We start from the raw sequence: 40,705 nt of genomic DNA on the forward strand, positions 1-40,705 counted from the left end.
GCTGGCGCGCGAAAATGTCCCAGCCACCGAACCTAAAGCGCCCGTAACGCCTGCGGGCACGCCGGAACCTGAGATTATGGAAGTGCCGCGCGAGGGGCCGAAGTACACCTCTCTGACCCAGCGCGGCGCGGATAACTTGTTGCTCAGCAATGAAGAGGGCGATCAGGCTACCTTGCACGAAGGCGAATGGAAAAAGGGGCTGGTGGACTTAGACGAGCGCCCTGAAAAACGCGTGGCGGAAGAGGTCTTCCAGCGCCTCGAAGTAGCAACCAAAGACACCCATCTGCCGGGCACCCACATCACGGTGAAGCGCGAGGTCAACATTGCCGGTTCCACTGGGCAAGACGGCCTGCGGGTGCAAACGCCGTTTAAATCGCGGGTGCGCGCCTTCTTGTTCAAACCGACGATGGAAACGCCGCGCCCGGTGAAAAACGCCGGATATTTTCTCCAGCACGGCTATGCCGGTCGCGAAGGGCTGCGCCCGGTCTATCAGGAGCAGGGTGAGTTGCTCAATCGCCTGCGCGCCGCCGATCCCGCCACTTCAAAAGAGGGGATTAAAGCACCACGCCCGCCAATCAGTTCGCGCATCGACAGCATGGACTGGACCGGCAACGAAGATTTGAAACGCGCTTTGATTCGCTTCAACCAAGATTTGACCGACGTCTCCAGCCACCACGCCAATCTGCTGGGCCAGCACTATGGCGTGGTGGACAGCAACAACCAGTTAGTTCTCGGCGAAGGTAAAACCAAGAACAGCGGCAGCGGGCGCTTCAACCCGGCCAGTACCCGCGACGGTGAACTGACCGAAAGCCTCAATCGCATGATGCATTATTACCCGTCGAGCGAAAACAGCCCGGCGAACAGCATTCTGTCACTGATGGAAAGCAAGAAGGTGGTGCTTAACCATCAGAAACCGGAGGTGCCTTTTGGCAAGCAGCGCGACACCCACGACGACGTGGGGCTGGTGAAATCGCAGCTGATCCTTACCTCGCTGACTCAGGCCGACATGCATAACCTGCTGACCGAAATGCAGCAGGCGATGACCAAAAAGGGGCCGGAGAAAGAGGCGGCGATGCAAACCCTGCGGTCGAAATTCAACGAGCTGCGCGACATGACCTGGGGTGAAAACCCGATCAAAAAAGCCACTTCCATGGGCTTCGTCAACAACCGCGGTCTGGAAGCCAACTATGACGCCATCAAGTCGATGACCAAGGCGTTCTCTAAAGAGGACCACGGGGTGCACGTCACCAGCCGCAACGTGATGAGCGCCAGCGATAAAGCCGAACTGAACAGCCGCATGAAGGAGACGATTTTGTCGCTGGAGAGTGGCGAAGACATTACTTTCAACCGGGCCTATGGCGCGTCGGGGACCGGCACCATGATCCCCGGCTCGCAAGGCTTTGCCAGCCCCGGCGTGCGGGTCAACGTGGATCGCAGCTACAGCCTGAACTTCTCGCGGGGCGAGACGGGCATCAACGTCAGCTTTGGCCGCAACGGCGGCGGCTCGGGCACGGTATTCGGCGCGGCGGGGTACAACATGCTGACTGATTATCTTCACGAGCACAAAACCGCGCTGGACAGCGAACGCACCCTCTCCCCGGGCTTCCGCCTTGGCGGAACCGTCTCGGCCATGTTGCAGCGGCAGATGCAAAACGGCATCAGCTTTAGCCTCAGCGAAGCCGAGTTGCCGGAGTTTCTGGACGCGCTGACCGAGGGCAATCTCGACCCGCAGGCGCTGATGGATAAAGGGATGGATCACAGCGTGAAGAACGGCAACACCCTGCGTATCAGTATGGATATCAACGCCGCCGCCGTCGCCAGCGTCGGCCTGCCAATCACCAACGATCATGAGAAGAACTCGTCAACCAGCGCCCGCTTTGGTGGCGGGGTTTACGCCGGGGCTAACCTGCTCAACGGCACGCGCGAGCGCAGCACCACTCGCCGCGAGGCCAGCAACCAGCAGTCGCAGAGTGACAACCGCCTGCGCGCTTTTAACCAGTTTAACGCCGGGGCCAACATCGCCATCCCGGTCGGCGTAAACCAGAAAACCGGTGATGAAACTCACTTGCCGCTGTTTGCCGGGGCAGGGGCCAGCATTCAGGCCTCGGTGGACAACCGCACGCGCCAGAACATCAACCTTCAGCTGAAAGACGTCCAGCCGCTGGCCGACGTGCATATCGACAAGCTGATCAAAACGCTGGGGGATCAGTTCACCGATCCGGCCACCAATAAGCTGCTTGAAGAGTTGAAAGAGGATGAGGGTAAGCTCCCCGCCGAGAAGCTGAAACTGCTGGTGGGCCACTTTAAAACTCAGCTCAATACGCCGTTCGAGCCGGGCACTACGCTGCGCGGCAACGCCCAGCGCGACGCCATCTTGCAGCTGGCGCAGAGCAATCGTCAGCAAATCCTGGCCGAGCGCAAAGGCAAGGAGATTGGCACCGCCGAGTACCGTTCCACTTACAGCAACCTGAGCAAGCTCGACAGCAACAGCTTCTTCCACAACCTGTTCCACATGGTCAGCACCCGGCCATCGGACAGTAACGCCGACCGTATTGCCAAGATGATGGATGACGACCCGCGCCTGAAACAGATGGTGCGCGAGTTGCAGCAAAACAGCAGCACCGAAGCCGTGGTGACGCTGGAGCTGAACGAGTCGCAGAAGGACAAAATGGCCGGTGAATGGCAGGTGGGCGGCATCACGCCGCAAGAAATTGTGGCCGTGCTGAGTAACAGCGACAACCTGCGCATTAAGTCGATTGGCTTTACCCGTTCGCAAAGCAAAGGTGACGGCTTCGCTACCCCGGCCTTCTTGATTGCCGGCTCTAACAGCGCCTCGGTGGCGATGAGCGTCAACCTCGGCAAAATCAACTTTAGCTACGCGGAGGACCAACTCGACCTAACAGGTTTCACCCTGGAAGGGAAAATCACCCGTCCAAATGAAGAGATACATCAGGCGCTTTCAGCCACGCAGAAACAGGGTTTTGTTATTAAAGGGTAAGAGTCTGGGTTAGGGACGCGGCCCGCTTGCGGCGGGCCAGCAAATGAATAACTGAAATGTTAATCACAGGAAAATAAGATGAACGAAAGCGCATATTTGCAGAATTTATTGAGCCACTATGGCCGTCGATTGAATACATCGCTGAAACTGGAAAACGGCGTTTGCGCACTGTTCACCCCGCAGAAACAAGAAGCTGCGATCATTGAGTTACCGCCGGGCAGCGACGCCGTGGTGTTGCATTGTCAGGTGATGGTGCTGGAGCCAAACAGCTCTGCCGCCTTGCTACACAGTATTTTAACCTTGAACTTTGAGATGGACGCCATGCGTGGCTGCTGGCTGGCGCTGGAGGAGCAGAACCTGCGTCTGTGTACTCAGCAGCCGCTCTCCTCGTTGGATAACCGCAACTTCTCCGGCCTGCTTGATGGCTTCATTCAGCAAGCCAGCGAAGTACAGTCATTTATTCGCGAATTCGTCCACACCCTCCCGACGGCTCTCCCGGCCTGACGGCATTTGCTCCAGCGTCAGCAGGGTATCCTGACTGACGCTGTGCAGCAGGCGCTGGTAAATACGCCGTACATCACTGGCGTAGCGATCGCGCTGCGGTTGGCGTGATGGCGCGGCTCCGGCGTTATACATCCCTACCGTGTTCCAGGATTTTCCATACTGCTGGAACATGCTGTACAACACCCACGCCCCGGTATTCACGCAGGTACAAGGTTCATTCAACAGCTTAGTGCGCGACACCCCAAGGCTTGCCAAATGGGCGAAGTGCGTGCTGTTCACCTGCATCATGCAGACATCTTCCGTGTGGTTGCGATTGGCGCTGTTCACCGCCGACGGATTGAGGTGTGACTCTTTAATGGCAATCGACAGCAGCAGGGCAGGAGGGATGCCGAAGGCTTTTCCGGCGTCCTTAAAGCAATTTGCCTGACTGCTGGCGGAGAGACAGAGAGTGATGGCCAGCAAATGTCGCTTCATCGCCGCGGCTCCATGATAAAGGCTGAAATTCGAATACTTTTATGTGGCCGTTGCCGGGCGGCGGTTCCACGGCATAGCGTTTTTTGCAAAAAGTGTGATGGCTCGGAACTAACCCGCGACAGGACGCACACAAATGACAGGGTAGAAGCGCCATGAGCGTGGCTTCCTGTCTTTTGATTCATCCATAACAGGGTTGCTCAAACGGGTGGTCTGTGGCAGCGCCGTGTGAGAGCAAAAGCATCACTTATTATGAGGATTGAGGAAGAATGATGAATGTTAACGGTTCGGGGTTTACCCCTCAGTACATTCCCCCGGCGGATCTCGGTCCGTCCGGCGGGGTCGGTAACAATAGTGGTGCGGTGAACAATAATAATTCAGGGGCCGGCGCGCTTTCTATGCCGTTAACGGTCACCTTTAGCGCCGCACCGGGTATCACGCCGGTAGATTTCGGTTCGCCATCAGTCTCCGGCGTTAATGGCCCAACGCAAAACAATGCTCCGACTAACCCATTGCAGTCGATGCAGGGACAGGATGGCGCGGCGGGCGCGGGCGGCGGACAGATGGCCGAGCTGATGAATATGATCCGCCAACTGCTGTCAGAACTGTTGAAAATGCTGGGCGGCGGCGACAATTCAGACCAGCAGAACAGCACGCCGTCGGCCTCTTCGGGCGGTAGTGGTGGTTCAGCGGCACCGTCGTTGGGTGACGGCGGCGGCGGTGGCCCATCTGTTGGCAACAATCTGTTAGCCCAACCGGGCGCGGGGGCGGGTGCAGCGAATGGTGCTAGCGGGGCGAGTGGAGCCAGCGGCGCGGGCGGGGCCGGTGCAACTTCTGGCATGGCTGGCCTCAGTGGTTCGGGTAACTTACACCTGCCGCCGCAGCTGGAGCCTTACCGTCAATCCATCAATAACGCGGCGCAGGCCACGGGAATGCCAGCCAGCGTGATTGCCGGTCAGATTTGGGCGGAATCTCGCGGTAACTTGTCTGCGGCTTCCACCAACGGCGGAAATGGCAAAACCGACGCCGGGCTGATGCAGGTCAACCCAGACACCTACAATGAGATGGCCAAAGAGAACCCGGGCCTGCTTTCGGGTGACCCGAACAGCGCGCAGAACAATATTATGGCCGGGGCACTCTATCTTAAACAGCAGACCAATGCCTTTGGCGGAAATATTGGCGCAGGTCTGCGTGCTTATAACTCTGGCCCGGATGACGTGAATTTATCCAACCTGTCGGATATTTCGAAAACCGGAACCGGTGCCGCGCCTTATGTCGATAATGTTTTAAGCTTTGCTAAAATTATTGAATCAGGCCAAGGCCAATTACCGGCCTAAATAGCGGATTATGTCATTTGAATTGATTTAATAAACTTCATCCGATAATGAAAGAAATTCATTATCGGATTTTTTTATGGTTATTATTTTGAAGATATAACTTTTCTGAAACCTAATTTGGCTTAGTTTTCTAATAAAATTCCCAGTTAAGTGGTAAGAATAATCTCAAATCTTATGGGTTTCGCGTCGGCTGGAATATGTCTAATTGTAAGAAGTATGTCAAAGCGCGATTTTTTTGCCGATTCTGGTGAGCGTTATATTAAGATTTCGTTAAGAAGTGAGATCTGACGCACTATTTTTATGCAAGATTCAGCGAGTTTTAATCGGTTTTTTCAATGGCTGGCACGGTCCATTAGGGGAAATATATTCAAAGATTGAAAATAAATTAAACTGGGAACGTGCCCACCATCCCATTGATTGTATAACGCTTTTTTGATGCTCTTTAATTGACCATTTTGCTGGCGATCCGCGCTAACCCCTTGTTTGAGCGAAAGGTATCATTTCCCGAAATAGGCAAATGATGACCTATATGGGGTGGTTTTTGAATGTTGTGATAGGTAAAACCGTATTGAGTAATATCTTTGTTAATGATTTGAACCTTGTAAGGATTTCCCTACAATCTTCATTCCGTTTTCCTGATTGCCAGTCTTATTTCTAGTGATAATTTATCTGCAGATTAACGCTGTCAGAGAAACTAAATATGCATCGTTCCTGCATGTTTAACTTTTAATATGCCTACCGGGCGCTAATTCATTCCTGAGTCATTATTTTATTTTAATAATCACAACATTATTATTTTCTTGATAGAAATGGATGCGAGGAAAGTATGAGAGACAATCTTCCGAACTCGACAAAGCCGGCTAAAATAAACCACCACGTTTATGAAGAGTCCCTGGATGAGGATATTCCTGAACAGCGAGAAGTGCGTGAAGAGTGGGATATTCATAGCGACTTTGATTCCATGCTCCAGACCTTAGCGCCGCTGAAAGTTGACCTCGCCCTCGAGGGGGAAACTGGCACAGGTAAAGACACTTTCGCCCGCCGCCTGTATGAGCGTTCCGGCTGCAAGGGGGCTTTCGTGCCGATTAACTGCGCGGCGATCCCCGAATCTCTGGCCGAGAGCGAACTGTTCGGCGTTATGGCCGGAGCCTACACCGGCGCGACCCACGCCCGCGCGGGCTATATCGAAAGTGCCAACGGCGGGATTTTATTCCTCGATGAAATCGACAGTATGCCGCTGAGCCTGCAAGCCAAGTTACTGCGCGTGCTGGAATCGCGCAGCGTCAGCCGACTGGGCAGCACGCAACAAATTCCTCTGGATCTGCGTATCGTGGTGGCTTCGCAAAAGCCGCTGGCCAGCCTGGTTGAGCAGAAGCAGTTTCGTCAGGATCTCTATTTCCGACTGACTACCATCAAAATCACGCTGCCCGCGCTGCGTTCCCGCATTAAATATATTATCCCAATGTTTGCCCGTTTCGCGCAGGAGGCGGCGTTGCGTTTAAATTGCGCGCTACCCTCTATCACCGCCAATCTTAGTGAATCGCTGATCATGCACGACTGGCCGGGCAATATTCGTGAGCTAAAAGGGGCCGCCGAACGCTTTGTGCTGGGCATGCCACCTCTGGGTAATGCCATGCGTATCGACAGCGGATCTTTCCGCCTGAAAGAGCGCATGCGCCGCATTGAACACTGCCTGATTGAAGATTGCCTGATGCGCCATCAGAACAAAATTGTCAGCGCGGCCAATGAGCTGGGTATCCCGCGCCGCACGCTGTATCAGCGCATTAAATCTTTGAATAGTTTGGATTAATTGGTTTTTCTAGGCGGATTCCTAATCCGCTAAAATCCGTGAAAATAATTACCCCATGATGGAACCCATCGCCGCCAATTACTACTCAACTAGTGAATGAACACTCATTCACTCTATTCACCTTGAGAGGAGTAACACTATGGGCCCGTTAAATATTCTTGGTGGTTTGGCGTCAAGCGCCGCTGGTAGTGCTTCAAGCCAAGCTCTGCAAGCTGGTTCCGATGCAATCCAAGGGCAGTCTGTTGCAGACACCCTGACCAAAATGGAACGTGACCGTCAGAACGCACAGATCGCTGGTGTGCAAGGTTCTGCGACCACTTTCATCAGTGCTATCCAACAGAACAAAATTTCGTTCTAAGTGTTAACAGGGAACCGATGCTGGTTCCCTGTATTCCCTTCCTGTGCAGTCGCGGAGTGACATTATGAAAATCAATCAACCCCCTGTTATCCAGCCGCTGGCGGCACCTGACCTGTCGGGCAGTGAAGGAAGTGCAATGACCCCCGCCGATGCCAGCTTCTTTGCCTCAGAAATTGGCCAGAGCAGCGATGTCGACGGCAATGATTCTAATGGTCTGCTGAACCACGTCTCCGGCATGTTCAAGCAGATCAACGTGGACAGTCGCCACATCAGCAATGAGCTAACCAAAGCCGCTGGCTCTACCGACCCAATGGCACTCAGTAAAGTGAGCGGCGACTTGTCGAAGTACGATTTAGAAAACCTGATGAACGCCAAAATCGTCTCTAAGTCCGTACAGGGCCTGGACAAACTGACCAACTTGCAATAATGACCATGGTTAACATCGCGCTGAAGATCTTCTCCACCCTGCTGATTGTTTTGGCCTTAGCTGGCTGCGAGCAAAGGGTGGTTCTCAATACCGGTCTGACCGAAAACGACGCCAACGACATTATCGCCGAGCTGTCCCGCTACAAAATCTCTGCCGATAAGCAGATAGATAAAACCGGCGTGACCGTGCTGGTGGACCAAGACACTATTGAGCGTTCGGTGCAGATCCTCAACGCGGCCGGTTTGCCGCACAAAGCGCGCACCAATCTGGGTGAGGTATTCCAGAAAAGCGGCATTATTTCCAGCCCGCTCGAAGAGAGAGCGCGCTACATATTCGCCTTATCGCAGGAAGTGGAGTCAACGCTGGCGCAGATTGATGGCGTGGTGGTGGCGCGGGTTAACGTGGTGCTGCCAGAGCGCGTCGCGCCGGGCGAGCCGATCCAACCGGCCTCCGCATCGGTCTTCATTAAGTACCAGCCGGACCTCGACCCGGACAGCATCGAGCCGCAAATTCGCCGTCTGGTTTCCACCAGTATTCCGGGGCTGGCGGGCAAAGATAACAGCGCGCTGTCTATCGTGTTTGTTCCGGCAGAGGTCTACAAAGATCATATCGAAATGGTCAACCTCGGGCCTTTCCAGCTGACCATGAACCAGTACGGCACGGTGAAAATGCTGTTTCTGGCTCTGCTGGTGATACTGGCGTTAATCGCCATCGCGCTGGTGGTGAAACCGAAAATTCAGCGGCGCATGTCAGCCAAAAAGGGCGCTGACGTCACCCCAGAAAACGCATGATATTCAGGGGGAATAACCGATGAATGACGCACAAGCCTGGTTGCACTGGTGGACCGAGGGTTATTGGCAGCAGGCGGAGGAGAGCTGGCACAGTCTGGCTTTCTTCCAGCAGCCCGAGTCTTTAATCGCGCGGTTGCAGTCTATCGATCCGCAGCTGATTGCCCGCCAGTTGGGCATTGAAGCCCGCCTGCCGTCTGCCCCTCACACCTTGACGCTCAAGCTGCTGGCGCTGACGGCGCAGCAGCAGAGCTTAGCGCTGCGCCTGACCGCCGAGATTTGCGGTATCTACTCCCCCGAAGCCAACGAACAGTTACTACCTGAAGAAGCCCGGCTGTGGAGCAAGCGCATCTCCCGCGCGCTGCGCCCCGGCCTGTGGCTGCCGGAAAACCTTACGTCGCCTTGGCAAGTAACCATCCTGTTGCTGTTGCGCCACGTATTGCCGATAGGTTGCTGGCAGCGCGTGCGTTTTCTCTTTCCCCAGCCGTGGATTATTGCCTGTGAAGCCGAGCAGGGCGCGGAACTGGCGGCAAACAAGCTGCTGCCGCTGTGGGAAGCCGCGCTGTGGCGAGCTTCACTGCCGGTAGCCTTGGCATCCGGTCCGGCGCAGGAGACGCAAGATGTGGCAGCTTAAAACCTTCGAACTGCTGGCGGAGGCACAGCCAGCAGACAGCATCCGGCTGCCGCAGGCCATGTTGCACCAGCATCAGCAAGGTCTTTCGCTGCTGGCAGAGGCCCGGCGGCAGGCCGAGCAGATTGTGCAACAGGCCGAAATTCAGGCCCAGCAGCTGATTGACCAGGCGCGCTACGACGCAGAGCAGCGGGTTGCCGACCTGCTCGCCAATAGCCAATCCGAGTTTTTGAGCCGGGCGGAAACCCTGTTCGCTGGCTGGCAGGAGCAGCAAATCGAGCAGGAAGCGATGATTGTCGGGCGAGCCAGCGAGTTGCTTCATCAGGTGATGACGCGCCTGCTGGAAGACACCGGCCCGGCGCAGCAGATGAATGCCTTACTGCGCCAGCTATTGCAGGCCCAGCCGCGCGGCCAGCAGGCTACCCTGTGGTGCCATCCTGCCAATAAAGAGCATATTACTCAATGGCTTGAAGCGCGCCCGCATCTCACGTGGGAGCGGCAGTTTGATGAATCCCTTGAGGCTGACCAGCTGCTGTTAGAAACCGCCAGTGGTGAATTGCACATTGGCTGGCAGGCTCTGAAAACGCAGCTGCTGCGCGCTTCGGCCTAGAACGCCTCATTCATCAGTTTAAATAGCCCAATCTTCACTGATTAAATAAAAGCATTGATGAAAACCCGCCGCTTTTTTGGAACCAATTCCCGTTCACCGCTACTCATTATCACCTTTAGTCAAAGCAGGAGGTGAGTATGAGCAGTTTCGATAAGGTACAGCGCCGTCTCGATTCGGCACTGATAACCAGCAATTCCAATGTCTATGACTTAGCCCGTGACTCGATGGGCGGGGCACCGGACTTCTCCGATATCGTTGAATTCAAGCAAGCCATGCTGCGCGAATCCACCGCTAACTGGGCGTCTGGTCAGTTGAGTACGCTCACGCACGATCTGAGCAAAGGCATCATCGATTCAATTAACTAATGTCTGCAACGGCTCGTGGCTGGCTGAATCTGGGTAGCTTCAGAGCCGTTTTTTGCTTTTATCCACTCATTAAGACTCGACGGAAATCAGGGCAACGATGCGCACAACGACTCTTTTTATCTCTTCGAACGGACTGGGTCCTTTATTGAAGAGAGACATTCTCCCTCAGAGGGGAAAATCGCTATGAAGACCTTTTCAACCACACTGACTCATACCCTGATGGCCGCCACTTTGGCTTTAAGCCTGGGCAGCCTCTCTTTTAGCGCCTCAGCCCGCGCCCCGGACGGCTGGAGCAGCGGCGCCTACGCCTATTCGGCACAAAACACGCCGCTGCGCACCGTGCTGGCCGACTTCGCCAGCAGCCACGGCGTCACCCTGAAACTGGGCAATGTGCCAGAAGCCACGGTCAGTGGCCGCCTGCGCGCCGACAGCGCCGCGACCTTCCTCGACCGCCTCGGACTCGAGTACCAGTTCCAGTGGTTTGTCTACAACGACATGCTCTATATCAGCCCGCAGTCTGAGCAGATCTCCAAGCGTATTCGCGTCTCCTCGGAAGCTGCCCCGGATTTAAAAGATGCCCTCGACGGTATCGGCCTGCTTGAGCCGAAATTTGGCTACGGCGAACTACCCGACGACGGCGTGATTCTGGTTACCGGCCCGCCGGAGTACGTGGCGCTGGTCAGCCAGTTCAGCGAGCAGGAGAAAGATTACAAAACCGGCAAAGAGATGATGAGCTTTCCGCTGAAATACGCCTCGGTCTCTGACCGCGAAATTCACTATCGCGACAAAACCCTCACCGTGCCGGGGGTGGCGACCATCCTCAACGAGCTGTTGGGGAAGAAAAACAATAAAAGCGCGCAGGGCGTGAAGGCCAGCGGTAACGGGCAAGACGGCCTGAGCCAGCTGTCGCAGCAGCAGGCGGACAGCATTCTCTCCAGCCTGATCCAGAGCGGCGATCCGCGCGGCTCCAACGATGATTTTGACGATGGCAAAAGCGGCCTGAACCCGCTGGTTTCCGCCGACGTGCGTAACAACGCCCTGCTGGTGCGCGATGATCCGAAAAAACGCGAGCAGTATCAGGCGCTGATTTCGCAAATTGACGTGCCGCAAAAGCTGATTGAGATTGATGCGCTGATCGTTGACGTCGACCGCCACGCCATGTCGGCGCTCTCCGCCAACCTCGGCGGTAGCTTCGGCAACATCACCGCTGGTTCAACCTTGCTCGACGGCAGCAGCACGCTGTTCGTCACCGACTATCAGCGCTTCTTCGCCCAGGTGCAGGCGCTGGAGGGCAACGGCAACGCCTCAATCGTGGCGAACCCGTCGGTGCTGACGCTGGAAAACCAGCCTGCGGTGATCGACTTCAGCCAGACCGCCTTTATCTCCACGGTCGGCGAGCGCGTGGCCAACGTCACGCCAGTGACCGCGGGTACCAGCCTGCAGGTGATCCCGCGCGCCATCGATAACGGCGGCAAATCGACGGTTGAGCTGATTGTTGACGTTGAAGACGGCAAGCTGGACAAGGGGGATGACGGCCAGGCCACCGGCGACAGCCGCGCGGTGGTGAGTACGCAGGCGCAGGTGCAGGAGAAAAACTCGCTGGTCATGGGCGGTTTCCACTCGCGGGAAACCGGCGACGAAGAGCATAAGATCCCCATCCTCGGCAGCATTCCGCTGATTGGTAAATTGTTCACGTCGACGCGCCATGAAACCTCGCAGCGCGAACGCCTGTTTATCATCACGCCGCACTTGGTGGGGGATCAGGTGGACCCGTCGCGCTACATCGGCGACGAGTTCCGCTCCCAGCTAAATGGTTCTCTGGAAGAAGTACAGCGCCGCCAAAAATATGGCTCGATTAAGAATGACGTCGAATCCGCAATGCGCGACTTGGCCGAGAGCGATATTCCGGCGGGCTTTAATCCGGGCGGCGAGGGCGTGGGCATCAACACCCTGTGCGACCCGCTGCGCGGCATTGCTTACGACACCTCGCACAGCCAGTGGTTTAGCAACAAAAACGTGCAGATCACCGTCGGACTCGTGCGCAACACCTCGCTGGCCCCGCTGCGTTTCGACGAAGCAAGCTGCCGTGGTCAGGACGTGCTGGCGGTGTCGGTCTGGCCAAGTGCGTCGCTGGCACCGGGCCAGTCGGCTGAAATCTATGTGGCGTATGAGTCGCGCGGCACGGCTCGCCGTACCCGTACCTCTCTGCTGAGCACCACCCGTTAAGGAGCTGCAATGAAGATTCGTTTAGCATTACTCGCGGTAGCCAGCCTGTTGCTCAGCGCCTGCGCGGCCTCCAATGACAACGGCTGTGACAAGGCGGCCTGCCGTCCGTTGTCTAACCCGCACAGTCTGACTATCTGGTGGCCGTCGGATATCCGCAGCGGCGTTCAGGATTATTCTCAAATCCCGGTTGGTCGTTAACGCCAAGCGCCGTGTGCGGGTTATCGCACACGGCGCAGTTTTCTGATTTTTCTAGTTTTTATCTCTTATCATTTCTCACTTTTCTTTTGCCATTTATCGCATAAATAAAGCGCATTTCCCTGCCGAATTGGGGAACCCACGAGCCGATTTTGTCACTTAATCATCAGACTTCTGCACATTGTTAGCGAGTCCGGACATCTTTAGCAGATGCCCATTTTCCTACATATCCACGATAGTGAGAGGCGACAAAATGAATAATGCTATTGGCGGTGCCCTGACCTTTACCGTTCCGTTATCTGGAAACTCCGCGCCAACGCAAAGCTTCAGCCCGCTGAACTCGGGCGGCGGTGACTTTATGTCTCAACTGGCTGCTGCCATTACTAACGCGCTGTTCGGCGGCCAGCATGGTGCGCAGGGCGCACAGGGCAACCAGGGCGGCTTTGGTAATCAGGGCGGTTTCGGTGGAGGTCAGGGCGGCGGTTTTGGCGGCGGCTCACCGGTTGGCGGTCAACAAGGCGGCGGCAGCTCGCTGCAACAATTGCTGGCAGAAGTCATGCAAGATTTGGGCATCACGCCGCAGAACTCGCCGTTTAACGGCCAGTCAGGCCAAGCGGGTCAGGCTAACGCTGGCGCGTTTAGTCAGGGGATGCAAAACGGCCTGAGCAACCCATCACAGGGTGGCGGCATGGGCGCTACCGGCGGGCCTGGCGGCTTCGGCGGTCCGGGTCTGGCGATGCCGCCACAGCAGTCCCAGTTTAGCCCGGCTTCTATGCAAGGCCCAGGCAACTTCCAGCAGCTGGGTAACCAGATGGGCAGCGCGATGTCTAACAAAGCCGGTCTGCAACAAATTGACGATATGACCGCCAAAAGTGGCCCTTTCCCGGGCATGAATAAAATCGAAGGTGGCTCGAAAGAAACCGCCAAAGAAATGGGTAAATTCATGGACCAATACCCAGACATCTTTGGCAAGCCGGACGCCGGTAAACTGCCTGGGCTGGTGGGCGGTAACAAGCATAACGGCAGCTGGGAAGATGCCCTGAGCAACGGCGGTATGCTGAGCGATGACTCAGTGAAAAAATTCCAGCAGGCCAAAGGCATGATGAAAAGCGTGATGGAAGGCGACATGGGCAACCCGAACCTGCAACTGCGCGGCGTTGGTGGTTCTTCGGTCGGGATGGACGCTGCAATGACCGCCGGTAACATCAACAAAGCGGCCATGAATCAACTGGTTTAAAATCTTAGTACCTCTCGTTGTGCCGAACGACAAGGATGTCGTTAATAGTTGATAATAAGAAGTTTTACCAGCATTACCCTCTTTGGCGACTCTCATAGGTCGCCTTTTTTATTGGGCATTTTCGTTCGTGATTTCACTCTTCGTATTCAATAATTTGGTCGCTAACCTGCTGTTCCAATTCGCGCAGTAGGCGGTAGATTTGTGCCACGGCTTTGAGGGTTTCGCGCGGGATGTAAGCCCCTTCGCGGGTGGTGCGGTAGAGGGTGCGGGTCAGCCAGATATAGCGAATGACCGGGATTTTGGCGTCGTGCGCCATTTTGATCACTTCGCGCACTTCCTCATCTTCGGTCTTAAACACCAGCTTCGGCAGCGGCGTTTCATCCGGGCGATAGTACAGGCCGACGGCGAAGTGGGTAGGGTTGATCAGCAACACGTCGGCGTTTTCCACATCGGCCGGCGCGACGCGTTTTTTCGGCGCTTCGTTGGCTAACTCCTGCGCCAGCTGTTTGCGGTGGCCCTTGGTGTGCGGGTCGCCTTCGTTCTGTTTGTACTCGTTTTTCAGGTCTTCCATACTCATGCGGTTCTGCTTGAGGAAGAAGTATTTTTGCAGCCCGTAGTCCGCCACGCCAAAGGCCAGCAGTACGCCAAAAATGGTGCGAGTGAGCTTCTCAAGGATCTCGACGGCGGCGTGGATAAAGCCCTCCAGCGAAGTGGTCGATAGCTCGGCAATCTCCCCCAGTTTTGGGGTGATCAACTTGTAGAACACGAAAGCCATCACCACGGCTTTCAAAATACTCACCAGCAGCTGCACAAACTGGCGGCCAGAAAACATCTGCTTGAACTTGCCCATTGGGTTCAGCGCGTCCAGCTTGAGCTGCAACGCCTCGGTGGCGAACAGCGGGCCGAACTGCGCCCAGCCGCCGACGATGCGCAGCAGCACCGCCACTCCCAGCGTCATCATGAAAAACACCGCCACCAGCAGCAGAGCGCTGCCGACAATATCATTGAGCGCCGCGTCGAAGGGCTGGTTGAGGCGTTGCAGCGGCAGCACGATCAGCGCCTGTAGCTTCTCCAGACTCTCATCCACCATGGCGAACACGGTTTCGGTCACGCCAAGCATAATCAGCAGCTTAGGGATGTCCTGACTCTGACTGACTTGCCCCTTGCGTCGCGCTTCCTGAAGTTTCTGGGGGGAAGCTTTCTCCGTTTTTTCGGCCACTAAAGAGGACCTCCTTTCGGGAAGACCAGCGCCAGATGGGCAATCAGGTCATGGAATGTCGAGAGCTGGTGGTTGGCGAGGTATTCCAGCGTCGGCAAATACATCAGGAAAAACAGAATGCCGACGATGCTTTTCAGCGGCACGGTCAGCACCGTGGCCTGCAGCTGCGGGCTGTAAATGCTCAGCACGCCGACGCAGAAGTCGAGCAGCATCAGCACCAAAACCAGCGGCGCGGCGAACAGCACGATGTGGGTGAACATGTCGGCCAGCAGGTCGAGGAAGTAGCTGAAGCCCTGTGCGGTGAAGCTCGGCAGCCAGGACTCCAGCGGCCAGAGCCGGTAGCTATCCCAGATCACCTGAGTCATCAGCGACAGGCCGAAACTGAGCATCATCAGCATGATGAACCACTGTTGCAGCATATGGCCGATAATGGTGACGTCGGGGCCGAGCGACGGGTTGAGCTGGCCGCCGGACATCGCCCCGCGCTGGTTATCAAACAGCGCGCCGACGGATTCGAAGATCCAGAAGGGCAGGGAGAGCAGGATGCCGAGGAACATGCCGATCACCACCTCTTTCATGGCGATACCCAGCAGCACGTAAGGATCTTCCGACAGCGCCGATACCGCGGGTTGCAGCGCCGGAACCAGAAACAGCGACAGCGAAACAATGATCGCGCTGCGCACCATGCCTTTTAGGGTGAAAAAGGAGAAGGCCGGTACAATCAGCAGGCAGGGGAAAATCCGGGCTATGCCAAAGCCCAGCGCCAAAATATGGCTGAACAGGCCGTGCATCAGCGTACTTAACATCTTATGGCGCGTTCACTGTCGCCATCATGGCGAAGGCGGACTGGGTGAGATCCAGCAGCTGAACGCCAATCCAGCGCCCGGTCAGGGCAAGGGTGGCCCCCACCGCCACCAGCTTGATGGCGAAAGGCAGCGTCTGGTCTTGCAACTGCATCACCGCCTGCAACAGCGAGATGATGATCCCGATGATCACCGCCACGGCCAGCGGCGGCGCGGAGAGCATCACCACCAGTACCATCGCCTGCTTAAACATGTAGATAATATCCATACTTCTTCACCCTCAAAAGCGTCACAAATAGCTGTAGAACAGGCCGTCGAGCAGGCGCGTCCAGCCGTTGGCCATCACAAATAACAGAATTTTTAGCGGTAACGAGATGGTCATTGGCGACACCATTTGCATCCCCAGCGCCAGCAGCACGTTGGAGACAATCAGGTCGACAACCACGAAGGGGATGAAGATCAGGAAGCCGATTTTAAAACCGCTTTGCAGTTCGGACAGCACGAAAGCCGGGATCAGCAGCATCAGGTTATTGCGATCTTTTACCGCCGAGTCGGCCATATCCTTCGGCCACATGCGCTGGGTATTCTCCTGCAAGTGCGTCTCGATATCGGCGTCCGTGTTGTGCTGCATAAACACGGTCAGGGGCTGAATGCCATTGGTTAAGGTACTTTCCAGCTTTTCAGACGACGTGGTGTCTATCGGCCGGTCGGTAAACCGCTGGTGCATGCCGTTAAACACCGGCGCCATCACGAACAAGGTGGCGGCCAGCGCGATGCTGTAGAGCGCCATGTTTGGCGGGATCTGCTGCACGCCGAGGGCGTTTCGCGTCAGCATCAGTACAATCGAAATCTTTAAAAAGCTGGTGGTTATCATTAACGCCAGCGGCATTAAAGAGAGCGCGCCAAGCAGCAGCGCCAGCGCCAGCGGGTTAAAGGCATTCAGGTCGGTGGTCATTACACACCTTTCTCGGCGCCAACAGGCTGGTTATTGATGATACTGGTCAATTGCAATCCAAGGCGTCCATCGACGTTAACCAACTCCCCTTTGGCAATCGGGAAACTGCCGTGACACAGCATGGCCGCGCCCGGCGTGACGTTATCCACCACCACCGTCGAGCCGACGTCCAACTGCTGCAATTCGCCCAACGTCAGTTTGAGCTGCCCGCAGCGAATGCTTAACTCCAGCGGCAGAGCGTTAAGCGCCACGTTGAGCTGACTCTCACCGCCGATGTCGTCGTGCATTTCGCTTTGCGCGTAATACCCGGAATCCGTCTCATCCACGTGTGGATACGGATTATCTTCATCTTCAGGCAGCAGTGGGTCATTCGGATAGCTCATGGGTAACTCCTTGATATCGTAAAGTGAAAAGTAGGCGCTGTGCGGGGAGTCGGGCGAAGGTTGTAACGCTCCGTGCAGTGCCAATTGTCCGATGTTAATCACGCCGTGGCCTTCAACGCTGAAGTGTGAAGAGGGCGCACGCAGAACATCGCCTGACTGTAATTGGGTTATTTCCTCCAGCGGCAGCGAGAAGGTCGCCACCACCAGAGGCAAATTGAGCGGCAGGGCCTCAATCAGCGCCGCGCCTTGTGGCTGCCAGCCGGGCGTGGCCGCCAGCCGGTTAAGGGTTTCGGCCGACAGGCGCAGCTGGCTGCGAGCCTGCTGACCGGCAAAGCTGACCTGCATCTGCAAGCAGAGCGCGTCCGCGCTGCCGGATGCCGAGTTCAGCGGGCGCAGGCTGCCAAACAGCGACGCCACCTCGCTAAACAGGCTCTGATTGAACAGCCCCCAGTACCATTCGCCGTCGTCATCGCTGTCGCCGCTCATCGCCGGGCATTCGCTGAGCAGGGAGAACAGCGGGGCGAAATCGCTAAATGCCAGCGTGCCCGCCGCACAGCTAAAACGCTGCCAATGGGCATCGCTGGCGCCGTTTTCGCTCAGGCGAAGACTCAGCTCGCCGGGCTGATTGTCATGAAAGAAGGTCAGTGTCTGGCCCTTACCTATCCAGCGGCGGGCATCGGCCTCGGCGCGGCTTTGCTGTCTAAAAATGAGTGAACTCATGCCCATTTATCCTGCGTGCTGTCCTGCGGGCGGCCGTCTTGCAGGTTGAAGCGCAAGCGCACTCGCTGCCCCAGACGCTGCGACAGCGAACGTCCGCAGTTCTCCTGTGCGCCGCGCACCGCCTCAAAACTGCCGCGTGAGAAGGCCAGCGCGATATCCAGCTCGCCGCTGGTGTTTTGGTTAACCTGCGCGGTGACCTCCCCCAGCTGCGGTAGCAGCAGGCTGAAGGTCGCCGGGAAGGCGGGCTGCTTATCGATACCTTCCGTCAGCGCCGGTTCGACAATCTGCCAGCAGGCCGGAGGCGGAGCAGATGGCGCGGTTTCACTGGTTTCCGACAACATCGGCTGGAAGCTCTGCCCGGCGTTATTGTCAGTCAGCATCACTGGCAGCATTGGGGCCAGCGGCTGGTCGTCGCCGGAGAGCAGGCTGGTGAAATCGTCTTTATCGCGGTTCAGCCGCTGTTTGTCCGCGCCGCGTGACGGCGTAGAAGGGCGGCTACTCTGCTGGCTCGATGCCAGTGTAAACGGCAGGTTTTTGGGCTGCGCGGGTGCTTTCGGCTTGTTGTCATTCGGCGTCGGGTCCGGGCGGTTTCTCGCCTGAGCCTCGGCCTGCGCATCGCTGTTATGGTGCTGCGGCGGGCGTGCCGCCGAGGCCAATGGGTGAAGCAGAGGGCGATGCATCATGAGTGATTCCCCTGATGCTGCTGGAGCAGATACTCCACTTTTTCCACTTCGCGCTGGCGCAGGGCGACGTCGCGCTGGGCGCTTTCATTCTGTTGCTGCTGCTGTTGGCGGTCGGCGTCTAACTGCGCCAGTTGATGCCGTTGCTGCTGGACCGCGAGACGGCGCGACTGCTCATCATTCAGGGCCTTACGCAGCTTGTTTAAGGCCTCGGTTTGGCCGACGTGCTGGGCATCCACCAGCTCGCTGGCGGTGCTGTAGTGCTCGCGATGCTCGGTGAGCTTCACTTCACCGGCGCTCAGCGCGTGGTCGCAGGCCACCAGTTTGGCGGCCTCGGCGCGTTGCAGGCGCTCGCTGCGGCTCAGGCGCTGTTTGCGGATCGGCAACAGCACTTTGAGAATCCGGTGCAGCTCTTCGGCTTGCAGATCGGGCTCTGGCGGGGTTTCAGCATCAATGTGTCGGCGCATAGCGGCTTACCTCAGCAAGGGCGTAACGAACATCTTCGAAGGCGGTCGGCGAGCGGCCCGCCTGACGCAAATAGGCATTGATGGCGTCCTGCGCTACCACGGCGGCGTCCACCATGGCGTCGTTGCCGGGCTGGTATTCCCCGAGGCGGATCAGCATTTCGACCTGTTGATAGGAGGACATCAGCTGGCGCACCAGCGAGGCGTCCTGCATCTGGGATTTTTCCACCACGCTGGACATGGTGCGGCTCAGGCTGGCTAACACATCAATCGCCGGATAGTGGCCGCGCTCGGCCAGACGGCGGGCCAGCACGATGTGACCGTCAATCAGCGAGCGCACTTCGTCCGCCACTGGGTCATTCATCGAGTCCTGCTCGATAAGCACGGAATAGAGCGCGGTAATCGAGCCTTTAGAGGTTTTCCCCGCGCGCTCCAGCAGGCCGGGCAGCAGGGTGTAAACCGACGGAGGCAGGCCGCCGCGCCCCGGTGGTTCACCCAGCGCCAGACCGATTTCACGCTGGGCGCGGGCGAAACGGGTCAGGGAGTCGATGATTAACAGCACGCTTTTGCCGCTGTCGCGAAAGGCTTCGGCAATCGAGGTGGCGGTAAAGGCAGCGCGGGCGCGCTCCATGCTGCTGCGGTCCGAGGTGGAGCAGACCAGCACGGTGCGGCTGCGCAGCTCGGCGTCCAGCTCGTGGTCGAGGAATTCGCGCAGCTCGCGGCCACGTTCGCCAATCAGCCCGAAGACTATGGCGTCGCACGGCGTATTACGCGCCAGCTCGGCCAGCAGGGTCGTTTTGCCGCAACCTGCACCGGCGAACACGCCGACGCGCTGACCGACGCCGATGGTCAACAGGCCGTCAATGGCGCGAATGCCGGTGGTCAGCGCGGTGTCGATGCGCGGGCGGTCGGTCGGGGAGGGGGCGTCGCCCAGCACCGGCGTGGCATTAGGGTGTTCGCTGGATAAGGCAAAAGCTGAAATGCTCTCTTCATCAATGGCGCGGCCAAATCCGTCGAGCACGCTGCCGAGCAGCGCTTCGGACACCGCGATGCTGTGCGGCTGGAACAGTGGCACCACCTTGGCCCCTTGCGCCACGCCGTCCAGCGGACCGAGCGCCGAAAGCAGGGTGTGATGCGGATTGAAGCCCACCACTTCCGCCATCATCTCTTCGTCGCCGCTGCGGCTAACGCGGCAGAGGTCGCCAATGCGCGCCTGCGGCAAACTGCTCTCCAGCAAAATGCCGTTGATGCCGGTGATTTTGCCGCTGGCGGTCACCGCCGAAACGGCACCCAGCGCCTGCGAGCGTTGCTGATACCAGCTGTCCAGTGCGTCGGAGGCGTTCATTACCAGTTCACCGTGATGTCGCTATTGTCCTGCCCGCTAAACTGCACTTCGCTCGCGCTGATGCGCACTAAGCGGAAGCCGTCGTGCTCGTCGCCCACGAACAGGCGCTGGCCGTCGTCGGTAACGATATTGGCCTTGCTGCCGTCGGTGATTTGCGTAATGCGGAATGGCAGGGTGGTGGCGCGCGCCTCGGTGTCGTTAATCAACGGCACGCCCAACTGATAGTTGTTCTCCACGTTGTCGACCATTCTTTGGACAATGGGTAACTGTTCTTTAGCCAGCGAGCCGCGCAGGATAATGCCTTTTTGCGAAGTATCGATTTTCACCTGATTGTTCAGCTGGCGCTCACGCAGCATGTGATCCACCACGGCGCGCATGGCGGCCTGATCGTCGAGGCGCGGCTTGCTGATTTGCGCGGTGGTGTCGGTGCTTTGTTCCGCCATGCCCGGCTGTAAAATCCAGCTGGTCACGGTGATGGCGAACAGCAGCATCAGCGACACGGCGGTGATCTGCGCCCAAGGCGGCAGCAGGCGTTTGATCAGCGATTTTTTCGTCGGAGTTGGCGCAATGCGGCCATCGTTGCTGGCAGCCTGAAATGCCAGCTCGGGCTGGGCCACGGACTGCGCCGCAGGCTGGGTGATGGCCGGGCCGCTGGCCCACGCGGCTTCGGCGGCTTCCAGACAGATCCACACGCCGCTGAGGGTGAAAATCTCTCCCGGCACGATAGTGAACGGCATGGTCTGGCGCTCGCCTTCGCGATTGCACACCACGCCGTCTTCGGCCTGAATCTGCCACTGAGCGGGCTGACCCGAGGGGTCGTCTTGACGCATGAGCTGACAGTGGCGCGCCTTGATGCCATTGTCACAAAGTTGCAGGTCGCTCTCGACCGCGTTGCCTATCCACCACAGGTTGCCGCTGAGGGGGAGTGCGGCACCTTCATGAAGACCATTTAAGACTCTGAGCTCATACATGATGACGTCCTTATGCGTTGAAGGATTCGAGTGAAGTATTCAGCTCAATACGACCCAGCACGTTCACCGGCAGATTGAACTGCAGCTCGGCAAACGACAGGACAGGTACATGGTTGAATTCATCCTGAATCAACATGCGTAGCGGGCTGCGTAAGTCTTGCGCCGTTAACAACACGCCGGATAACGAATCAAAGGGTGAGAAGATCTCTCTTAGGCGTTCTAGTAATTGGGAGTGCTGCTGTTGATCCAGTGCGAAGAAGGTATCGCTCTGGGTCTGACGCAGGCTGTCGCGCAGCACTTCTTCGGTTTCCGGCGTCAACAGCCAGACCGGCATGCCGTCGTCACCGGCATACTGGTGGCAAATGTGCTCTTTCATGTCGATGCGCACCTGATCGACCAGCAGGTTGACGTCGCGCTCGTGCTGGCCGTGCTCAATCAGCGATTCGGTAATGCTGCGCACCGCGCGCAGTGGGATGCGTTCCGCCACCAGACGCTGCAACACGGCGGTCAGGCGCGGCAGAGGGAAGATGCGCTGGAACTCCTGCGCCAGCTCAGACTGCTCGCTCTCCAGCCAACCCAGAATGGCGCGGGTTTCCTGCAAGCCGAGGAAGCGCGGGCTGTTGGCGAACAGCGCCTGCTCCATGCGGGTGAGCAGCAGCTGGGAGGCGCTCCACACCGGGATCTCTTTCTGTTGCAGCAGACTGTCGTTGTCACTGAGCCACAGGAATTGGCCTTCGTTGCGGCGCTCGTTGCCCGGCGTGCGGCCACTGGCTTCATTGCGCTGCTCTTCGGTCAGCCAGCGCGAATCCACGGCGTAGCGATCGCGGCTAAGGCTGGCGATCACCTGTGGGATTTCATACACGCTGAAACGAAACTCGTCGTCAGGCATGGCGGTGGTGAATTCCACATTGAACGGCGGCAGAGTAAAGCCGTAGCGATAGACAATGCGGTTACGCATGCGGCGGATCTCTTCCGTGATTTGCTCCACCATCGGGTCGCCATTGAGCGCTGCCGGGAAGCTGAGCAGGAAGAAGCGAGACGGATTGAAGGAGCGCAGATCTTCGCTGCCGTTCATGTCAGGTGCGACGGCGTCGCCCCCTTCATGCACCACCTGCGAGGCCTTCTTGCGCGCGCTCCACAGCTGGAAGGAGCCGGTGGTACAGGTGATGGCGGCCAGAATAATAAAGATAACCGTCGGCATCCCCGGCAGCAGGGCGAAGCACAGCATGCCGAACGAGGAGATGATCCAGGCTTTCGGCTGACTGGTGAGCTGCTCGGTGATCTCGCGACCAATGTTATTGTCCTGAATCTCATCGTTGCCCGACACGCGGGTGATGATCATCCCGGCGGTCAGCGAGATCAGCAGGGCGGGGATCTGGGCAATCAGGCCGTCACCGATGGTCAGGATCGAGTAAGTGTGCATCGCGTCGCCCGCCGCCATATCCAGCTGTAAGACGCCGATACAGAAGCCGCCGATCATGTTGATGAACAGGATAACTAAGCCGGAGATGGCGTCGCCTTTAACGAACTTCATCGCACCGTCCATGGCACCGAACAGCTGGCTCTCCTTGGCTAAATCTTCACGGCGCTTTTTCGCCTGTTGCACGTTGATCATGCCGGCGCGCAGATCGCTGTCGATGGACATCTGCTTGCCCGGCATGGCGTCGAGGGTGAAACGCGCCGCCACTTCCGCCACGCGCTCAGACCCCTTGGTGATAACCAGAAAGTTGACCACGGTCAGAATCAAGAACACCACCAGACCCACGGCCAGGTTGCCGCCCACCACGAAGTCGCCGAACGCCTGCACAATGTGCCCGGCGTTCTGTTGCAGCAAGATTTGGCGAGTGGTGGAAATCGACAACGCCATGCGAAACATAGTGGTCAGCAGCAGCACCGCCGGGAAGGTCGAGAAGGCCAGCGGCTTTGGCAGGTACATCGCCAGCACGATAAGCAGCGAGGACAGGCTAATGTTGACGGCAATCAGCACGTCAATCAGCGGCAGAGGCAGCGGAATAATCAGCATGAACACGATCGCCAGTGCGATAGCCGCCCCGACGATTTCTGAGCGCTGCATCGCGCTGATGGCAATTTTATTTAACAGGTTAAATAGGGTATTCATCTACAGCCTCAGGCCATCTCCATGCTCAAAATGGGTCACGAACGGGCATTAGCCGCCGGTGGATGTTTTAGTTTGTCGGGCCATTTTCTGTTCCCAAGTGACGTACTCACCAATCAGCGAGCGCAGCATAGTCAGCGCGCTGCCACGGTTCTTATCGTCGCGCCACAGGGTGGCCGGCAGCTGTTGTAACAGCGGCAAAAGCTGGTTGAAAAACACCGACTGATGCTGCGGCTGCGAGCCAGCCACTTCCTGCCCAAGATTGGTCAGGTCGCGTGCGTAGAAGCCGTTCTGGGTCAGGTTGAGCAGGCGGCGGGTCAGCTGCGAGCCATCGAGAGAGATGTGCGGGTATTTGCTGTTCATGCGCTGCAACAGGGTATCGACCGCCGCCATGGTGTGGGTAATGGAGCGCGTGTCATTCAGGCCGCTCAGCACTTTGCGCAGCGCCACCGGCGTCATCGACGGAGCCAGCGCGGCAATGTCGTCGGCTAGCGCGCGTTGCAAGGTGCGCAGGGCGGGCATGAACCCCTCTTTGCCGAACTTATCGAGCAGGGCGTCGAAAATCGACCCCGAGGATTGCTGACCAATCACCGAGTTGTAATAGATTTGGCGCATCGCCTGTTTCTGCTCAGGCTGGGTAGTAAATAGAGAAATAGCGGCGGCGGTGTTTACGCCAGCGGCAATCTGCTCGCCGAACTTGCTGCCAAGGCTGGCCAGCGCCTGCTGAATACTTTCAATCGCCGCGCTGTCCTGACTCTTCTGCGCCTTCTCCAATGACATGCGCAGCAGAGTATCCGCCACCGCCGGGTCGCCGTCGGCGGCAGACACATACTCTTCCGGCGTGGCGCCGCCGCTGCGTGAGGTCAGGGCGTCAATCGCTCCTTGCTGCCTGCTTTGGGTCGCAGAGGGTTGGTTGTCCAGCAGCTGATACAGCTCGGTCAGGCGCTCGATTTTGTCGATAGCCACCCGCAGCCGTCCCGTCGGGCGGTTATTCGCCGCGCGCTGTTCGTCAATCTTCGAACGGCTTTCGATCGACTCCGCCAGCTGGGTCCCGCCTTTCTCCATGGCTTCGGCAAATTCCACCGCCGGTGATTTCACCTTGCGCAGAGTGGTGATGCTCTTACCGCTGTCGTCGCTATCGCCACCATCAATGTCATTCAGCTCATCGGCCGTCGGCTGAATCTGGTGATGTACTTTCGGAAGGGGGGGATGAATTCGCATAAACACCTCTACAGGTCAATGCAGTTGTGTGGTGCGTAATGCGGCGCGGTTCCGTAGGAATTGAAATTTTTAAAGCCGGAATGGATTTGTGTCAAAAGTTGCACAAGTGGCCAAAAAAGCTGTGTCGCTTCAGACTCAGAATGGTCCTAATACGTCTTTGTGATTTATATAAATCAATGGGTTAAAGTGGTTTTTTATGCTGGCACGGCGCTTGCTATAGGAGTAACTCCACCCCTTATAAGGAGTTCTCAAATGTCAGCATTATTAGATTATGAAATGCACTACGTGGATCAGCCTTTCCCACTGCCGGTTCCGGCCGTTCGTTGGGAGAGCGTGATGAGCCAGCAGGAAAAGCGCCTGATTAACTTCATTCGAAAACGCGTGGCGAACTATGCTGATGTGGAAGATTTAGTGCAGTCTACGTGGCTGGAAGTGTTGAAAAATAAGCATAAGTATTCGGGCGCTTCTCGCCCTGAGACGTGGGTTTTCGGCATTGCGCTGAATCTGGTGCGCAATTATTATAAATCGCGGGCCACCAGTTTCCTGCACGATGAGTTGAGCGATGAACTGCTGAGCCAACTGCCTTGCCACGACAAGCCAGATGACCTCACTGCCGGACACCGCACCTTAACCAAAGTGCTCAGCGTTGTGGCGCACCTACCCGAAGAATCCCAGCAAATGTTACAGCTGATCGTCGACGGTGATATTAGCTATCAGGAAGTAGCGCTCGAAATGGCAATCCCGATTGGCACCGTCCGTTCCCGGCTGTCGCGCCTGCGTCAGTCACTGCGAAACGAGCTTGATCCGGATATCGCTTTCTAATTTCACATGAAAAATATGAAAATTGGTCGCCAATAACGTTGCCCTGTTCTGTGAACGCAGGGTGATGTTAATGCGCCACAGGATCAACCGGCAATGCTAGAAAACCAACCGCAGCATGAAGAGTTATCTGCCGCTACCAATCTGACCGACGCGGCTTTCGAGAATTTGCGCGAATCGGTTTACATCATTGATGACAACAATCGGATCGCCTACGCCAACCGACATGCGATGAAGCTAATGGGCGAAACCGCCCAGACGCTGTATGGCAAAGACATACTCTCTTTCCTGCATGGGCATCAGGAACAGAATATTTTGGCCCTGCTGTGGCAAGTGGAAACCACCAGCTACGGCGACAAATTTAACGTTTTTTATGCCACCCAGACGCAGGGCATTATTCCCGCTGAAGTCTGTACCAGCCGATTTATCTACCAACAGCGCCAGCACGCGACCGTAGTGATTTGCGACACGCGCCACCGCAACGATTTACACCGCTTTTACTACGAACGCGAAAACAGCCTGCGCGGTATGTTGAAAAACGTGCCCGACGTTATGCTGCGCGTGGATACTCATCTGCGCTGTCTGTACGCCAATGAGGCGGCCCAGCGCTGGCTGGACTATGTCGACGGCCCGCTGGTGGGGCAAACATTACAAAACGTGTTGGAAAACAGCCTGTTGTTCCAACAAATCGCCCTGTCGGTGCGCTCCGTAGTGCAGACCGGCAAGCTGTTCGAGAACGTGTTACGCAAGCTCGATGGCGAAGAGGAGTCGATTCTTCAGCTGCGCTTCATCCCGGAATTTAGCGATCGCCACGTGCTGAAATCAGTGCTGATCACCGGCCAGGACATTACTCGCCAGTTCAAAGATGACCAACTGCTGAAACGCACCCACGAGCAGCTGCGCCAGATGACCCAGCAAATTCAGGTCAGCGTGGAGAACGAGCGCAAGCACATCGCCCGCGAAATTCATGACGAGCTGGGCCAGCGGCTGAGTACGCTGCGGGTGGTAATCTCGCTGATGCATGCCGAAGGGCGTGAGTGCAGCGAGCAGATGCAGGCGCTGAAGGATATTGTCGACGGTACCATTCGCGTTGTGCGCGACCTGTCGACCATTCTGCGTCCGGCGGTACTCAACATGGGCCTTATCCCGGCGCTAAGATGGCTGCGCGATGAGTCGAATAAATATCACCGCGACTGCTGCTGTACGCTGGAGGTGAGCGAGGATGACATTGCGCTTTCCGACGAGCACACCACGGCGATTTTCCGCGTGGTGCAGGAGTCGCTGACCAATGTGTATCGCCACGCGCAGGCCAGCCGGGTGCATATCAAAGTGGTTCAGACCGGGAGTTCGCTGGCTATTGACGTGCGCGACAATGGCCAGGGCTTTGACGTCAACAGCGTGCCTTCTACCGCTTTTGGCCTGCTGGGCATGCGCGAGCGCTGCACCATGCTGGGCTGGGAATTACAGTTTTGTAGCCAGCCGCAGCAGGGAACTCACGTGCGCATCACGGGCGAATTACCAGGATCATATTAAGAAAGGTTATGTTTAATGCCGAAACGGATCATTTCGGCATTACTGCTGAACTGCATCTTTTCCACCATCCGCGCCTTGTGCGTACTCACCGTTTTATTGCTGATTTTCAACGCGTCGGCGATGGCGTTAATGCTGTCGCCGCGCGTCAGCATGGAGAGGATCTGCTTCTCACGCTGGGAAAGAGTGGCGTAGCGATATTGCTCGCTGGTGTCGCCGTTGGAGAAAATGATCGCCTCCGCCAGACTGGGATCGATATAGCGCTGATGCTGGCTGACGCGATGAATGGCGTTGAGCAGGGTTTGCGGGTCCTGATCCTTGGTGATAAAGCCCTGCGCGCCGCTGTTAAGCACGGTCATTGCCACCTGCGGCTCGTTATACATGCTCAGGACCAGCACCGGCAGGCTCGGCCAATCTTTGGCAATTTTGCGCACCATCTCTGTCCCGCTGATGCCCGGCATGGAGAGATCGAGCAGCAAAATGTCGCATTCAGTCTGCGCCAGCGCGGCTAAAACCTCTTCGCCGTTGCCCGCTTCCGCGACCACGGTCAGTTGTTTATCCAGATTAAAAATCTGTTTTAGCCCTTCGCGCATCAGAACGTGATCGTCGGCGAGCATTAATCTTATGGTTGTTTGCATGAGGATAACGATTTTTCTTATTGTGGCGACCGACTCGGAATAATCCGGAAATGATCGATTTTTGAGTGAGTGTAAGCGGCGAAAAGAAGGGGAACAAGCTTAAACCTTCGTAATGAAACGGACTGAGTCACTCAGCCCGTTTCTGTTTAACATTTGTTTAGGATGTGAAGAAGCGATAGGTCGCGGTATAAGGCACTTTGAGGGTCGCGCCGTACTGCGCCTTAGCGCAAATCGCTTTGCCGGGGGTACCGCCGTGGGTGTCAACGCGCTGAATAGTCGAGACGTGTGCGAAGATGCCCGGCAGCTGGTGCGACGAGCCGGACAGAATCAACCACGGAATGTCATTGGCATCGGGCGCGGCCTTGGTGGCGCGGGCTTTGCCGCTTACCTGACTGCCGTCCAGCGCCTGCCACTGTGGGCCGTCGAAGTGTTTGGCGACTAAATCCGTCATGGCTTTATCGCTAAACAGATCGGCCTCTGGTGCCTGAAACACCCACTTACCGGTCTGGTTGTCGTCGTTGGCGGCGCAGCGATAAATCTGCACCCCGCGCGCATAGAGCTGGGTCTGTAACTTCTCCCAAGAGGCCATTTTCCAGCTGCCCGCCACGGCGTCGCTGTTACCCGCCCATGCGCCGACTGACAGCAGGGCTAACGTGGCTAATGCTAAACGTGGACGCGTGATACTTACCATTTAGTCACACCACACACCATGCGCGCACCGCCACCGCCGAGCATGGCCGGATGGTCAGAATGGTTGTCGCCGCCCGCGTGGATCATCAGCGAGTGGCCATTAACGTCAGAGATTTTCAGGCGAGGAGCCATGACCGGGTAAGTCGCGGTGCCGTCCATGCCGACATACAGCGCGGGCAGGTCGCCCAAGTGGCCGTTGCCCCACGGGCCTTCATGCTTGCCAGTATGGGCCGGGTCGAAATGCCCACCGGCGGCCAGACCGGCCACCATTTTGCCGTCTTGCTTAGCCGGGCCGCAGTCCGGATTGGTGTGGACGTGGAAGCCGTGGATGCCCGGCGGCAGGCCCTTCAGGTTAGGCGTAAACAGCACGCCGTACTGGGTTGCTTCAACCGTGATGGTTCCGGCGGGTTTAGAAGTGCCATCGGCAAAGACTTCATTCATTTGAACAGTTTGAATCGTTGCGCCATGGGCCACACCGGCGAATGCCAACGCGGAAGAGAGTAGGGCAGCGTGCTTGATTGTGCGTAGTAAAGTCATTATTTCCCCTTGGAACAGTCAATGCTGGAAACCAGCCAAGCTTATGGGGCGCCACCGAGGATTATCACCCCGTTGTTTTGCCCTCAGCTAAGTAGTTATAACAACAACAATGGTTCCAACTGGGGCGACTATCGCTTTAATAAGCCAAACCGATTATTTCCAACGCGAGTTAAGACACGGATGACAGTGAACCGTCAGTAAGAGTATAGACAGCGCCTTCTGACTGCGAAGGCGCTGAACGTGTTTAACCTCCCCAGTTGTGATATTCGCCTTTTAACTTGCGCGGGGCGGTTTCCGGGAGCAGGGCCAGCCCGATGATAGACACTACGCCGAGCACCATCATGTAAATCGCCAGCCCGTGGTAATCACCGCCGGTGACCTGCAAAATTTTCACGGCGATCAAGCCCAGCACGCCGCTGCCGATCAGCGAGCCTATTTGCCAGATAAGCGCGATGCCGCTACAACGAATTCGCGTTGGGAAAAGCTCTGGGAAATAAGAGGCTTGCGGTGCGTAACACATGCTGTGGCCGAAGGTCAGCGCCAAAATCATGGCGATTTGCGTCATCCAGAAGCTGTCATGTTTGAGCACCAGGAAGAAGGGAATAATGCCAACCACCAGCAGCAGCGCGCCCGCCATATAGACTGGTTTTCGGCCGATTTTGTCGGACAGGTGCCCCATGATTGGAATGGCGAATATCTCGAGGATCACCGCCACAATCATGGTTTGCAGCAAGATGCTTTCACTCAGATGGTTAGCTTTGCCGAAGGCTAAAATAATCACCGTGAACATGGCAAAGGCGCAGGCTTCAATCAGCTTGGCGCAGACCCCTTTGGCAATGATGCCCGGATAGAGTTTGATCACTTCGACTACCGGACGCGACTCCACCGCCTTGGTTTTGCGGATTTCAGCGAACACCGGCGATTCATCAATGCGTAGGCGAATAAACAGCCCGACTATCACCAGAAGCAGACTGAGCAGGAAGGGAATGCGCCAGCCCCAATCGAGCATCTGGCTTGGACTAAGGGTAGAGGTGAGCAGGGCAAACAGCGCCGAAGGCAGCAAAAAGCCTAATGGCGCGCCAATCTGCACCCAACTGGCGAAGAAGCCGCGCCGCTCGGGGCGGGAATATTCCGCCGTCATCAGCACTGCCCCGGCCTGTTCACCCCCCACGCCAAATCCTTGCAGCACGCGAATGAAGATAAGCAGTGCTGGCGCCCAGAAGCCAATCTTCTCGTAGGTCGGTAGAATCCCAATACAGAATGTCCCCAGACCGACGATAAGAATGGTGATCACTAAAGCCTTTTTGCGCCCAACTTTATCGCCAATGTGCCCAAAGACAATTCCCCCTAACGGACGAGCGAGAAAGCCGACAGCGTAGGTCGCAAAGGCGGCGAGGGTGCTGACCAGCGGATCTGAGCTGGGGAAAAATAACTGTCCGAAGAACAGAACGGCGGCGGTGCCGTAGGCGAAGAAGTCATAATATTCTGCCGCCGTGCCAATCGCCGATGCTCCCGCGACGCGTCTTAACAGTGCGCGTTCTTCTTGTGGGGTATGGGCGTTTGCGGCTGTACGTGCTGATGAAACCTGAGACATAGGTAGGACTCCGGTTGATAAAAAGCATACTTACCAAGGGAATAACTCCCCGCAAAAGTCTGCGGGGAGGGAAGGTTTACGACTGGGTGACGCCGCTCAGCGGCAGGTGTTTAGGCGGTTTAATGACGAAGAACACCAGAATCGCGCCCAGCGCGGCAACGCCGCCAGCCAGCATAAAGGCGCTGTCGAAGCGTCCGGTGTTTTGCACGATATAACCGGTGACTACCGGGCCGATGATGCCCGAGACGCTGCCAATCAGATGGATGAATCCGCTGGTGCCGCCCACACGTGACTTATGCACCACGTCCTGAATGATTGCCCAATAGATAGCGCCGGTGGTGTAGAGGAAGAAGATAGAAATCGACATCAACACCACTGCCGGCACCACGCTGGTCACTACCCCTGCCAGCGCCACGCAAACCGCCGCGGCTAACAGGCTGACCACCAGAATGATTTTGCGCGACAGCAACAGGCGTCCGGTAATGTTGAAAATCTTATCGGAAATGATGCCGCCCAGCGCCAAGCCGACGAAGCCGACAATCCATGGAATAACCGTCGTCAGGCTCATCTCTTTGATATTCAAGCCGTGGGCCTGCACCAGATAAGCCGGGAACCAGCTGAGGAAGAAGAACAGAATGTAGTTGTAGCTGAAGAAGGCGAAAGCGGTGACCAAGATGATTGGTTGACGCAGGTAGTAGCCCAAGCCGTGAGCGGCCTGCGCTAAGTCCTCTTCTTGGGTCAGATTTTCATTTTTCATCTGGTCGATGAGACGCAGCTCATCTGGTGAAATGCGCTTACTTTTCAGCGGGTTGTCCGCCACGACAAAGAACCAGACCAGCATCCAGACGATACCAATCGCGGCAATCACCATAAACGCCGGACGCCAGCCAAAGGAGATCGCCAGATAGCCGACGATCGGACCCGCCACCGCGCCGCCAAGGGGCGAACCGGCACTAAGCAGCCCCATGGCGGTGGCCGCCTGTTTCTTCGGGAACCAGCCGTTAATCATCTTATTGGCCGACGCGCAGATTGGCCCTTCCGCCATCCCGAACAGCACGCGCAGGATAAGCATGGAGTAGAAGCCGGTGGCGATAGCCGTCATGCCGCAGAAGATTGACCACAGGCCGACGGCGATACCCAGCACCAGCGTCGGGCCGAACTTATCCACCGCCAGCCCGCCGATGAAGTTAAAGATGGCATAGCCGAAGAAGAAACTGCCGAAGATCATCCCGAATTGCTCAGGGTTGATGGTCAGCTCTTTTTCAATCATCGGCACGGTTATCGACAGCGCGACGCGGTCGAGGTAGTTGATCATGTAGACCAAGAACAGCAGGAAGACGATGATCCAGCGTAGGTTTTTAAACATAGGTGCTCCACTGAGTATTGTGTTTTTTTAATTAGTGTTGCGTTCTGTAGGGTGTTGACGACTTAAAAAAGAAGGATGAAAACTCACCCTTCCTGGACTTCAGGTTTCTGCTTTAACCATGCGCGCTTTCCATCGGGAACCGCAGCAATACCTTGCAACAGGCGCGCTGGTCCTTCTCGAACAGGGTCATGGCCGCTTCAACGTCGCTGGCGGGCATCCAGTGCGTCACTAACTTCTGCGGGCTGATTTTCCCTTCCGCCATCCATTCAATCACCTGCGGGAAGCGATGGCTGTTGAGGCGCGAGGAAAACAGAGAAATTTCTTTGCTAGTAATACTCTGTTGGGTTAACGGGCTGGCTTCGCCGGAGAAGCCCATCATGCCGATGCGCGCTGCCGGCGAGGCCAGCAGGATCGCTTCTTGCAAAATAGCCGGATGGCAGGCGGCATCCACGATAAGCGTCGGTTTCACGCCTTCTGCTGCCAGCGCGTCAGCTACCGACTGGTGATGGTTGTTGATGGTCCAGTCCGCGCCGTTTTCCCGCGCCATGGTCAGGCGTTCATCAATGCGATCGGCGACGATCACCTGTTTCACGCCATAAACCCCTTTCAGCACTTGGATCACCGTCAGGCCCATCGGCCCCGCGCCGTAAATCAGCGCGGTGTCCTGCGGCTGTGGCTTGAGGAAGGCGGTGATGTTGGCGGCGATGGTGAAGGGTTCCACCATGCTGGCTAACTTATCTGGAATGCTGTCCGGCACCACATAGGCATTACTGGCCGGAACGCAGGCCGCATCGCTAAAACCGCCGTCGCGGTGAACGCCTATAACCTGCAACGTGCTGCAAACGTTCGGCCTGCCGATAGAGCAGGGGTAGCAATGGCCGCAGCTCACCACTGGGTCAACCACCACGCGCTGGCCGACACGGCTGCTTTCCACGCCTTCTCCCACGGCGTCAATATGGCCGAAAAACTCATGGCCGATGACGCGCGGGTATTTAGCAAAAGGGTTGTGCCCGTGATAAATGTGCACGTCTGAGCCACAAATTCCGGCATAGGCGACTTTCACCCGTACCTCGCCCGCCGCGGGCTGCGGCAAGGGTTTCTCTGTAATGACCAGTTGGCCAGGCTGTTGGATAACAACGCTTTTCATGATGATTTCCTTACCAGTTCCACAAAGTACCGTCATCCAGACGGGCCACCGGCAGGTGTGCCGGTTCATACGGATATTTCGCGGCCAGCTTCTCGTCAAACTCAATGCCCAGCCCCGGTTTTTCGCCCGGATGCATATAGCCGTCGTCGAAGGTCCAGCTATGTGGGAAGACTTCCAGCATTTGCTCGGAATAACCCATGTACTCCTGCACGCCAAAGTTAGGCACCCACAGGTCGAAGTGCAGGGCGGCGGCCATGCAAATTGGCGATAGGTCAGAAGGCCCGTGCGAGCCGGTGCGCACCTGATACAGCGAAGCAAAATCGGCAATGCGGCGCATGCCGGTGATGCCGCCCGCGTGGGTCAGCGTGGTGCGAATATAGTCGATCAGCTGCTCTTCAATCAGCTGTTTGCAATCCCAGATGCTGTTGAACACTTCGCCTACCGCAATTGGCGTGACGGTATGCTGGCGGATCAGGCGGAAACACTCTTGGTTCTCAGCTGGCGTCGGATCCTCCATCCAGAACAGGCGATACTCTTCGATGCTTTTACCAAAGCGCGCGGCTTCGATAGGGGTCAGGCGATGGTGCATGTCGTGCAGCAGGTGCTCGTTGAAACCGAATTTGTTGCGCACCGCCTCGAACAGTTTTGGCGTGAAGTCGAGATACTTTTCAGTGTTCCACAGCTGCTCTTCCGGCCAAACGCCTTTGGTGGCTGGCTCGTACGCCAGACCTTTGCCTTTCGCCATGCCGTAAGTGGTTTTCATCCCCGGCACGCCGCACTGCGCACGGATCGCCTTGAAACCAAGCTCTTTATGTTTGGCGTAGTCGTCCAGCACTTCATCAATGGAGTGGCCGGTGGTGTGGCAGTAAACCATCACGCCGGTGCGCGAAGCCCCGCCCAGCAGTTGATACAGCGGCATATTGGCGGCTTTGGCTTTGATGTCCCACAGCGCCATGTCCACGGCCGAAATGGCAGACATGGTCACCGGGCCACGACGCCAATAAGCGCCTTTGTAGAAGAACTGCCAGATATCCTCAATCTGATGTGCGTCGCGGCCAATCAGCTGCGGGCAGACGTGATCTTGCAAATAAGAGGCCACCGGCAGCTCGCGCCCGTTGAGCGTGGCGTCGCCAATCCCCGTCAGGCCGCCGTCGGTGGTGATTTTCAGGGTGACGAAGTTACGGCCCGGGCAGGTGACAAATACTTCAGCGTTAACAATTTTCATCAATCAGACCTTTTTCCAAGCAGGAAGACATAAGTACATTGAGTGAAAAATACGCTTTATGCTGACTACCATACAAGTATCCATATTGGATTTTGCTGGTGGGGATCACAAAGATCTTAGGAGGAGGGAAGGGAGGGAAGGTAGATATGGCCTTCTCCCGTGTAAGGAGAAGGCAGAGGATTAGCTAGCGAAAGTCTGGAAGGGCGGTGTTAGCCCAGCAGCGCACAGTGCGGAGGCAGGCGGCACTGAATGGCGTTAGGCAGAATCTCAATGTGGAATTCGGTGCCGGTGAGCGGCTCGCCGTCCAGATTAAAGGTCATGTCATGGGGGGCTTTGATTTCCAGCCAAGGCAGAGAGATAGAAATAACGTTTTTATTCTCTTCATTGCTGACCAGGCTACGAATAAACGACGGCAGCAGCTCTTCTGAGGTGAGCAAACGCAGTTGCAGCAGGCCGTCATTGATCAGAGCGTCGGGGCAAATCTGCTGCCCGCCGCCGGCCTGACGCCCATTACCAATGCCAATCACCAGCGCATCGCCAGCCCATGAAAAATCCGGCCCGGTAATTTCGCAGCTGTCGGCTTTAAGGGTGTCCATGCGCAGCAGGCCATGAATAAAGTAAGACACGCCGCCCAGTGCTGATTTCAGCTTTTCAGGCGTCTCGGTGGTGATCCGCGTGCCAAAACCGCCGGTAGCCATATTGATGAAGTAGCGATCGCCGTTAACACGCGCCAGATCGATATCCACCGCGCGGCCTTTAATCGCCAGGCGCAGCGCCTGATCGAACTCTGGCGGGATACCGCAGCTGGTGGCGAAATCATTGGCGGTGCCCAGCGGTAGCAAGCCTAGCGCCGGACGCTGACCCTCTGGCAATTTGGCGAGCGCGGTGGCAACTTCATTGATGGTGCCGTCGCCGCCACCGGCAATCACCGTTTCACAACCTAAATCAATGGCTTCATGCACATAGCGAGCGGCGTCGCCGTGTTCCCAGGTGACTCGGACTGCAAGGGCAACGCCTTCGCTGCGCAGGGCGTAAATGGCTTCGCGTAACATCTCATTGCCTGCCCCTTTTCCATTTATTATCAGAAGCGCCTCGGGCGTTTCTTTTATGCTTTCCTTCATTAATGTCTCCTGTCCGTAACAAGGTTCAGACTCTGCCTCTAAGGATAGATGACAAACAACCACCACGGCTATCGGAATAATCAGGTATTCAAAAGGCAAATCTTAGGGATATTTCCTGCGAATTAATTAAGTGGGAAGATTAATATTGGTGAGCGTTAACTGAACGCATGAATGAATTGCTATTTAATTATCGGAGTTATTAATTCTATTAACCTATTCTGTTAATAGAATGAGTGCCGCCAATAATAAGCTTCTGTAAAAAAGAAAAGCCAGCTCAAGGGAGATTGAGCCGGCCAAGGAGGTGGTTCTTAGTATCGTTGGATAACTTATTTTTCATTCGTCTAAATTGCGAAGAGGATAGTATCTAAAGCCTCTGTTGCTGAATGTGACCGGATTCTTATTTTTAGATTTTTTATTGTTTTTGTTTTATTTCATTCCAATAAAAAAACGCCACGGTTAGTGGCGTAATTAGTGCTAATTATTAAGGTCAGGGTTTAGCGTGTGGGTTACGCGTGTCAGTCTCTACCAGATTGCGCAACAAAATAGCGAATTCTAAATTGATGTCTTCCGGCAGTGAGACGTAAACAATATGACCATTTCCCGGTGCGACATCCACCGGCTGGCCTTTTTTGTTGCGTAAGGCTTCGAGGGTGAACTGCACATTTCCCTTTGGCGTCATCATCTCGACGCTATCACCGACGCTGAACTTGTTTTTCACGTCAATTTCCGCCCAGCCGTCAACACGATTGCCGGTAAACTCGCCGACAAACTGCTGGCTATCGCTCACCGAGTGACCATATTCATAGTTCTGCTGCGCGTCATGGGTGTGGCGGCGCAGGAAGCCCTCGGTATAGCCACGGTGCGCCAGGCCTTCCAGCGTGGTCAGCAGGCTTGGGTCGAAAGGCCTGCCCGCGGCGGCATCATCAATTGCGCGGCGATAGACCTGCGCGGTGCGGGCGCAATAGTAGAAGGATTTGGTACGGCCTTCGATTTTAAGCGAATGCACGCCCATTTGGGTCAGGGTTTCGACGTGCTGAATGGCGCGCAGATCTTTGGAGTTCATGATGTAAGTGCCATGCTCATCCTCAAAGGCGCTCATATATTCGCCCGGACGCATCGCCTCTTCCAGCATATACACTTTATCCGTCGGCTGGCCGACGCCGAGTGTAGGCTCGATCTTTTCAGCCGCAGCCACTTGTTTTACCGGAATCGGCTCGTACTGGTGCACAATATTTCCGAGATCATCCTCTTTGCCTTCCTGCACTTTGTATTCCCAGCGGCAGGCGTTGGTGCAAGTTCCCTGATTAGGGTCGCGCTTATTAATGTAGCCAGACAACAGGCAGCGGCCGGAATAAGCCATACAGAGCGCGCCGTGGACGAAGATTTCTATTTCCATATCCGGCACCTGTGCACGGATCTCGGCAATCTCTTCCAGTGACAGCTCGCGGGACAAAATAACCCGCGTCAGGCCCATCTGTTTCCAGAATTTTACCGTCGCCCAGTTCACCGCATTGGCCTGCACCGACAAGTGAATGTCCATCTGCGGGAAGGCTTCGCGCACCATCATAATCAGGCCGGGGTCGGACATGATCAGCGCGTCCGGGCCCATGTCGATCACCGGCTGTAAGTCGCGCAGGAAGGTTTTCAGCTTGGCGTTGTGAGGCGCGATGTTAACCACCACGTAGAATTTTTTACCCAGCGCGTGGGCTTCGTTAATGCCGATAGCCAGATTCTGGTGGTTAAATTCGTTATTGCGCACCCGCAGGCTGTAGCGCGGCTGACCGGCGTAAACCGCATCTGCACCATAGGCAAAGGCGTAGCGCATGTTCTTCAGCGAACCGGCCGGAGAGAGTAATTCCGGAGTAAACATAAGCAATCTCAGTCTGATATCAAGTCAGGGCCGTCCCAGAGCGGGGCGACGAAAGGTCGAAATTGTAGCCTCTGAAAATGCAAAAAGCAGCCGATCAGTGTGGGTATTTGAGGTTTACTGGGGCTAGATCAATTTTGCGTAAATTACAGGCTTGCCCGGAAAGTTTTCTTCCGTAAGAGAAACGCCTCTTCCGGAAAGAGAGTGTAATGATCACTTTCTTTTTCTAACTAAATGATTATGCGAGGCTTTTAAAATTGGCATAGATATTGCTTTAACAACAGTCATTTGTAAAGGAGGAGCGGTTGTGTCGCCACTCGTGAGTGTTATTGTAACTAGCTACAATCATGCTAAATATATTGTAAGAGCATTAGATAGCGTATTTTCGCAAACTTATAAAAACCTTGAAGTTATCGTGGTGGATGATGCATCTACAGATGGCTCCCAAGAGATTATCAAGGAATACCAACGTAAGCATGATTTGAAATTTATTAACAGGAAAGAAAACTATTTTAGCAATAGCGCATCTCAGGATGAAAATTCTGGGATTGAGGCCATTTTGGGATCTCATGGTAAATATATTGCTGTTGTTGATTCTGATGACTTCATTTATCCGGATAAAATTGCGATGCAAGTCGCCATCATGGAGGGTAATGAATCCGCAGTGCTGTGCTATGGCGGCATAGAGGTTATGAATGAAGATGGAAGTCGACATGAATATAAGGGTAATTATAAAGATAAATTCCTGTCTGGCGATCTTTTTGAGCCACTGTTGACCTATGGAAATCATATCCTTTTTATTGGAACATTAATTCGTAAATCTGCCTTTGTCGAAATCGAAAAGCCTGCTAAAGGTCTGATGCAGGTAGACTGGGATGTTTTTCTCAAACTGGCAAAGAAAGGTCCATTTATAGCTGATAAACGCACTGTTGCCTGTTATTGCCGTCATGGCAGTAATACCTGGTATCGAGCGGATAAAGAAACATTGATGTATAAAAATAGAATGATGATTCTTGATTGCTGGATGGATGAAGATGCATGGCCTACAGCCATGAATATTCGCTGGAAGCGTTGCATGCAAAACCCGTCACTTGATCAAAATGCGATTGATAGCTTGTTAATTGAAAGACCCAAGGATGCGCTTCTGCACTTTTTGAAGTGCAATGCGTGCGTTGACGATAAAAATTATAATGATGCTGAGAAACATCTTTCACTCTCCATTAAATATTGCGACGACCGGCTTGCAGTACTACCGGATTTATACCGGCTAAAAGAAAACTTTATTAAAGACGAACGCGCAAAGCTGTCCCATGCGGAAGAGTTGAGACGACGCTTACAATCGTCTCAAGTCCAGAGGGAACATAAATAATATGCCAGTAATTAAATCGGATGCGGCAATATTTAGTATTACCCACATCGACATAGATATTGTTGGGAATAGGTTATGACTCAAAAAAAAGAAGTGCTTATTCTGGATGCGGGATTTTCCGCTGTGCCATTTATTGAGATAGCAAAAGAACAAGGTTTTTTTGTGACGGTGTGTAGTGGTAAAGAACATGATCCGGGCCATCAATTTGCGGATCGTAGCATCATCGAAAATTACGCTAATCGCGAAACCGTGCTGGATATTGCTCAACAGCATAGCATTAATGCTTTGCTACCCGGCGTCACCGATATTTCTTATTTAACGGGAGCCTGGGTTGCCCAACAATTGGGGTTAGCCGGCTTTGATACGCCAGAGGTGAGCGAAATCATCTTTATGAAAGATGCATTTCGCCGTTGGGCCAATAAACAGGGTTATCCAATACCACAGGCGGCTTATGACCTTGAAGATGCTAAAAGATTGCCATTGCCGCTATTAGTAAAACCGGTAGATGCATATAGCGGGCTTGGCATTATAAAGATAAATAATCTGGCAGAATTAGATGCGGCAGTTAAAACCGCCCGAGAAGTTTCTGCATCGGGCCAGATAGTCATCGAGACTTTCTGCGAAGGGCAATTATACAGCCATTCTGCTTTTATTCGCGATGGAAATATCGCTTGTGAATTTTTTGTCGACGAATACTGCACGGTTTATCCGTGGCAGGTTAACAGTAGTTGTATTAGCGTCACATTATCGGAAAGCATGCGTAAAAATGTGCACGAATGTATGCAAACTCTGGTCAGAGAACTACAGCTAACCGATGGTTTATTACATACCCAGTTTATCGCCAATGAAACATGTTTTTGGTTGATTGAATTAACGCGTCGTTCTCCGGGGGATCTCTATTCTCGCCTAATTGAACTTTCGACGGGGATTCCCTATTCCCACTATTTTTCTCAGCCATTTCTTGGTTTAAAAAGTGCCTTTGAATTGCAACGGCCCACGCCATGCAGGGCGATTGTGCGCCACACTGTTTCACTCTCACAGACTCAGCAATTTACTTCTTTCGACTTTAGCAAGCTCGATGGAAGGGTCATTGAAACAGTGCCGTTAAAATTACCAGGAGAGAGTGTGAATCCGGCACCCCATGATCGGGCTGGGGTCATATTTGCCGAGCTTGATAATTTTTCAGCACTTAAAACGATAACCCCTGAATTAAAAAACTATATACAAATTAACGAGCAGTAAGGAATGTGAAATGAAAAAACCTTTGGCTTTAGGTTTCATTGGTGGGGGCAAAAACTCCGCTATTGGAGAGGCACATAAAATCGCCTGTCAAATGGATGGCCATTTTAAATTAGTTGCAGGCTGTTTCAGCCGTAATAGCGAAATTAATACACAGACGGCTCTGGATTGGGGGATTAACACTGACCGCGTTTATCGCGATGCCCACGCATTTCTCGAAACGGAACATAAGAAGTTAGATGCGGTGGTTATTCTGACGCCAACTCCCACGCATCGTGAAATCGTGATGGCATGCCTTGAATATGGCTTAACTGTTATTTGTGAAAAAGCACTGGTCAGCAATGTTCAGGGTGCTTTGGATATTCAAAAAAACTTCGGAAATTTGGATGGAAGGCTATATGTAACTTTCAATTATACCGGCTATCCGATGGTACGCGAGCTGCGTCAGCGTATTCAGACGGGCGAGCTGGGGAAAATTCAGCAAGTGATGGTTGAGATGCCGCAGGAGGGTTTTGCCCGAATGAGTATTGAAGGAAACGCTCCCTCTCCGCAGCCATGGCGCTGTGAAGATGCTGATATTCCTACGGTTTACCTTGACCTGGGTGTCCATCTCCATCAGTTAGTCGATTTTCTGACCAATAAGAATGCAAAGGATGTTTATGCCGTAAACGGCTTTGTTGAATAAATCGAACTTTTGCTGAGTTGAAGGATCAGATCACGCATCTTCCC

The 40,705-nt window shown here is 55.4% G+C and carries 39 protein-coding genes (1 of these 39 only partly in view); 18 read left to right on the forward strand and 21 right to left on the reverse strand.

The genetic code is table 11. The annotated features are described in order from the left end of the window. Both ACT3RR_RS15575 and ACT3RR_RS15580 read left to right on the forward strand, forming a co-directional pair. A protein-coding gene (locus ACT3RR_RS15575; protein WP_496200635.1) for an AvrE-family type 3 secretion system effector crosses the window boundary here: on the forward strand, positions 1-2,998 show its 3' portion. The gene continues 2,087 nt to the left of window position 1, outside the view; only the last 2,998 of its 5,085 coding nucleotides appear in the window; the start codon falls outside the window, past its left edge; the stop codon is at positions 2,996-2,998. 78 nt (positions 2,999-3,076) lie between these two features. Continuing rightward, a complete protein-coding gene (locus ACT3RR_RS15580) occupies positions 3,077-3,502 on the forward strand; it encodes a type III secretion system chaperone (protein ID WP_353502955.1) in 426 nt (141 codons plus the stop codon). On the opposite strand, the gene ACT3RR_RS15585 is transcribed toward ACT3RR_RS15580, so the two are convergent. After that, positions 3,452-3,976, reverse strand: coding sequence for a lytic transglycosylase domain-containing protein (locus ACT3RR_RS15585; RefSeq protein WP_485903674.1), 525 nt, complete (start codon positions 3,974-3,976; stop codon positions 3,452-3,454). The two genes, ACT3RR_RS15580 and ACT3RR_RS15585, sit on opposite strands and share 51 nt — an antisense overlap. 266 nt (positions 3,977-4,242) lie before the next feature. Between ACT3RR_RS15585 and ACT3RR_RS15590 the strand changes: the two genes are divergently transcribed. From ACT3RR_RS15590 to ACT3RR_RS15640, 11 genes are all read left to right on the forward strand, one after another. Continuing rightward, positions 4,243-5,310 carry a lytic transglycosylase domain-containing protein gene (locus tag ACT3RR_RS15590; protein WP_496200636.1) on the forward strand — a complete coding sequence of 356 codons (1,068 nt, stop codon included), beginning with the start codon at positions 4,243-4,245 and terminating at the stop codon, positions 5,308-5,310. Between the two features lie 826 nt (positions 5,311-6,136). Next, on the forward strand, positions 6,137-7,120 hold the full coding sequence (locus ACT3RR_RS15595; RefSeq protein WP_496200637.1) for a sigma 54-interacting transcriptional regulator: 984 nt from the start codon (positions 6,137-6,139) through the stop codon (positions 7,118-7,120). Between the two features lie 139 nt (positions 7,121-7,259). After that, complete coding sequence (locus tag ACT3RR_RS15600; RefSeq protein ID WP_185689488.1) at positions 7,260-7,478, forward strand: hypothetical protein; 219 nt, start codon at positions 7,260-7,262, stop codon at positions 7,476-7,478. A 64-nt stretch (positions 7,479-7,542) separates the two neighbouring features. Further along, positions 7,543-7,905 (forward strand): EscF/YscF/HrpA family type III secretion system needle major subunit, encoded by a 363-nt coding sequence (locus ACT3RR_RS15605; RefSeq protein WP_185689489.1) that lies wholly within the window; start codon positions 7,543-7,545, stop codon positions 7,903-7,905. Between the two features lie 5 nt (positions 7,906-7,910). Then, positions 7,911-8,696 carry a type III secretion system inner membrane ring lipoprotein SctJ gene (gene sctJ / locus ACT3RR_RS15610; RefSeq protein WP_353502950.1) on the forward strand — a complete coding sequence of 262 codons (786 nt, stop codon included), beginning with the start codon at positions 7,911-7,913 and terminating at the stop codon, positions 8,694-8,696. Between the two features lie 19 nt (positions 8,697-8,715). Continuing rightward, positions 8,716-9,327, forward strand: a complete 612-nt coding sequence (locus tag ACT3RR_RS15615; RefSeq protein ID WP_496200638.1) for a hypothetical protein — start codon at positions 8,716-8,718, stop codon at positions 9,325-9,327. Further along, positions 9,314-9,934, forward strand: coding sequence for a type III secretion system stator protein SctL (sctL, locus tag ACT3RR_RS15620; RefSeq protein ID WP_496200639.1), 621 nt, complete (start codon positions 9,314-9,316; stop codon positions 9,932-9,934). The genes ACT3RR_RS15615 and sctL overlap by 14 nt, the downstream gene beginning before the upstream one ends. Before the next feature lie 137 nt (positions 9,935-10,071). Then, positions 10,072-10,299, forward strand: coding sequence for a type III secretion protein HrpF (locus ACT3RR_RS15625; protein ID WP_353502947.1), 228 nt, complete (start codon positions 10,072-10,074; stop codon positions 10,297-10,299). 183 nt (positions 10,300-10,482) lie between these two features. After that, on the forward strand, positions 10,483-12,525 hold the full coding sequence (gene sctC, locus ACT3RR_RS15630) for a type III secretion system outer membrane ring subunit SctC (RefSeq protein WP_353502946.1): 2,043 nt from the start codon (positions 10,483-10,485) through the stop codon (positions 12,523-12,525). 9 nt (positions 12,526-12,534) lie between these two features. Further along, the gene (gene hrpT, locus ACT3RR_RS15635) at positions 12,535-12,723 is read left to right on the forward strand and encodes an HrpT family type III secretion system protein (RefSeq protein ID WP_185689494.1); all 189 of its coding nucleotides are present in this window, start codon (positions 12,535-12,537) and stop codon (positions 12,721-12,723) included. A 250-nt stretch (positions 12,724-12,973) separates the two neighbouring features. Further along, positions 12,974-13,957: a hypothetical protein gene (locus ACT3RR_RS15640; RefSeq protein ID WP_485903687.1), complete on the forward strand. Its 984-nt coding sequence runs from the start codon at positions 12,974-12,976 to the stop codon at positions 13,955-13,957. 133 nt (positions 13,958-14,090) lie between these two features. Here the strand turns inward: ACT3RR_RS15640 and sctU are convergent, their stop codons facing one another. From sctU to sctW, 11 genes are read right to left on the reverse strand one after another with little or no spacing between them, the layout of a single operon-like run. Then, a complete protein-coding gene (sctU, locus tag ACT3RR_RS15645) occupies positions 14,091-15,176 on the reverse strand; it encodes a type III secretion system export apparatus subunit SctU (protein WP_496200640.1) in 1,086 nt (361 codons plus the stop codon). After that, positions 15,176-15,982 (reverse strand): type III secretion system export apparatus subunit SctT, encoded by an 807-nt coding sequence (gene sctT, locus ACT3RR_RS15650; protein WP_353502943.1) that lies wholly within the window; start codon positions 15,980-15,982, stop codon positions 15,176-15,178. The genes sctU and sctT overlap by 1 nt, the downstream gene beginning before the upstream one ends. A gap of 1 nt (position 15,983) precedes the next feature. Continuing rightward, positions 15,984-16,247, reverse strand: a complete 264-nt coding sequence (sctS, locus tag ACT3RR_RS15655) for a type III secretion system export apparatus subunit SctS (protein WP_034792172.1) — start codon at positions 16,245-16,247, stop codon at positions 15,984-15,986. A gap of 21 nt (positions 16,248-16,268) precedes the next feature. Continuing rightward, a complete protein-coding gene (gene sctR, locus ACT3RR_RS15660; protein ID WP_496200641.1) occupies positions 16,269-16,934 on the reverse strand; it encodes a type III secretion system export apparatus subunit SctR in 666 nt (221 codons plus the stop codon). Further along, the gene (locus ACT3RR_RS15665; RefSeq protein ID WP_496200642.1) at positions 16,934-18,037 is read right to left on the reverse strand and encodes a FliM/FliN family flagellar motor switch protein; all 1,104 of its coding nucleotides are present in this window, start codon (positions 18,035-18,037) and stop codon (positions 16,934-16,936) included. The genes sctR and ACT3RR_RS15665 overlap by 1 nt, the downstream gene beginning before the upstream one ends. After that, the gene (locus tag ACT3RR_RS15670; RefSeq protein ID WP_496200643.1) at positions 18,034-18,720 is read right to left on the reverse strand and encodes a type III secretion system HrpP C-terminal domain-containing protein; all 687 of its coding nucleotides are present in this window, start codon (positions 18,718-18,720) and stop codon (positions 18,034-18,036) included. Before ACT3RR_RS15670 ends, ACT3RR_RS15665 begins: the two co-directional genes overlap by 4 nt. Continuing rightward, the gene (locus ACT3RR_RS15675; RefSeq protein WP_496200644.1) at positions 18,717-19,184 is read right to left on the reverse strand and encodes a type III secretion protein; all 468 of its coding nucleotides are present in this window, start codon (positions 19,182-19,184) and stop codon (positions 18,717-18,719) included. The genes ACT3RR_RS15670 and ACT3RR_RS15675 overlap by 4 nt, the downstream gene beginning before the upstream one ends. Continuing rightward, positions 19,168-20,532, reverse strand: coding sequence for a FliI/YscN family ATPase (locus ACT3RR_RS15680; RefSeq protein ID WP_396131225.1), 1,365 nt, complete (start codon positions 20,530-20,532; stop codon positions 19,168-19,170). Before ACT3RR_RS15680 ends, ACT3RR_RS15675 begins: the two co-directional genes overlap by 17 nt. Beyond that, positions 20,526-21,497, reverse strand: a complete 972-nt coding sequence (locus tag ACT3RR_RS15685; protein ID WP_496200645.1) for an FHA domain-containing protein — start codon at positions 21,495-21,497, stop codon at positions 20,526-20,528. Before ACT3RR_RS15685 ends, ACT3RR_RS15680 begins: the two co-directional genes overlap by 7 nt. 10 nt (positions 21,498-21,507) lie before the next feature. Further along, complete coding sequence (gene sctV / locus ACT3RR_RS15690) at positions 21,508-23,616, reverse strand: type III secretion system export apparatus subunit SctV (RefSeq protein ID WP_353502937.1); 2,109 nt, start codon at positions 23,614-23,616, stop codon at positions 21,508-21,510. 48 nt (positions 23,617-23,664) lie between these two features. Beyond that, a complete protein-coding gene (sctW, locus tag ACT3RR_RS15695; RefSeq protein ID WP_496200646.1) occupies positions 23,665-24,834 on the reverse strand; it encodes a type III secretion system gatekeeper subunit SctW in 1,170 nt (389 codons plus the stop codon). Between the two features lie 252 nt (positions 24,835-25,086). On the opposite strand from sctW, the gene ACT3RR_RS15700 reads away from it, so the two are divergent. Both ACT3RR_RS15700 and ACT3RR_RS15705 read left to right on the forward strand, forming a co-directional pair. Further along, a complete protein-coding gene (locus ACT3RR_RS15700) occupies positions 25,087-25,656 on the forward strand; it encodes an RNA polymerase sigma factor (protein WP_485903699.1) in 570 nt (189 codons plus the stop codon). A gap of 93 nt (positions 25,657-25,749) precedes the next feature. Next, a complete protein-coding gene (locus ACT3RR_RS15705; protein ID WP_496200647.1) occupies positions 25,750-27,186 on the forward strand; it encodes a PAS domain-containing sensor histidine kinase in 1,437 nt (478 codons plus the stop codon). Here the strand turns inward: ACT3RR_RS15705 and ACT3RR_RS15710 are convergent. The 9 genes from ACT3RR_RS15710 to trhP all read right to left on the reverse strand — a co-directional run bounded on the left by ACT3RR_RS15710 (position 27,183) and on the right by trhP (position 37,371). Further along, complete coding sequence (locus ACT3RR_RS15710) at positions 27,183-27,821, reverse strand: response regulator (protein ID WP_353502933.1); 639 nt, start codon at positions 27,819-27,821, stop codon at positions 27,183-27,185. The two genes, ACT3RR_RS15705 and ACT3RR_RS15710, sit on opposite strands and share 4 nt — an antisense overlap. 157 nt (positions 27,822-27,978) lie before the next feature. Next, entirely contained in the window at positions 27,979-28,512 is a 534-nt protein-coding gene (locus ACT3RR_RS15715) for a DUF3455 domain-containing protein (protein ID WP_496200648.1), read from the reverse strand. Then, a complete protein-coding gene (gene sodC, locus ACT3RR_RS15720; protein ID WP_437342037.1) occupies positions 28,506-29,030 on the reverse strand; it encodes a superoxide dismutase [Cu-Zn] SodC in 525 nt (174 codons plus the stop codon). Before sodC ends, ACT3RR_RS15715 begins: the two co-directional genes overlap by 7 nt. Before the next feature lie 262 nt (positions 29,031-29,292). Continuing rightward, on the reverse strand, positions 29,293-30,642 hold the full coding sequence (locus ACT3RR_RS15725; protein WP_496200649.1) for an MFS transporter: 1,350 nt from the start codon (positions 30,640-30,642) through the stop codon (positions 29,293-29,295). A gap of 76 nt (positions 30,643-30,718) precedes the next feature. Then, positions 30,719-32,008, reverse strand: a complete 1,290-nt coding sequence (locus ACT3RR_RS15730; protein WP_496200650.1) for an MFS transporter — start codon at positions 32,006-32,008, stop codon at positions 30,719-30,721. A 112-nt stretch (positions 32,009-32,120) separates the two neighbouring features. Further along, positions 32,121-33,155 carry a Zn-dependent oxidoreductase gene (locus ACT3RR_RS15735; RefSeq protein WP_496200651.1) on the reverse strand — a complete coding sequence of 345 codons (1,035 nt, stop codon included), beginning with the start codon at positions 33,153-33,155 and terminating at the stop codon, positions 32,121-32,123. 10 nt (positions 33,156-33,165) lie between these two features. Then, positions 33,166-34,380 carry a D-mannonate dehydratase ManD gene (manD, locus tag ACT3RR_RS15740; protein ID WP_353502927.1) on the reverse strand — a complete coding sequence of 405 codons (1,215 nt, stop codon included), beginning with the start codon at positions 34,378-34,380 and terminating at the stop codon, positions 33,166-33,168. Positions 34,381-34,589: 209 nt separating this feature from the next. Next, positions 34,590-35,501, reverse strand: a complete 912-nt coding sequence (gene yegS, locus ACT3RR_RS15745; RefSeq protein ID WP_396131013.1) for a lipid kinase YegS — start codon at positions 35,499-35,501, stop codon at positions 34,590-34,592. A 487-nt stretch (positions 35,502-35,988) separates the two neighbouring features. Continuing rightward, entirely contained in the window at positions 35,989-37,371 is a 1,383-nt protein-coding gene (gene trhP, locus ACT3RR_RS15750; RefSeq protein WP_496200652.1) for a prephenate-dependent tRNA uridine(34) hydroxylase TrhP, read from the reverse strand. Positions 37,372-37,675: 304 nt separating this feature from the next. Here trhP and ACT3RR_RS15755 point away from each other — a divergent pair, with 304 nt between their 5' ends. From ACT3RR_RS15755 to ACT3RR_RS15765, 3 genes are all read left to right on the forward strand, one after another. Next, positions 37,676-38,737: a glycosyltransferase family 2 protein gene (locus ACT3RR_RS15755; RefSeq protein ID WP_353502924.1), complete on the forward strand. Its 1,062-nt coding sequence runs from the start codon at positions 37,676-37,678 to the stop codon at positions 38,735-38,737. A gap of 75 nt (positions 38,738-38,812) precedes the next feature. Next, on the forward strand, positions 38,813-39,979 hold the full coding sequence (locus tag ACT3RR_RS15760; RefSeq protein ID WP_496200653.1) for an ATP-grasp domain-containing protein: 1,167 nt from the start codon (positions 38,813-38,815) through the stop codon (positions 39,977-39,979). Between the two features lie 10 nt (positions 39,980-39,989). Then, the gene (locus tag ACT3RR_RS15765) at positions 39,990-40,661 is read left to right on the forward strand and encodes a Gfo/Idh/MocA family protein (RefSeq protein ID WP_496200654.1); all 672 of its coding nucleotides are present in this window, start codon (positions 39,990-39,992) and stop codon (positions 40,659-40,661) included. The last annotated feature ends 44 nt before the right edge of the window (positions 40,662-40,705 follow it).

The organism is Ewingella sp. AOP8-B2-18 (assembly GCF_052376015.1).
GTDB lineage: Bacteria > Pseudomonadota > Gammaproteobacteria > Enterobacterales > Enterobacteriaceae > Ewingella > Ewingella allii.

Coding starts and splice junctions, on each gene's coding strand:
- ACT3RR_RS15580 (WP_353502955.1), top strand. CDS start 3,077: ATGAACGAAAGCGCATATTTGCAGAATTTATTGAGCCACTATGGCCGT.
- ACT3RR_RS15585 (WP_485903674.1), bottom strand. CDS start 3,976: ATGAAGCGACATTTGCTGGCCATCACTCTCTGTCTCTCCGCCAGCAGT.
- ACT3RR_RS15590 (WP_496200636.1), top strand. CDS start 4,243: ATGATGAATGTTAACGGTTCGGGGTTTACCCCTCAGTACATTCCCCCG.
- ACT3RR_RS15595 (WP_496200637.1), top strand. CDS start 6,137: ATGAGAGACAATCTTCCGAACTCGACAAAGCCGGCTAAAATAAACCAC.
- ACT3RR_RS15600 (WP_185689488.1), top strand. CDS start 7,260: ATGGGCCCGTTAAATATTCTTGGTGGTTTGGCGTCAAGCGCCGCTGGT.
- ACT3RR_RS15605 (WP_185689489.1), top strand. CDS start 7,543: ATGAAAATCAATCAACCCCCTGTTATCCAGCCGCTGGCGGCACCTGAC.
- sctJ (WP_353502950.1), top strand. CDS start 7,911: ATGGTTAACATCGCGCTGAAGATCTTCTCCACCCTGCTGATTGTTTTG.
- ACT3RR_RS15615 (WP_496200638.1), top strand. CDS start 8,716: ATGAATGACGCACAAGCCTGGTTGCACTGGTGGACCGAGGGTTATTGG.
- sctL (WP_496200639.1), top strand. CDS start 9,314: ATGTGGCAGCTTAAAACCTTCGAACTGCTGGCGGAGGCACAGCCAGCA.
- ACT3RR_RS15625 (WP_353502947.1), top strand. CDS start 10,072: ATGAGCAGTTTCGATAAGGTACAGCGCCGTCTCGATTCGGCACTGATA.
- sctC (WP_353502946.1), top strand. CDS start 10,483: ATGAAGACCTTTTCAACCACACTGACTCATACCCTGATGGCCGCCACT.
- hrpT (WP_185689494.1), top strand. CDS start 12,535: ATGAAGATTCGTTTAGCATTACTCGCGGTAGCCAGCCTGTTGCTCAGC.
- ACT3RR_RS15640 (WP_485903687.1), top strand. CDS start 12,974: ATGAATAATGCTATTGGCGGTGCCCTGACCTTTACCGTTCCGTTATCT.
- sctT (WP_353502943.1), bottom strand. CDS start 15,982: ATGTTAAGTACGCTGATGCACGGCCTGTTCAGCCATATTTTGGCGCTG.
- sctS (WP_034792172.1), bottom strand. CDS start 16,247: ATGGATATTATCTACATGTTTAAGCAGGCGATGGTACTGGTGGTGATG.
- sctR (WP_496200641.1), bottom strand. CDS start 16,934: ATGACCACCGACCTGAATGCCTTTAACCCGCTGGCGCTGGCGCTGCTG.
- ACT3RR_RS15665 (WP_496200642.1), bottom strand. CDS start 18,037: ATGAGTTCACTCATTTTTAGACAGCAAAGCCGCGCCGAGGCCGATGCC.
- ACT3RR_RS15670 (WP_496200643.1), bottom strand. CDS start 18,720: ATGATGCATCGCCCTCTGCTTCACCCATTGGCCTCGGCGGCACGCCCG.
- ACT3RR_RS15675 (WP_496200644.1), bottom strand. CDS start 19,184: ATGCGCCGACACATTGATGCTGAAACCCCGCCAGAGCCCGATCTGCAA.
- ACT3RR_RS15685 (WP_496200645.1), bottom strand. CDS start 21,497: ATGTATGAGCTCAGAGTCTTAAATGGTCTTCATGAAGGTGCCGCACTC.
- sctV (WP_353502937.1), bottom strand. CDS start 23,616: ATGAATACCCTATTTAACCTGTTAAATAAAATTGCCATCAGCGCGATG.
- sctW (WP_496200646.1), bottom strand. CDS start 24,834: ATGCGAATTCATCCCCCCCTTCCGAAAGTACATCACCAGATTCAGCCG.
- ACT3RR_RS15700 (WP_485903699.1), top strand. CDS start 25,087: ATGTCAGCATTATTAGATTATGAAATGCACTACGTGGATCAGCCTTTC.
- ACT3RR_RS15705 (WP_496200647.1), top strand. CDS start 25,750: ATGCTAGAAAACCAACCGCAGCATGAAGAGTTATCTGCCGCTACCAAT.
- ACT3RR_RS15710 (WP_353502933.1), bottom strand. CDS start 27,821: ATGCAAACAACCATAAGATTAATGCTCGCCGACGATCACGTTCTGATG.
- ACT3RR_RS15715 (WP_496200648.1), bottom strand. CDS start 28,512: ATGGTAAGTATCACGCGTCCACGTTTAGCATTAGCCACGTTAGCCCTG.
- ACT3RR_RS15725 (WP_496200649.1), bottom strand. CDS start 30,642: ATGTCTCAGGTTTCATCAGCACGTACAGCCGCAAACGCCCATACCCCA.
- ACT3RR_RS15730 (WP_496200650.1), bottom strand. CDS start 32,008: ATGTTTAAAAACCTACGCTGGATCATCGTCTTCCTGCTGTTCTTGGTC.
- ACT3RR_RS15735 (WP_496200651.1), bottom strand. CDS start 33,155: ATGAAAAGCGTTGTTATCCAACAGCCTGGCCAACTGGTCATTACAGAG.
- manD (WP_353502927.1), bottom strand. CDS start 34,380: ATGAAAATTGTTAACGCTGAAGTATTTGTCACCTGCCCGGGCCGTAAC.
- yegS (WP_396131013.1), bottom strand. CDS start 35,501: ATGAAGGAAAGCATAAAAGAAACGCCCGAGGCGCTTCTGATAATAAAT.
- trhP (WP_496200652.1), bottom strand. CDS start 37,371: ATGTTTACTCCGGAATTACTCTCTCCGGCCGGTTCGCTGAAGAACATG.
- ACT3RR_RS15760 (WP_496200653.1), top strand. CDS start 38,813: ATGACTCAAAAAAAAGAAGTGCTTATTCTGGATGCGGGATTTTCCGCT.
- ACT3RR_RS15765 (WP_496200654.1), top strand. CDS start 39,990: ATGAAAAAACCTTTGGCTTTAGGTTTCATTGGTGGGGGCAAAAACTCC.